The organism is Sphingomonas oligophenolica (genome assembly GCF_039522915.1).
GTDB lineage: Bacteria > Pseudomonadota > Alphaproteobacteria > Sphingomonadales > Sphingomonadaceae > Sphingomonas > Sphingomonas oligophenolica.
This window is the reverse complement of record NZ_BAAAEH010000059.1, coordinates 57,672-115,342: the sequence shown is the minus strand read 5'-3', so window position 1 is coordinate 115,342 and position 57,671 is coordinate 57,672. Positions and strand designations below refer to the sequence as shown.

Annotated in this window: 45 protein-coding genes (2 of these 45 cut by a window edge); 16 read left to right on the top strand and 29 right to left on the bottom strand. The window is 62.3% G+C overall.

Annotated elements, in window-relative coordinates; all coding sequences use genetic code 11:
* From ABD050_RS26020 to ABD050_RS26005, 4 genes are all read right to left on the bottom strand, one after another.
* Positions 1-226 carry the 5' end (the start) of an alpha/beta fold hydrolase gene (locus ABD050_RS26020; RefSeq protein ID WP_343892478.1) on the bottom strand. 581 nt of this gene lie to the left of the window's left edge, so only the first 226 of its 807 coding nucleotides appear in the window; its start codon is at positions 224-226; its stop codon lies beyond the left edge, outside the window.
* Between the two features lie 293 nt (positions 227-519).
* Positions 520-1,248, bottom strand: a complete 729-nt coding sequence (locus ABD050_RS26015) for an SDR family NAD(P)-dependent oxidoreductase (protein WP_343892465.1) — start codon at positions 1,246-1,248, stop codon at positions 520-522.
* Positions 1,249-2,160: an alpha/beta fold hydrolase gene (locus ABD050_RS26010; RefSeq protein ID WP_343892464.1), complete on the bottom strand. Its 912-nt coding sequence runs from the start codon at positions 2,158-2,160 to the stop codon at positions 1,249-1,251.
* Positions 2,161-2,261: 101 nt separating this feature from the next.
* Complete coding sequence (locus tag ABD050_RS26005) at positions 2,262-3,002, bottom strand: glucose 1-dehydrogenase (RefSeq protein WP_343892463.1); 741 nt, start codon at positions 3,000-3,002, stop codon at positions 2,262-2,264.
* 254 nt (positions 3,003-3,256) lie between these two features.
* On the opposite strand from ABD050_RS26005, the gene ABD050_RS26000 reads away from it, so the two are divergent.
* Positions 3,257-3,862 (top strand): TetR/AcrR family transcriptional regulator, encoded by a 606-nt coding sequence (locus tag ABD050_RS26000; protein WP_343892462.1) that lies wholly within the window; start codon positions 3,257-3,259, stop codon positions 3,860-3,862.
* Between the two features lie 257 nt (positions 3,863-4,119).
* On the opposite strand, the gene ABD050_RS25995 is transcribed toward ABD050_RS26000, so the two are convergent.
* On the bottom strand, positions 4,120-5,703 hold the full coding sequence (locus ABD050_RS25995; protein ID WP_343892461.1) for a nitrilase-related carbon-nitrogen hydrolase: 1,584 nt from the start codon (positions 5,701-5,703) through the stop codon (positions 4,120-4,122).
* Between the two features lie 79 nt (positions 5,704-5,782).
* Between ABD050_RS25995 and ABD050_RS25990 the strand changes: the two genes are divergently transcribed.
* On the top strand, positions 5,783-6,127 hold the full coding sequence (locus tag ABD050_RS25990; RefSeq protein ID WP_343892460.1) for a MerR family transcriptional regulator: 345 nt from the start codon (positions 5,783-5,785) through the stop codon (positions 6,125-6,127).
* 262 nt (positions 6,128-6,389) lie between these two features.
* Here the strand turns inward: ABD050_RS25990 and ABD050_RS25985 are convergent, their stop codons facing one another.
* Positions 6,390-6,818, bottom strand: a complete 429-nt coding sequence (locus ABD050_RS25985; RefSeq protein WP_343892459.1) for an SDR family NAD(P)-dependent oxidoreductase — start codon at positions 6,816-6,818, stop codon at positions 6,390-6,392.
* Between ABD050_RS25985 and ABD050_RS25980 the strand changes: the two genes are divergently transcribed.
* A complete protein-coding gene (locus tag ABD050_RS25980) occupies positions 6,819-7,040 on the top strand; it encodes a DUF6118 family protein (RefSeq protein ID WP_343892458.1) in 222 nt (73 codons plus the stop codon).
* A gap of 239 nt (positions 7,041-7,279) precedes the next feature.
* Here the strand turns inward: ABD050_RS25980 and ABD050_RS25975 are convergent, their stop codons facing one another.
* The 3 genes from ABD050_RS25975 to ABD050_RS25965 all read right to left on the bottom strand — a co-directional run bounded on the left by ABD050_RS25975 (position 7,280) and on the right by ABD050_RS25965 (position 12,376).
* The gene (locus ABD050_RS25975) at positions 7,280-8,593 is read right to left on the bottom strand and encodes a CitMHS family transporter (protein WP_343892457.1); all 1,314 of its coding nucleotides are present in this window, start codon (positions 8,591-8,593) and stop codon (positions 7,280-7,282) included.
* Positions 8,594-8,765: 172 nt separating this feature from the next.
* Positions 8,766-11,126, bottom strand: coding sequence for an outer membrane protein assembly factor BamB family protein (locus ABD050_RS25970; protein ID WP_343892456.1), 2,361 nt, complete (start codon positions 11,124-11,126; stop codon positions 8,766-8,768).
* Positions 11,127-11,287: 161 nt separating this feature from the next.
* Positions 11,288-12,376: a hypothetical protein gene (locus tag ABD050_RS25965; protein WP_343892455.1), complete on the bottom strand. Its 1,089-nt coding sequence runs from the start codon at positions 12,374-12,376 to the stop codon at positions 11,288-11,290.
* Positions 12,377-12,730: 354 nt separating this feature from the next.
* On the opposite strand from ABD050_RS25965, the gene ABD050_RS25960 reads away from it, so the two are divergent.
* Both ABD050_RS25960 and ABD050_RS25955 read left to right on the top strand, forming a co-directional pair.
* The gene (locus tag ABD050_RS25960) at positions 12,731-13,480 is read left to right on the top strand and encodes a class I SAM-dependent methyltransferase (RefSeq protein ID WP_343892454.1); all 750 of its coding nucleotides are present in this window, start codon (positions 12,731-12,733) and stop codon (positions 13,478-13,480) included.
* Positions 13,481-13,586: 106 nt separating this feature from the next.
* Positions 13,587-14,771 carry a citrate/2-methylcitrate synthase gene (locus tag ABD050_RS25955; protein WP_343892453.1) on the top strand — a complete coding sequence of 395 codons (1,185 nt, stop codon included), beginning with the start codon at positions 13,587-13,589 and terminating at the stop codon, positions 14,769-14,771.
* A 49-nt stretch (positions 14,772-14,820) separates the two neighbouring features.
* On the opposite strand, the gene ABD050_RS25950 is transcribed toward ABD050_RS25955, so the two are convergent.
* The 4 genes from ABD050_RS25950 to ABD050_RS25935 form a co-directional block, all read right to left on the bottom strand.
* Entirely contained in the window at positions 14,821-17,034 is a 2,214-nt protein-coding gene (locus tag ABD050_RS25950; protein WP_343892452.1) for a TonB-dependent receptor, read from the bottom strand.
* A gap of 413 nt (positions 17,035-17,447) precedes the next feature.
* The gene (locus ABD050_RS25945; RefSeq protein ID WP_343892451.1) at positions 17,448-18,842 is read right to left on the bottom strand and encodes an FAD-binding oxidoreductase; all 1,395 of its coding nucleotides are present in this window, start codon (positions 18,840-18,842) and stop codon (positions 17,448-17,450) included.
* A gap of 51 nt (positions 18,843-18,893) precedes the next feature.
* On the bottom strand, positions 18,894-19,958 hold the full coding sequence (locus tag ABD050_RS25940) for an isocitrate/isopropylmalate dehydrogenase family protein (protein ID WP_343892450.1): 1,065 nt from the start codon (positions 19,956-19,958) through the stop codon (positions 18,894-18,896).
* Complete coding sequence (locus tag ABD050_RS25935) at positions 19,955-20,815, bottom strand: fumarylacetoacetate hydrolase family protein (protein ID WP_343892449.1); 861 nt, start codon at positions 20,813-20,815, stop codon at positions 19,955-19,957. Before ABD050_RS25935 ends, ABD050_RS25940 begins: the two co-directional genes overlap by 4 nt.
* Before the next feature lie 406 nt (positions 20,816-21,221).
* Between ABD050_RS25935 and ABD050_RS25930 the strand changes: the two genes are divergently transcribed.
* Entirely contained in the window at positions 21,222-22,100 is an 879-nt protein-coding gene (locus ABD050_RS25930; protein WP_343892448.1) for a Crp/Fnr family transcriptional regulator, read from the top strand.
* Between the two features lie 63 nt (positions 22,101-22,163).
* Positions 22,164-25,652, top strand: coding sequence for an indolepyruvate ferredoxin oxidoreductase family protein (locus ABD050_RS25925; protein ID WP_343892447.1), 3,489 nt, complete (start codon positions 22,164-22,166; stop codon positions 25,650-25,652).
* A 60-nt stretch (positions 25,653-25,712) separates the two neighbouring features.
* Here ABD050_RS25925 and ABD050_RS25920 read toward each other — a convergent pair whose 3' ends face one another.
* The 6 genes from ABD050_RS25920 to ABD050_RS25895 all read right to left on the bottom strand — a co-directional run bounded on the left by ABD050_RS25920 (position 25,713) and on the right by ABD050_RS25895 (position 31,452).
* Positions 25,713-27,002 carry an MFS transporter gene (locus tag ABD050_RS25920; protein WP_343892446.1) on the bottom strand — a complete coding sequence of 430 codons (1,290 nt, stop codon included), beginning with the start codon at positions 27,000-27,002 and terminating at the stop codon, positions 25,713-25,715.
* Between the two features lie 80 nt (positions 27,003-27,082).
* A complete protein-coding gene (locus ABD050_RS25915) occupies positions 27,083-27,475 on the bottom strand; it encodes a c-type cytochrome (RefSeq protein WP_343892445.1) in 393 nt (130 codons plus the stop codon).
* 87 nt (positions 27,476-27,562) lie between these two features.
* Entirely contained in the window at positions 27,563-28,189 is a 627-nt protein-coding gene (gene plsY, locus ABD050_RS25910; RefSeq protein WP_343892444.1) for a glycerol-3-phosphate 1-O-acyltransferase PlsY, read from the bottom strand.
* Positions 28,190-28,368: 179 nt separating this feature from the next.
* On the bottom strand, positions 28,369-28,677 hold the full coding sequence (locus ABD050_RS25905) for a DUF4387 domain-containing protein (RefSeq protein ID WP_343892443.1): 309 nt from the start codon (positions 28,675-28,677) through the stop codon (positions 28,369-28,371).
* On the bottom strand, positions 28,670-30,085 hold the full coding sequence (locus tag ABD050_RS25900; protein WP_343892442.1) for an acyclic terpene utilization AtuA family protein: 1,416 nt from the start codon (positions 30,083-30,085) through the stop codon (positions 28,670-28,672). Before ABD050_RS25900 ends, ABD050_RS25905 begins: the two co-directional genes overlap by 8 nt.
* Positions 30,082-31,452, bottom strand: a complete 1,371-nt coding sequence (locus tag ABD050_RS25895) for an MFS transporter (protein ID WP_343892441.1) — start codon at positions 31,450-31,452, stop codon at positions 30,082-30,084. Before ABD050_RS25895 ends, ABD050_RS25900 begins: the two co-directional genes overlap by 4 nt.
* A gap of 331 nt (positions 31,453-31,783) precedes the next feature.
* Here ABD050_RS25895 and ABD050_RS25890 point away from each other — a divergent pair, with 331 nt between their 5' ends.
* Complete coding sequence (locus ABD050_RS25890) at positions 31,784-32,977, top strand: citrate/2-methylcitrate synthase (protein ID WP_343892440.1); 1,194 nt, start codon at positions 31,784-31,786, stop codon at positions 32,975-32,977.
* A gap of 3 nt (positions 32,978-32,980) precedes the next feature.
* Positions 32,981-33,667, top strand: coding sequence for a 2,3-bisphosphoglycerate-dependent phosphoglycerate mutase (locus ABD050_RS25885; RefSeq protein ID WP_343892439.1), 687 nt, complete (start codon positions 32,981-32,983; stop codon positions 33,665-33,667).
* A 260-nt stretch (positions 33,668-33,927) separates the two neighbouring features.
* Here ABD050_RS25885 and ABD050_RS25880 read toward each other — a convergent pair whose 3' ends face one another.
* Positions 33,928-34,788, bottom strand: coding sequence for an AraC family transcriptional regulator (locus tag ABD050_RS25880; RefSeq protein ID WP_343892477.1), 861 nt, complete (start codon positions 34,786-34,788; stop codon positions 33,928-33,930).
* Between the two features lie 267 nt (positions 34,789-35,055).
* Here ABD050_RS25880 and ABD050_RS25875 point away from each other — a divergent pair, with 267 nt between their 5' ends.
* Positions 35,056-35,928 carry an NAD-dependent epimerase/dehydratase family protein gene (locus ABD050_RS25875; RefSeq protein ID WP_343892438.1) on the top strand — a complete coding sequence of 291 codons (873 nt, stop codon included), beginning with the start codon at positions 35,056-35,058 and terminating at the stop codon, positions 35,926-35,928.
* Between the two features lie 204 nt (positions 35,929-36,132).
* Positions 36,133-36,858 (top strand): amino acid ABC transporter ATP-binding protein, encoded by a 726-nt coding sequence (locus tag ABD050_RS25870; protein ID WP_343892437.1) that lies wholly within the window; start codon positions 36,133-36,135, stop codon positions 36,856-36,858.
* Positions 36,859-36,909: 51 nt separating this feature from the next.
* On the opposite strand, the gene ABD050_RS25865 is transcribed toward ABD050_RS25870, so the two are convergent.
* The 8 genes from ABD050_RS25865 to ABD050_RS25830 all read right to left on the bottom strand — a co-directional run bounded on the left by ABD050_RS25865 (position 36,910) and on the right by ABD050_RS25830 (position 48,573).
* Positions 36,910-37,956 (bottom strand): amino acid ABC transporter permease, encoded by a 1,047-nt coding sequence (locus tag ABD050_RS25865; protein ID WP_343892436.1) that lies wholly within the window; start codon positions 37,954-37,956, stop codon positions 36,910-36,912.
* A gap of 46 nt (positions 37,957-38,002) precedes the next feature.
* Positions 38,003-38,941 carry an ABC transporter permease subunit gene (locus ABD050_RS25860; RefSeq protein ID WP_343892435.1) on the bottom strand — a complete coding sequence of 313 codons (939 nt, stop codon included), beginning with the start codon at positions 38,939-38,941 and terminating at the stop codon, positions 38,003-38,005.
* Between the two features lie 12 nt (positions 38,942-38,953).
* Entirely contained in the window at positions 38,954-40,000 is a 1,047-nt protein-coding gene (locus tag ABD050_RS25855) for a transporter substrate-binding domain-containing protein (protein WP_343892434.1), read from the bottom strand.
* Positions 40,001-40,210: 210 nt separating this feature from the next.
* Positions 40,211-41,956, bottom strand: a complete 1,746-nt coding sequence (locus tag ABD050_RS25850) for an AMP-binding protein (RefSeq protein WP_343892433.1) — start codon at positions 41,954-41,956, stop codon at positions 40,211-40,213.
* Positions 41,957-42,046: 90 nt separating this feature from the next.
* Positions 42,047-44,200: a 3-hydroxyacyl-CoA dehydrogenase NAD-binding domain-containing protein gene (locus ABD050_RS25845; protein ID WP_343892432.1), complete on the bottom strand. Its 2,154-nt coding sequence runs from the start codon at positions 44,198-44,200 to the stop codon at positions 42,047-42,049.
* Between the two features lie 38 nt (positions 44,201-44,238).
* The gene (locus tag ABD050_RS25840) at positions 44,239-45,444 is read right to left on the bottom strand and encodes an acetyl-CoA C-acetyltransferase (RefSeq protein ID WP_343892476.1); all 1,206 of its coding nucleotides are present in this window, start codon (positions 45,442-45,444) and stop codon (positions 44,239-44,241) included.
* A 248-nt stretch (positions 45,445-45,692) separates the two neighbouring features.
* On the bottom strand, positions 45,693-47,525 hold the full coding sequence (locus tag ABD050_RS25835; protein WP_343892431.1) for a tannase/feruloyl esterase family alpha/beta hydrolase: 1,833 nt from the start codon (positions 47,523-47,525) through the stop codon (positions 45,693-45,695).
* Between the two features lie 124 nt (positions 47,526-47,649).
* Complete coding sequence (locus ABD050_RS25830; RefSeq protein ID WP_343892430.1) at positions 47,650-48,573, bottom strand: LysR family transcriptional regulator; 924 nt, start codon at positions 48,571-48,573, stop codon at positions 47,650-47,652.
* A gap of 103 nt (positions 48,574-48,676) precedes the next feature.
* Between ABD050_RS25830 and ABD050_RS25825 the strand changes: the two genes are divergently transcribed.
* The 5 genes from ABD050_RS25825 to ABD050_RS25805 all read left to right on the top strand — a co-directional run bounded on the left by ABD050_RS25825 (position 48,677) and on the right by ABD050_RS25805 (position 57,093).
* Positions 48,677-49,810 (top strand): acyl-CoA dehydrogenase family protein, encoded by a 1,134-nt coding sequence (locus ABD050_RS25825; RefSeq protein ID WP_343892429.1) that lies wholly within the window; start codon positions 48,677-48,679, stop codon positions 49,808-49,810.
* A complete protein-coding gene (locus tag ABD050_RS25820) occupies positions 49,800-50,972 on the top strand; it encodes a CaiB/BaiF CoA transferase family protein (protein WP_343892428.1) in 1,173 nt (390 codons plus the stop codon). The genes ABD050_RS25825 and ABD050_RS25820 overlap by 11 nt, the downstream gene beginning before the upstream one ends.
* A gap of 571 nt (positions 50,973-51,543) precedes the next feature.
* Complete coding sequence (locus ABD050_RS25815) at positions 51,544-54,444, top strand: TonB-dependent receptor domain-containing protein (protein ID WP_343892427.1); 2,901 nt, start codon at positions 51,544-51,546, stop codon at positions 54,442-54,444.
* 146 nt (positions 54,445-54,590) lie between these two features.
* Positions 54,591-55,379, top strand: a complete 789-nt coding sequence (locus ABD050_RS25810) for an IclR family transcriptional regulator (protein WP_343892426.1) — start codon at positions 54,591-54,593, stop codon at positions 55,377-55,379.
* A 373-nt stretch (positions 55,380-55,752) separates the two neighbouring features.
* Positions 55,753-57,093: a spinster family MFS transporter gene (locus tag ABD050_RS25805; protein WP_343892425.1), complete on the top strand. Its 1,341-nt coding sequence runs from the start codon at positions 55,753-55,755 to the stop codon at positions 57,091-57,093.
* A 106-nt stretch (positions 57,094-57,199) separates the two neighbouring features.
* Here the strand turns inward: ABD050_RS25805 and ABD050_RS25800 are convergent, their stop codons facing one another.
* Positions 57,200-57,671, bottom strand: partial view of an acyl-CoA dehydrogenase family protein gene (locus ABD050_RS25800; RefSeq protein ID WP_343892424.1) — the 3' end only. Its footprint extends 581 nt past the window's final position; 472 of the gene's 1,053 nt are visible here — the last part of the coding sequence; its start codon lies off the right edge, out of view; the stop codon is at positions 57,200-57,202.

Genomic DNA, 57,671 nt, shown 5'->3' with positions numbered 1-57,671 from the left:
CGGATGCGTCAGCGAGTCCGATCACATCGGCGACAAGAAGATCGAGACAATAAGCGTCGATCCCCTCCGGAACATCGCTGCTCCCATAGCCACGCATGTCGGGGGCGATAACGTGGAATCCCCGCTCCCCGAGTGGTCGCAGGATCTTGCGCCAGGCGCGCGACGATTCCGGAAATCCGTGCAGCAGGATCAGCAGCGGGCCATCGGGCGGCCCCGCTTCCCGCACGTTCAAGTTGAGCCCCCCGGTCGAAATCATCCCGCCCTAATGCAGCGTCGCACGCGGCCGGTCACCCTGTTTGTGCGTCATGGAGGTCGTGCCGCGAGACCACGCCGGGCCCTGCTGTCGCCTCCACCGAAACGAGGGAGGCCGGGTCTTGCCCAATGCGGGCGCGACCATCCGCACCAAGGCGTCGCGATCGCCAGCTGCAGCCATTTCAACATCGCGCGCGAGCCGGGAATTCATGGCCAAGGAAAGGCTTCGAATTCGGTCTGTCGCGTACCCTTTGTCTTGATCTCGGATCACCATGTCTCGCCGAACGGACGTGCTTCGACCTCAAAGCTCCATGCGCGGCGATCCTGGTGGACGAGGAACCACGCCGTTTCGGCAACGCCAGCCGGTGCGACGAAGAAGTCGGCGGCCTTGTCCGGCATCGCCGCACGCGTGCGCGGCAAATCGACAGCCCCGTCGACGATGATCACCGCGACATGGATCCCCTTCGGCCACATCGCGCGCGCCATCGACTGGGCCAGGCTGCGCTGTGCCGCCTTGGCGGGCGCAAACGCGGCCGTGGCCTTGCCACCGCGAAGGGATGCGGTCGCGCCGGTGAAGATGATCGCCCCCGAACCTCTTGCCTTCATGGCGGGCAGAACGGCTTGAGAGCACAGCAAGGCACCATAGGCGTTCACACGCCAGGCGCTCTCGAAGTCTTCCGGCGAGATCTCCTCGACTGATTTGAACACCCCCGAGCCGGCGTTGAACAGGAGGACATCCGTCTCGCCCAACGCTTCTTTGATCGCAGAGAAGGTGCGGGCTACCGCTATGGGGTCCGTGACATCACAGACATAACCCTCGACGCCTGCGACCTCCGCGCTCGCCGCCTCGAGCTTGGCCTGCTCACGCCCGAGGATCGCAACCTGATACCCGCCCGCCGCGAACCGGCGCGCCAGAGCCAGGCCATTTCCCGGGCCGACGCCCGCCACCACGGCAACCGGCCTGGGTTCATTTAGCATGGGCATCCTCCGGACCACCTAGCTTTGGAAGAAGCGGTTCAGCCGCTCGGCAAGCCACGCCGGGTTGTCCTGAGCCAGGGTATGGGCCGCGCCCGGCACGATATCCTCCTCAATCCTGTCCGCCACGCGGCGCACACTGTCAACGGTGGCCTTCAGCGGCAGGCCTTTCTCACCGTTAAGGACCAGCACCGGCATGGCGAGCTTCTGCCTGAAATGGTCCCGGTTCTCGCGCCCGTCGTCGCCGATCAACGTCGCGTAATGGGCAAAGCCACCCCGCATGCCGCCACGCGCGGAATAATGGGGCAAGAAGCGCCCTTCATTGGACTGCTGGGCGGCGGGGGAGGCGGACATCATCTTCCACATCGGTCCCAGATACGCGGCTTCCTTTCCCTCGGTGAGCATGGTGGCGATTTCCACCTGGGCGTGGAATCCGAAATGCCAATAGCCCCCCGTCGCCGGGTTCATATGCTCCTCGAGGCCAAATCCCGGCAACAGACCCTCGCCCAACACCGCGTGCCCGACATGGGTCGGGTATCGGGCCGCATAGGCAAAGGCGACCATCATGCCGATATCGACCCCCATCAGGTCGACAGTGTCGTGATTCAACGAGACCAGGAGTTCATGGACGTCCTTGGCGACATTGCGTTTCAGATAGTCGCTTTTGGCGTAATCCTTGTCAGGCTTGGCCGAGAGCCCCATCCCGCGCAGGTCCGGGGCGATCACGGTGCGCCCGGCCTGAGCGAGGAGCGGCATCACCGGACGCCATTCCTCCCAGGTGAACGGCCAGCCATGGAGGAGCAGGACTGCGGGCCCTGCCCCGCCCTGCACGTAATGCAGCCGTGTTCCGTTGACGGCGGCGAAGCCGTGTCGAAAGCCCGGCAGGTCCGTGACCGGGTCGCCATCGGCTGGGTCATGGTGGAGGATGCTCATCACTCACTCCAGATGCTGTGCGGCGGCGAACGATGTTCGAAGCGCTGGTTGAATATCGTCCCGCCCATCGCGGGCGGAACGGTCAGTGCGTGCGGACGGTGCTATTGAAGACCGCCACTGGCGATGAGGACCGCGCCCGTCATCCAGCCCGATTCCTCGGACGCGAGGAACGCAGCGATCCTGGCGATGTCCTCCGGCTGGCCGATGCGACCGAGCGGTGTCTGGGCTACAAGACCATTTCCCGAACCACCGCCCCGGATGCCCGCTGACCCCTCGGTCTCGGTCGGGCCGGGATTGACGCAGTTAATCCGAATTCCTTTTGCGCCAAGCTCCTTGGAGAGGACTCCCGTAATCGTTTCAACGGCGCTCTTGCTGGCTGCGTACACTGAAGACGTCGGGGGCTTCATCGTCGTGATGCTCGCGCCAATATTGATGATGCTCCCGCCTGCGCCCATGCGGATGGCAGCAGCCTGTGTGACGAGCAGGAGCCCGAGCACATTGATGTTCATCAGCGTATGAAAATGCTCCTCGGTGATGTCCTTGAGGCTCGCGAATTCGTATCTGCCTGCATTGTTGACGAGGATGTCGAGGCGACCAAAGGTCTGGATCGCCGCGTCGATGATCGCCCGCGCATCTTCCGCCTTCGAAACATCGCCTTTAACGGCCACGGCGCGACCACCGCCTTCCTGGATGGTCGAGACGACTGTGTCCGCATCCCTTTGGCTCGAGGCATAGTTGACGACGACGGACGCGCCCTCCGCGGCCAGCTGCCTGGCGATCGCGGCGCCGATGCCCTTCGATGCGCCGGTGACGATCGCGACCTTACCGTTGAGTCCGTGCATTGTCGTCGCTCCACCTGGTTTCCTGTCGATTCAATAGGAAAACGGCCTCCAGGCCCGTCGCGAAAGATCGGATGGAGCATCACGGCCATGTTTCTTACTGTTCGGTAAGGAATGCCACCCTTGTGCTTTCGGCGTCAAGCGATAATTTACCGGTCAGTAAGAAACCTGGTCCGGGAAACATGCCGAGAAAACAGTCACATAAGCCACCTGGACGACCCCGCGCCTTTTCCGAGGAGTGCGCGCTTGATGCTGCGATGAGCGTTTTCGCGGCGAAGGGCTATGAGTCGACCTCTCTCGCCGACCTCGAACAGGCGATGGGGATCAACCGGGTCAGCATGTACGCGACCTTCGGGAACAAGGAAGCGCTCTTCGTCAAGGCAATGACCCGGTACACCGAGGTCGGCAGCCACCGATTCCTGCACTATCTCGCGGCGCCCAGCGCGCGCCAGGGTTTCGAGACCCTCCTGCGCGAAAGCGTGGCCATGTTCACTGACCCACAGGGGCACGGCGTCTGCTTCGTGACCCAGGCGCCCCTCACCGGCGCGAACATCTCGGCGCAGACCAAGCGGTTCGTCGCCGAACGACGCGCCGGCATCGAGCTGATGTTGTGCCGCCGGCTCCGACAGGCCCTTGACGAAGGCGAGCTGGCGCCGGGCACGCCGATCGAGGATCTGGCCCGCTTTTTCGCGACAACGATCCTCGGGCTGGCGCTGCAAGCGCAGCATGGCGCGACGCAATCCGAACTGCTGCACGTCGCCGAGATTGCGATGAGGACCTGGCCGCCAGCTCGTCGACGACTCCGCAAGAGCAACACAACCAGCGCGCACGCCGTCACGGCGCGGATCGCTGCCGCAAGATGATCGCCACTATTGTTGCGGAGTGAAGGCGGGACATCTGCAGGCCGCGCCACGCGGCCTGCCGCCACCGCCGTTCAGGCCGGCACCCGCGGTCGTCTCCTGAGCCTCGTCGGCCGGAGCGGTTAGCATTGGGCAGGTCGATTCCACGTTCGTACGAGGCGATCCAGACAGCGGCGGGTGGAGTGCGACCATTGTTGCGTGAACGTCGCAAGGCACGTCGGCTGCGCTCCCCTGCCCCGAATTCGGCTGCCTCCCCAAATCTAGGCGGCACGCCGTCGCCCGAAGATCGCAGCGTAGATCGCAGCGAGCAGGCCAGCGAGGGATATCCAGATCAAGAGATCGCCCGTCCTGTTGTACAATGTTGGGGCCCCCTTTGTGGGTAGATCCGCGTACATGATATGCGCCTCCGGTCCTGTCGTGTCCTGTGTCGCCAGGATGCGGCCGAAACGGTCAAGCGCCACCGACTGCCCCCATGCCGACGAGCGCAGCATCGAATAGCCGTTCTCGATCGTGCGCACGCTCACCATTTTCAGCGAGTGCGTTCGCCCGAGTTCGGGCCAGTCGAACCCTGGCACCAGCATCAGATCCGCGCGGACCCGGGCCAAAGCGGGAAAATCCGCGTCGAAGCAGATCATGTTGCTCAGTAGCCCGAACGGCGTAGCGAGGCTCGGCAAAGGGTTGGCGCGTGGCGGAACCGGCTCCATGATGGGCACGGGGTGGTTTTTGTCGTAAGACCATTGCTGACGACCGTCCGGTCCGACCATGATCGTCTGATTGCGCGCGAACGCCTCTCCGATGGCCGCGACGATATAGATCTTCTCTTCCCGGGCGACGTCGCCAATCTTCGCGACGAAGGCCGGCTTATCGGCATCGTTGAGCACCGGCGCGGCAGTCTCGGACCAAAGGACGATTTTTGCGCCACTGCGCGCGGCAGCGCGCGTGCTCGCGAGAAGATCGTCCTGCACGATGGCGTAAGCCTTGTGGGCGACGTCAACGGGCGTGCGGGTCTTCTCCTCCCTGGATGCAAACAGCGCGGTGGGAGCGAAGATCGTCCTTAGATCCGATGCAGCTACGCCCAGCCTTGGCGCCCGACCCTCGATCACGGCCCGCGCTGCCGTCTGCGCATACATGCTGGGGCTCACGGTCGCGGCCGGGACATAAGCCTGTGGCAACGGCGCGAAAGCGAGCCGTAACGCCCCACCGATCAGCACCAGACCCAGAACCACGACGGCAGCGATCGCCGCCCGCAACGCGGAAGGGTTGGCCGGCTCGTCCCAGACGAGGTTGCCCACAGCCGCGACTCCGTAAATCAAGAAGCCGATGCTATAGGGGCCGAGAACCGAGCACAGCTGAAGCAGCGCGAGGTTGTCGGTCTGCGTGATCGCGCGAACACCGTATAGCGCGCCGAGCGGTCCAAGCGTGGCAAACACATATTCTGCGCATGCCCAGGCAGCCGGCAGCGTGAGGGCCTTGCCGAGAATGCCGACCCGAGGCGCAATAAGGCGGTCGACGATATATGGCAGCGCGTAGATCGTACCGAAGGCGATGAGCTCGACCGCCTCCACCAGATGCTTTTGGGGCGGACCGACCTGCGCCCACCAGCAGCACGCATCCGCTATCGAAACCAGCCAGACGACCGGAAGACCGACCCAAAGGCGGCTGGTCCGGACAAAGCGGAGCAGGAAAATCGGCGCGATCCACGCGGCCAGCGACACGTCCCGGGGACCGCCGACCGCGAGCAGCGATGCAACAACGCCGATCGCCAGCCACAGCCAGGGCCCGCCAAAAGTCGCCAATCTCATGTCTCTGGGCGCCGGCACTGCAGCCGTCTGAACCATCGTCATGACCCCTCCTCCAAATGGCTACCGTCTCTTGATCGGCGGTGCTACACCTTCAACCTCTGTTTAAGGTCAAGGGGTTTTTGTGCGTATCGGTGAGCTTTCCAGAAGGACCGGAATCTCTGCGTCCCGCATCAGGTTTTACGAGCGGCATCAAGTGGTTCCGGTCGCGGACCGGGGACAGAACGGATATCGCGACTATCCGGAAACCGCCGTGAAGCGGCTCAAGCTCATCAACGATGCGCAACAGCTGGGATTCTCGCTCAAGGAAGTGCGGGCCTTCCTCGACGATGCGGCGCCCAGCTTCCCGTCCCGGGCCGCCACGATCGAGGCGTTGCGTCGAAAGATCGCGGATATCGACCAGCATCTGAAAGAGGTCAGAGCCCGCCGCGGCAGAATTACAAACCTGCTAAAGGAGATCGGCGGTTAAGCGCCAGGAAAGTCGGCCGCGAGGCTGATGTCGCGGGCCGCGCGAATTCCCTCCAGTCGCTGTTCGAGTTGCCCGACCACCGCGTCATAGCCCAAGGCGCCGAGCACCAGGTGGCGGGGAGGATTTGGAGTCTCCGTAAGGGCAATCATTGCCTCGGAGGCGCGAACGGGGTCACCGATCTGCGTCCCGCTCGCCTTGCGGGTGCCGGCCAGCCTTACCCCTGCAGTCCCGGCATATTCGGAGATCTGGGTAAGCGTCTGCTTCAGGAAACGGCCCGCCCAATCGGTACGAAACGGCCCCGGCTCGACGCACGTGACGCCAATGCCAAGGGGGTGACTTCCGCGTGCGACGAGTCGCTCCACCCGTCGACGGCGTGCTTGGAGGCGGCGTAGTAGCCGGAGCCGGGACGGAAGTTGAAGCCGGCAACGGAGGACAGCTTGATGATATGTCCGCTACGCTGCTTGCGCAGGATCGGCAGCACGGCGCGGGTCATCGCGAAGAGCCCGAATACATTGGCGTCGAACTGGGCGCGGATTTCGGCATCTTCGCCCTCTTCCACCGTGGCCTGATAGCCATAGCCCGCGGTGTTCACCAGCACGTCGATGCACCCGAAGCGCTCGATCGTCGCAGTGACCGCAGCATCGCAGGGGTCACCGGCGCGATCCTGCGCGTCTTGCCGCAAAGCTGGCATATGCCCGAAGCGATGGCCGCGCGTATCGTTGGCGAACCAACGCGATGGGAGGCCGGAGCACGCCTGATGCGAGCCGACAGCCCGCAGGCATGGGCGACGCTCAATCAGACCGCGGACGCGCCGCGTGACAATCGCGAGGCCATCGATCAATGCCGCACTGTCGCCGAAAAGACCGTGAAGCCGGTGCGCTGCCCGGTCGAGATCAGACCGCCGCGAGCATAGGCTGGCGGTCCTCAAGCACAGAGGGTAACGGCGCACGTCATTTGCTTCCGCGCAGGGCATCACTTCCGGCATTCTACCATGCCGCCTCAGAATAACGACCAGTTTTGGCCCAACAGACGATCTGCAGCGGACTTTCTATCAGATCGCGTAAAGCGGCCATGAAGCGCGCGGCGGTCGCACCGTCGATCGCGCGATCGATTTGGGGATCGCGGCGCCGGGTGAAGTCGATCGGGCGGGACTCAAGCCGGTACGGCGCCGGTCAGCAGCGCCACCGCAATGATGATGGCGGTGATCAACAGATAATATTTCAGCGCGAACCGCTGGAGATCGCCCAATTCCACATCGACCAGCGCGCATTTGAGATACACAGCGGCGACGAGCGGGCTGAGGCCGTGGATTTGCAGCCCGAGCAGCGAGGCCCGCCCGATCGCCTCCGGCGATATGCCATAGGTTTGCCCGGACTTGGCGATTACTGGCAACACGCCGAAGTAAAATGCGTCGTTGGACATGAAAAAAGTCAGCGGCGAGGCGAGGACGGCGGTCACGAACCCCAGGTGCGGCCCCAGTGCCTGAGGCAGACCGGACACGATCGACCCGGCCATGGCGTCGAGCATGCCCGTGCCGGTGAGCACACCGGTGAAAGCGCCGGCGGCAAGCACCAGGATCGCGGTATTCAGCACATTACCGGCGTGGTTCACCAGCCGAGCGCGCTGATCCGACAATTTCGGGTAGTTGATCATCAGGGCCAGCGCGGTGCCGGTCATGAACAGGGCCGGAAGCGGCGCAAGGTGCAGGATCACGGCAAGCATCAGCACGACCGTCATCGCGACATTGACCCAGATCAGGCGCGGGCGGAGCGCGGCCGGATCGCTTTCGAAGGCTGCCACCAGGCTGTTGTCGTCCGGCACCGTGACGGTTTCCGACGTTTCGACATCGCGCCCCGCCAGCCTACGGCGCTCGCGGACCCCGAAGTACCAGGCGAGGGCGAAAGTGGCCGCCAGTCCGGCGGCCATCGCCGGCAGAAGCGGTACGAACAACGCGTTCGGGCTGACCTTCAATACGGCCGCGACCCGCGCCGCCGGGCCGCCCCACGGGGTCATGTTCAGGATCGAACCGCAAAGCCCGCCAAGAGTCAGAAAGATCAGCGAATTGATCCCGAGCCGACGGAACACGGGCAAGAGCGCCACCACCGTGACGAGCAGCGTGGTCGTACCGTCTCCATCCAGGGAAATGATGGCGACGAGCGCCGTCAGCCCCAGCGTTGCGCGAAGCGGATCATTCCCGACCCACCGGACGATCCGCGTAACCAGCGGCTGAAAAAGCCCGGCATCAATCATGATGCCGAAATAGAAGATGGCGAACACCAGCAACACTGCCGTCGGCGCGACTTCCTTGATGCCGTCGAGCATCATGCCACCAGCGCCCAGGCCCTTGCCAAGAAGAATCGCGGCCAGCAGTGGGACGAGGATGAGTCCAACAAGCGCAGACACACGCTTCATCATGATGAGCGCCATGAAGACGACAATCATCGTAAAGCCGGAAATCGCCAGCACGTTGGCTGATGTCATCGAATGCCTCCCCCGTTTTCTCTCATGTTCAGAACGCCGGACAATGTCCGTTTCCTAAAATCTTCCGCCCGCACGTCCGACCAGCAACAAGCCCGCGACGCGCGGGGCAGGCTGCGTCCGGCACCCTGGACACAATCTCGCCCGTTTCAGTGGCCTGTCAGTTGATCGTCAGGGCAACAAATTCGCCGGGATGGCCGGGGCCGCCGATCGGAACAACGATGTACTGCTTGCCCTTCCAGGCATAGGTCATCGGCACGCCCGTGGTCTCGCCGTCCAAAGTCGTTTCCCAGACGACCCTGCCGGTCGCCTTGTCGAATGCGCGGAACTTCTTGCCGCCGGCGCCGGGGGGGCTCTGCGTCATGCCCTCTCCCATGAACACCAGGCTCTTGGTTACGAGCGGCCCGACGCGCCCCGGCTCGCCCAGCGGGGGCAAGTTCAATCCCTTCAACGCCGGGTGATTACGCGGGCCATCGCCGTTGGCGACCGTCCATTTGAGCTCGCCCTTGTTCAGATCGATCGCGACCAGTCGGCCGTATGGCGGTTTGAAGAGCGGCAGGCCCTGCGGCCCGTCCGGCCGGGCCGCATCCTTTCGTACCAGGAACGTATCCGAACCCGCCGGGGGCGGACCGAGCTTGGCGGAACGCGTCGCCGTGATCGAGGGCACGTACAAAATGTTCGTTTCCGGATCGAGCGCGGCACCGGGCCAATTCGTGCCGCCCGAGCTGGTCGGCATGTGAAGCGACCCCTTCTTGCCGACTCCCTTGCCTTTTCCGTCGACGACGACCGGAAAGTAGACTGGTCCATAGGCATATTGATCGAGGATCTTCACCGCCTCCTCGTGCAGTTCGGGCGTGAAATCCATCAGGTCGGAGGCGGAGACGCCCTGTTGATCGTAGGCGAAGGGCATTCCATGCGAATCGAGTGGCATGGGCTGGGTTGGCGAATACCATTCCCCTGGCGCATCCCCCGCCGGGGCCGGATGTTCGATGATCGGCCAGACAGGCTTTCCGGTCGTCCGATCCAGCACATAGAGATAAGCCTGCTTCGAGGTCTGCGCGAGCGCCTTGATCGGCCGCCCGTCCACAACGATGTCGGCAAGCACGGGCGCGGAGGGCAGGTCGTAATCCCAGATGTCATGATGAACCGTCTGGAAATGCCAGGCTCGCTTGCCCGTGCGGGCATCGAGCGCCACGATGCTGTCGGAGAAAAGATTGGCGCCCCTGCGCTTGCCGCCGTACCAATCGTTGCTGGGCGAAGATTCCGGCAGATAGACCAGCCCGAGCTCCTCATCGCCGCTCATGGGCGCCCAGACGTTGGTGCCGCCCGTGTATTTCCACGAGCCCTCTTCCCAGGTGTCGTTGCCAAATTCCCCGGCCTGCGGGATGGAGCGCCACACCCAGAGCTGCTTGCCCGTGCGCACGTCGATACCGCGAACGTCGCCGCGCGGATTGTCGATCACCGTGACGCGGCGGTCGTCGTTGATGTCTTCTATGGCGGTACCTATGATCACCACGCCGCGAACGATCACGGTCGGGCCGGTGAGCCACGCAAACGCCTCCCCGCCTTTTTCCAGGCCTTGCCGAAGATCGACCTGACCGTTGACCCCGAAATCGGGATAGCGCTTGCCGGTCCTGGCATTCAGAGCGGTCAGATACCGGTTGCCGATCTGCGCGATAATACGATCGTCGCCCTTGCCGTCGGTCCAATAGGCGATCGCTCGCGTGGCGCTTCCCTCGATCGGCGCGGCACCGTCTCCGCGCGGCGGCGCGTCAGCGCTCGACACGGTCGCCCTCGGCTTGGGCACGGCGGTGGCGACCGGTGAATCGACGTGCCAGACGACCTTGCCGGTCACCGCATCAAGCGCCACCACGCCCCCTACGCCCGAACTGTAATAGACCATGCCGCCGATCATCAGCGGCGTGGTCTGATTGTTGCCGGACGGCTCCGCCGAGGAACCGAGCGCCTGCCGAACCTGCTGCGGCGATAGGGATTGCCGCCACGCGACGTGCAAACCCTTGACCGTATCCTTGTTGATCTGGTCGAGCGCAGCGTAATTCTGGCTCGCATAATTGCCCTTGTAGGCGCGCCATTCTGAAGTGGGGGCAGTCGGCAGATTCGGGATATTCACGCCGGTCGAGGACATGACGGACGTGGCCGTCGCGGAAGGGGCCGGCGGTGCCTTCGTCGGCTCGGCGGAAATCGGCGGCGGAGCGGAAGCCGAAGGTCGCGCGCCGAGGTAATTGGCGATGGCCTGCTTTTCCGCTTCGGAAAGACCGGCCGCCATCGGCGCCATGACCCCATGCAACACGCCGAAAATCTGCTGCGGCGTCATCTTGTTGATCTGTTCGAGACCCGGTGCCCGCTCGATCGCCGGTTCGTGACACTGCGCGCAGCGCGCCTTAAACAGCGCCTGGCCGTCTGCCCGCACCGCCTGGGCCGGCTGAGCCCCCACCGCCGCCCTGACCGCGAAGGACGCCATCAGCAAGCCGCACAGGGCGATCGCGACCTTGCTGCTCACCCCATTTGATCTCGTGCGCGTGTCCGATACCGGGTGGGAAGCGGCTGCCCGTCGCTCAGGCGCTTTCGGAGTGACCATTTCATTACCTTGTGTTGCGCCAGGAGACTGTTGCGACGGGGGCGAGCTTGCGCTCGTCTCCGGTCACGACCGACGGATCGAAATCATTTCGTTCCCGGCAGCGGGCGGTATCCAACCCGATCGTTGAGGAACGAGCTGAGCCAAAGCGTGTTGCCCACCGGAACGGCCGTCGCCACGCCGTCAAAGGCGGGGTTTGGCTCGGCATAGGCGATCACCCGCCACTGCATGGAAACCGGGTTCAGCTCGACGGCGGCGTAGCCACGAATGCAATCGTGGATCCCCTGTCCGCTGTTGACGACTTGCTGACGGGTGCCGCCGCAGGCCGGCTCGTCGGCCATTTTCCCGGCGGCGATAAGGTGTCCGTCTTCCCAGTGGATGTTGTCCAGGCTGGTGAGAGGCGCGGCGGATTGGCGTACGGGTTTACCCGGATGGGCGCGCGAATAGATGAGCACGCTGCCGCTATCGACCGAAACGACGTAGAACTCCTTCTCGTCGAGCGATGCTTCAATGCCGTTGGGGCCGAACATCTGCGTGCCGGGGATCTGGCGGAACCCGGCGTCGCCCGGCGTCCAGCTGGCCACCGCGCCGACTGTGATCCCGCTGGACGAGGCTTTCGGGCCCTTGAACGCAATGTCGCCGCGGATCGTGGCGAGGATCGTTCCATCGTGAAGTGCGGTGACGGCGTTGCCGACCATGCCCTTGGGGAAGGGCACGCAGCCGGTCCATGTCACGCTTGGCTCGGCGCCGCGCGCGTCGAGCGCGAACACCTGGATGCCTTCGAGCGCCAGATGGCTCACGACATACAGCCGATACAGGCCGGGCGCCGTGCCGGGGCGGAGCGCGAGACCGTGCGGCGCAAATCCCGCCGCATCGGGCGGACCCGGGCAATGCGGATAGAGCGCGGTATCCGGCCGGATCTGCGCGGGACCGCCCGTAAAAAGAGGCTTGGTCACCTTCTCGGTCGTATCGACGAGGCTAAGCCGCGCACCGGGGGCAACCCCGCTGGCGATGAGCCATTTGGTGTCGGGCACGCGAACCAGATCCTCCGGCTTCTTCAGCCCGCAGACGAATTTCAGACCGTCGACGGGGCCGCACGCATCGGTCGGGGCACTTTCGGCGGGTGCCGCGGCCTCCGAACGTGCCTGGACCGGCGAACCGGTTGCCGCGAACAAGATGCCGATAGCGAGAGACGATGAAAACCAGCGTGTCACAAATTACACCTTTCAGAACCTCATCCAACCAGCGCACCGTCCGTGCGTCCAATCCTTGTGGAATCGTAGCGTAGGGGTGTCGTGCACGCGGTCTGCGATGATCGGACGCCGAATATGGACGTGTTTATCGTTCGCGAAAGCTTAGTGTCAATGTCGACATAAACTATCGACGTTTGTAGTTATGGATTAACTGTCGAGGGCGACGTATAGCCTTCAAGCGAACGCAATCCACCTGCTCGAGCGCCAAATTTGCCTCCCCTTTTTTGGTCGTTATCGGGATCGGCGGCAGCGGGATCGTTTTGGAAGGAGAGGATCATGGGCGTCAAACCAGGCATGATGGCAGCAGCCCTCGCGCTGCTCACCGGTTGCACGACCGCGACGGTTGGAACGGCCCGGCTTGCGGCGCTCGCAAATCCGTCCCGTCCGGCTAGCGACACCGCTCGCGACGGAAAGCAAAAAGCGTCCGAGCTGATGGCGTTCGCCGGCATCGCGCCGGGACAGACGGTCGCCGACATGCTTCCGGGCGGCGGTTACTGGACGCGCCTCTTTTCCCAGGTTGTCGGCCCGCGAGGCAAGGTATTTGCAGTTCTGGCACGACCGTCGGCAGATGCACCGGCATCGACCAATCCCATTCCCGCCAAGGCTATCGCCGCAGGCCCCGCTTTCCACAACGTGACGGCGATCGAGTCCAGTTTCACGATGATGAGCCTGCCCGCGAAAGTCGACCTGTTCTGGACATCGAGGAACTACCGCGATTTCTATCGGCAGGGCAGAGAAACCGCACGCGCGATTTCGAAGGCGATCTACGACAATATGAAACCGGGCGGCCTCCTCGTCATCGTCGATCATGCGGCATCGCCGCAAATGGCGCTCGCGGACCAGACGAAATTGGGCCGCATCGACCCTGCGGTCGTCAAGGCGGACGTGGTAGCCGCAGGCTTCTTGTTCGCGGGCGAAAGCGATGTGCTTGCCAACCCTGCGGACGACCATTTGCGGATCATCATCGACCCGGCCATCATGGACCATACCGACCAATTCGTGTTTAAATTCCGCAAGCCGAGATAATCCGGCCGATACCGCCCCGCTGGGGCAAGGCACCGGTCCGGGGGGCTTGTCCGCGCCTGATATTGGCCTTACGTCGACGCGAAATGTCGTCGTGTAAGGTGAATGCGTGGACCTCTATATCGATGCCGAGCAGGCGGCGGCGGAACTCGGAATATCCCTCGCGACGCTGTACACCTACATCAGTCGGCGCGGAATCCGTTCGCAGAAAGTTCCTGGCACCAAGAAGCGGCAATATTGGAAAGCCGACATCGACCGGATCAAGTCCCGCAAGGGCAAGGCCCAGGAGGCGCCGCAATCCGGCGAGCAGCAAAATTCGCAACTGACCCTCCTTACGCCCGACGGCCCTTATTATCGCGGCCAAAGCGCGATCGCCCTTTCGGAGACACACAGTCTGGAGGACGTCGCAGCGTTGCTGTGGAATATCGACCGGGATTCCGTGTTCGGAGATTCCGTCGCCATGGCGCCTGTCGAACTGCAGAAGCTCTACGACGTCTTCGAGGGCGCAAGCATCGCCGATAAGGCCATCGGCATCCTGCCCTTCATCGAGCGCGCCAACCCGCGCGCATTCGACCTGAGCCACGAAGGCATGTGCCGCACAGGGGCCGATTTGCTGCGGTGGTACGCCGCGATCTTCGCCGGGCGGGATATTCCACACAGTGAGCCGCTGCACATCCAGACCGCTGCCCTGGCAGGCGGCAGTCACGAGGTTGCCGATCTTATCAGGCGCGTGCTGGTGATTTCGGCCGATCACGGCTTTGGCGCTGGCACGTACGCGGTTCGCGCGGTGGCGAGCACGGGCGTCACCCCGTACCGATCGGTGCTCGCGGGATTCGCGATCGCGCCGGGACGCCGCAATGTTCTCGGGCACCGCGCGGCGATTGCGCGTTTACTGACGGAATTGGACGAGAGCCCGAACCCCGAACAGGTGATCGCCCGGCGCATGCAGGAAGGCGAGGATCTGCCGGGCTTCCGGATACCTTGGCCCTATGTGGATGGCGATCCGCGGGCGCAGCGGCTGATGGAAGATCTCCAGCGCATTCGCGGCGACCATCCCCTTTTCGTAAAGGCCGCGGCAGCATTCGCCTATGCGAAAAACGAGCTTGGAAGGCATGCCGGGCACGGGATGGTCAACGATCTGATCGCACGGGTGATCGGGCTTCCCAGCCGCGAATATCTTTATCCGCTAGGGCGATGCGCCGGGTGGGTCGCACATTCGATCGAGGGCTATATGGCGGAGGATGTCGCGCAGCCGGTTGCCGATTACCGCGGCCCGCTTCCGCAGACACGCTGAGAGCAAGCCCGCCCCGCTTGCGGTGAGGCAAGCGAGGCGGTGTGGCGGCTCAGTATTTCCAGCGCACCGTCGCGCCGTAGGTACGCGGGGGCGCATATGCCGCAATGACGACACCCGAAATGTTGCCATCGTAGGTTTTGGTGAATTCCTTCGTCAGGTTCTTGCCCCACAGCGAGACCGTCCAATGATTGCCAGGCGCCTTGAACACCACACGCGCATCAATGAAGTTGGTTGGTGGGCGAGTATTATAGATATTGTTGCTCTCGTTGTCGTAAATGCGGGACGTGAACGAGTAATCAGCCGCGACCTGGAGTGAACTGCCGCCTGCGAAATCATAGGTGTAAGAAGGTGAAACGGTCGCCTTGTGGTCCGGCGTATAATCGAGGCGGTTGCCCTTGTAGTTCGCGCTTACCGCGCCGATGAACACCGGAAAATCGTCATAGCGCGCATGCGTGTAGGCATAGGTTGCATCCAGGCGCAGCCCGGCGCCAACGTCGATATTAAGCTCGGTTTCATATCCGTAAATTGTCGCGAATGCATTGAAGATGAGCGCCGTCCCGTTCGGATCCTGGACGCGGTTCTGAAGGTTGTCGTATTTCGAATAAAAGAACGAGTTGTTCCATGTTACCCGGCCACGGAAGAACTTGCCGCGCTGCCCAACTTCGTAACTGGTCACGGTTTCCGGATTTACGGCGAGTGCTGCGTCGGCCGCATCGGCCGGCGTGTCCTGGAAGCCACCGCTTTTGAAACCGCGAGCAACCGATCCGTACAACATGAGGTTCCGCGACAGGTGAATATCGGCACCGGCACGCCAGCTCAATGCACCCCAGCTTTTGCTCGCCGTCACGTCGTATGGGGTCGACACGAAGAAAACCTGTGATACGTTGAATGTTCCGATGCTGTGCGCTGTCTTGTCGTCATTGGTATAGCGCAGACCGCCGAACACATTGACAGTATCTGTAATCGGTACGGTAGCGTCGACATAGCCAGCCCAGCTGTTAGTCGTGGCATCCTGCGTAATCGACTCTGTGCGAATAGCAGGATTGCGCAGGCTGCGGTTCGAGTCGATCCGGAATGTGTGGGCATTGTAATTGTAGATGCCTGCGACCCAAGTGATCTTGCTGCCGGGCAACGACTTCATCTGAAATTCATGGCTGAACAGATCCGATTTCTCATCGTCCCCGCCATCCACGTCGCGGGTCTGGCCGACCGCGGTATTCTTGTCGAGCGAGCCGTCGAAATCGTAATTGCTCACATACCTGATGTGCTTGAACGATCCGAGATAGCTCAACGTCGCGAAGGACAAGTCCAGCTCGCTCTTGAAGCGGACATCCCAGACGTCGCGGTTCTGCTTGCCATCGATGGTGGCGTACGTCTTGTACTGGAACGGATCGACGAAGAACCGATCGACGAAGCCGCCCGATGGCTGCATGTATTGCGGGATACGGTTGCCCGGGCCCTTGTTACGATCGGTCACCGTCTCGGCGGTCAAGTGGAAGCGTACGTTGGCTGCCGGCTCGACCAGCAACTGCCCGCGAGCGGACCATGTATTCTGGTTGTCGAGTTCGCCAATCTTGTCGCCGGCCGCGTCGATCCGGTCGGTATAGCCATCGTGCCGATGGAGGGCACCACCGAGGCGGAGCGCCGCGATGCCCTCTTGCAAGGGCACGTTGACATAGCCTGCCAAGTCCGTCTGGTTGTAATTGCCATAGGTCCCCTCCGCCGAGACGTCGAGAGCCCTGAGATTCGGCCGGTTGGTGACGATGTTGATCGCGCCGCCCGTCACGTTACGGCCGAAAAGCGTGCCTTGCGGACCTTTGAGCACCTCGATTCGTGCGATGTCGAACGGATCGAAGGCAATGCCCGACGGGCGCCCGTTGTAGATTTCGTCGACAAACACGGCCGAACTGGGGTCGCCGCTGGCACCGCGTGAGGACGAGCCGACGCCGCGGATCGCGATGCGGGGTTCGGAAGCCGGGAAACCGTTGAAACCAATGCCGGGCGTGCGCTGGACGACATCACCGACCGATACGAGGTGGGCGTCCTGAATGAGCCCCTCGCCGAGCACGCTGACCGTGATCGGCACGTCCTGCTTGCCCTGGTCGCGGCGCTGCGCGGTGACGATGATGTCGCTCGCTTGATCCTCGACGGGCGCGGCCGCCGGCGCGGCTGCGCTGGCCTGCGCGGATGCGGCCGAGGACACTCCCAGCGCGGCGATCGCCGCCGAAGTGAGAAAGACCCCTTTAGCAACTTTATTGAACATATAGCCTCCCCTGTCTTGATTATGTTTCAAGAGCCAGTCGTCATGATAAGCCGACTTTGACATGATTAAAAGTCGAATCTTTGACAAAATCGACATACATCGACTGTTATAGTCGATGTGTACTGTTCTTCGCCGGGTCGGGTGAGAGCGGAACAATGCGCCTGAGCCATCATAGCGCGGGCGACGAGTGCCTGTGCCGCACCGCGTCCATTTGAAATCTTTCGTCGCTTTCAGACGGCCCCGGAACCGAGCACTTCCTGAAGACACCCGGCCGCAATCCGCTCCGGCCGAGCAAAGGCCATGGCCGTGATCAGGCGCGGACTTGATCGCCGTGCGTTCAGGCCGCAGTAGCCCTGCGACGAATTATTCCGCGACCTACACCGCTCCGGACGACCATCTCGAAACGCACGCCACTATCCCGCTTCCTCGCCCAGCACCTTTCCCGGGTTCAACAGCCCGAAGGGGTCGAGCGCCGCCTTCAACTGCTTCATCAGCGCAATCTCCTGGGCCGTGCGCGAGATCGAAAGCCACTCGCGCTTTTCCAGTCCGATACCGTGCTCGGCGGAAACCGACCCGTTGATCGCGGCCAGCGGTTTGTAGACAATCTCTTCGACGCGGCGACGCGCTTCCGGACTCCAGGGCCGGGGCGAGACGATGATGTGCAAATTGCCGTCACCGATATGCCCGTAGACGATGAAGCGGACCTGGTCGCCCCATTCAGCGTGCAACGATGCTCGTAGTGCCTCGATGAAGTCGTTCATCGTGGCGAGCGGCAGGCTCACATCAAAAACACTGGCTGGAAAGAGAATTTGCCGAACGGTCTGGGAATCCTCGCGGATTTCCCACATGGCATTGCGCTGCGTCTTGGACGAAGCGATGACCGCGTCCTCCGCGAGGCCTTGCTCGAGGCATTCGCCCAGCACGGCTTCAACCAGCGCCGCATCGTGATCGGGATCGGTGCCGGTTGCTTCGAGGAGAACGTAGAAATCGTATCCACCCGCCAGCGGCGCCTGATGACGCCCGCTTTCGATCGCGACGAGTTCGTACCCCTCGCGCCACATGACTTCGAAAGAGCTCAGCAATCCGCCCAGCCTTCTGCTCGCCAGGCCGAACACATCGGCCAAGTTGTCGAAGCCGTTGATCGCCAGGATCGCGGTGGTTTCGCTGGCCGGGATCGGCCGCAGGCGCAACACCGCCCGCGTGACGATTCCCAACGTGCCCTCGGAGCCGATGAACAGATGCTTGAGGTCGTAGCCGGCGTTGTTCTTGAGCAGGGCGTTCATCGACGAAATGATCGTCCCGTCAGCAAGCACGACCTCCAGGCCCAGCACGTTTTCCCGCATCATGCCGTAACGGATGACCGTATTGCCGCCCGCATTGGTCGAAATGTTGCCGCCAATCGAGCACGAGCCGCGCGCGCCGAGATCGACGCCGAACGCCAGGCCATGTTTGGCGGCAGCCTCGTGAACCGATTGAAGCGGCACACCTGCTTCAACCACCATAGTCATCCCGATGACGTCGATCGATTCAATGGCGCGCATGCGTTCAAACGAGATCTGCACCTCGTTTTCCTGTGCGTCCACGCCGTGGACGAGGCCGGTGAGGCCACCCGCCGGGACGACCGGCTGGCGCGCCTGATGACACAATTTCATGATGGCGGAGAGTTCGGACGTGGTGCGCGGGCGGACCACCGCCATGGCGCCGCACTGCGCGCGCCCTTGCCAATCAGCGGGGCGCGCCCGGACATCGTCGCCGACGATCAGGCCCGCCTCGCCGACCACCTCCCGGATCGCTTCAAACAGGTCCATTGTCACCGCTCCGTCGCAACACCGGCGAGCGGATCACCGCCGCCGGTAACATCACTGATTCTGGTACGCAGCGAGAACTGCATCGGCCATTTGCTTGGTCGTGGCGGTCCCGCCCTGATCGCGGCAGAGCGTTTTCCCCTCGCGGAAGACCTGCTCGACCGCCGCCTCCAGCCGTGCTGCCTCGGACGAGAGCCCCATGTGTTCCAGCATCATGGACGCGGAGAGAATGGTCGCTGTCGGGTTGGCAATGCCCTGGCCGGCGATATCCGGTCCCGAGCCGTGGCAGGATTCGAAATAGGCCCAGCCATCGTCGCCATAATTGCCGGATGCCGAGACGCCGAGACCGCCCGCGACCTCGCCGATAATATCCGACATTATGTCGCCATATTGGTTCATGCAGACGACGACGTCCATGGTTTTGGGGTAGCGGACCGCCCGGCGCGCCGCATCATCGACGTGATAATAATCGTAGGAGAGTTCCGGATGTCCGGCGACGATCTCCCTGATCGTGCTTTCGAACAGGCCATCGGATATCGGCAACACATTGGACTTGGCGACGCACGTCACCTTGCCGGGATATCCCCTCGCCTTGCGGGCAAGCGCCAGTTCGCAAGCGAACCGACCAATCCGTTCCGCCGCTGCTCGCGTGACGACCTTGACCGCGAACTTGCCATCGCCGCACTCACCCAGCGTCCGGCCGAACATGTCGGTCAGATCCGGCAATACGCGCTTGATATCGGCAAGATCGCCTTCACGCCCCGGATACATACCCTCGGAGTTTTCGCGCAGGATGATGCAATCGATGCCGTCGGGATCGGCAAGCGGCGATTGCATGCCCGACATGAACTTCGCCGGCCTGACCCCGGCCCAAGCGTCCATTCCCCAGCGCAGCCATCCGATTACCTGCGCGGTGTCCGGCCCGGCCGCGCCGAACAGCACGCCGTCGGCCTCGCGGCACGCTTGCCGCGTCGCCTCTGGGAGGGCAGAACCCGGCCTGTCATATTGAGCCGGCGTGAGGATCTCCACCGGCATGCCCGCGGCAACCATGAGGTCGCACGTCGCTTCCACCACTTCGATGCCAATACCCTCGCCCGGCAATGCAACAATCGTCTTCACGCTTCGGACCTTTCCTGTTCGACGGGGTTCGACAGAAGGCCGATACCGACGATTTCCACTTCACAGATGTCGCCCGGCTTGAGCCAGATCGGCGGATTTTGCCTTGCTCCCACGCCGCTGGGCGTACCGGTGACGATGACATCGCCCGGCGAGAGGGTCATGGCTTCCGAAATGACGTGGACCAGCGTCGCGACATCGAAGATCATGTCCTCGGTATTGTCGCTCTGAAGCACCCGGCCATTGACCCGCGCCTCCAGGTGCAGGCCCTTGGCGCCGGGCGGGAGTTCATCAGCCGTCACGAGTTCGGGACCGAAGGCGCCGGTGCCGTCGAAATTCTTGCCCATGAACCACTGCTGGGTGCGAACCTGATAATCCCGCACCGAAGCGTCGTTGAACACAGAATAGCCTGCCACATGCTGGAGCGCTTGCTCGACCGGGATGTTGCGGCCGGATTTCCCGATGACGGCTGCCAATTCGACTTCGTAATCGAGCAGATCCGAAACATTCGGCCGGATCAGCGGAGCGTCCGCCCCGACCAAGCTTGAGTGGTAACGCGAAAACACGACCGGATATTCCGGAACGGGTGTATTCGATTCGGCGGCATGCTTCCGGTAGTTCAGACCGATGCAAAGGATCTTGTCCGGGTCCGGAATGGGCGGCAGCAATCGAAACGAACCGGGCGCGAGCAGCGGAGCTTCGCTCAACCTTGCGCCAAACTCGACGACGGCATCCGGGCCCTTGCCGATCACGTCGCGCAACGCGAAACCGAGTTCCGAAACCGGCAGGCCGCGGTATCCGGCCGTCGTAAAAAGTCCTACGCCATTTCCGGCAGGACCCGTGTAGCTAATGAAGCGCATATTTCTATCCCACATCTACGTGCAGGCGAGGCGATCGCCCGGACAAACTCAATCTTGCGTGCTACCCCTCGGTCGATCCGAAGCGGTGGGCACGTGACAGCCGGTCACGCGCCCGCGGCCGATCCTTGCGGGCGAGATGACGCGCAAACGGTCGCGCGACGACGCCGGAGCGTATCGCAACGCCGGGCGGTGATTGCGGACACAGTTTCAATGTGACTCCTCCCCGGCGGTCGCTTCCGTGTGAACGTGCGATGCACGCGCAATCTGCTTCCCGCTTTCTTGAACCGAGCGTCGGCGCTCGATCGTAGCCTCTTAACTCATCTCAACAATAACTCGTCAAGATCGACTTCCTTTGTCGATATGATCGGCGCACAACCTTCCGGCTGCACCCGTCCTCGCCGACCGGATGCCAGTGCGATTTATATCTGCGGGAGCCGGAAGGGGCCGCGAAGCAAGCACCTCGCCGCCGACAACGAGCCCCGCGATCGTCCGCTGGTGGAGACCGCCCGCGCTTTGCATTCCGGCCCGGATACCCTCATATCGGATCCACACATCCTGCGGGGTACAATCAACGTCGTCGGCATACGGGAGTGAATCGGTTCCAATGCCAGATACGCGCTCGGCCGACTTCGATCTCCTGAAATGGCTGGATCCCGAGACACAGGCCGCCTTCTTACGGGCGGTCCGCCACAGGGATTATCGCGCGGGTCAAATCATCTATATCGAGGGCGACCACGGAGACGAGATGTTCCGGATCGCGCACGGCTCGGTCAAGCTGTCGCTGTCGCGCGAGGATGGGCGGCATTTCGTCCTGCTTCACCTGGAGGAGAGCGGTTGCTTTGGCGACAGCAGCCTTGTCGACGGTGGCGAGCGGCCGCAGACGGCACAGGCAAGCAGCGACACGCGACTGCAAGTGCTGGACAAGGCGGCGTTCGACCAATTGCGCGAACATCACCCCAGCTTCAGCTACGCCGTGATGCGGTTGCTCGCATTTCAAATGCGCTCGGCGGCGTTTCACTATGTCAACCGCAACCTCGACAATTTGCAGACGCGGGTCGTCTCCCGCCTGCTGCAGATGCTGCCCCCCGCCGACGCGGCTGGCAGCGCGATCACCCTGCGCCTGTCGCAGGCCGATCTTGCGTTGATGGTCGGCGGCTCGCGCCAGCACGTCAACCGGGTAATCAAGCGGCTCGAGGGTCTCGGCCTTGTTTCCGTCAGTTACGGTGCGATCTCCACCAGCGATCGCGACGCCCTGGCTGCCTTATTGCGGGGAGATTGTCACTAAGGTGACAGACTCCGCACTCCGATTGGCAGACATTGGGCCAAGAGGATGTTGAGAGGCACGATGATGACCACGGCCACGTCGGCACCGCGCGAAGCGGAGAGAAATGCGATCAGGCTGTCGGACAAATGGGAATTGTCGAACGGCCGGATTATGATCAGCGGCACTCAGGCGATCGCGCGCGTCTTGCTGGCGCAACGTGCGCTGGACGGCATGGCGGGCCTGAACACGGCCGGATACATCAGCGGCTATCGCGGGTCGCCGCTGGGCGGCGTGGACACGGTCTTATGGTCCGTGGCGAAGCAGCTTGATGCGGCGGACGTTACTTTCCAGCCGGGCGTCAACGAGGATCTGGCCGCGACGGCTGTCCGCGGCACCCAGCAGATCGATTTCGTTCCCGGCCCGCGCGTCGATGGCGTATTCGCCGCCTGGTACGGCAAGGGCCCGGGGGTCGACCGTTCGATCGACGCGCTGAAGCACGGCAATTACGCGGGATCGCATCCGAAAGGGGGCGTGACGATCTTCTACGGGGACGACCATGGCGGCAAATCCTCCACGGTGGCGCATCACAGCGAGCAGGCGATGGCGTCCGCGCGAATCCCGTCGCTATACCCCGCCGACGTCGGCGAGGTGCTGCGCTTCGGCCTGCTGGCCAACGCCCTGTCGCGGTACAGCGGATCCTGGGTCGGCGTGAAACTGGTCAACGAAGTCGCCGAGCAGACCGAAACGATCGATATCGACCTGTCCGGCTTCGACGTGTCGCTTCCGCCACACCAAGCGGGGCCACCCGAAGGACTTCACGTGCGGCGCGCATATCTGCCGCCGGTGCGTGAGGAGCAGATCGTCGATGAATTCCGGCTCCCGCTCGTCATGAGTTTCGTGCGGGCGAACGGGATCGACCGCACCGAGATCAGGGCGCCGGAGGGCAGACTCGCGCTCGTCACCGCGGGCAAGAGCTATGGCGACACCCGCCGTGCGCTGCGCCTGCTCGATCTGTCGGACGAGCGGGCGGCGGCGCTCGGCGTTTCGCTCTACAAGGTTGGCTGCATCTGGCCGCTGGAAAGCGCGGGCTTGCGCAGCTTTGCCGAGGGCCATGAGGTCCTGTTCTTCATCGAGGAAAAGGCCGCGTTTCTGGAGCCGCAGGCCGCGCGCGCCTTCGTCAATGACGTCCGCCGCCCCTTCTTCATCGGCAAGCAGGATGAGGACGGCGCACCCTTGCTATCCTCGACGCTGCAACTCGACCCGTTCACGATCGCGCTCGCACTCGCCGAGCGCCTGCATCGCCTGGGCATCCACGATGACGCGGTCGAGGTGGGGGCGGCGCGGCTGCTGCAATGGGCATCTCCGGGCGCGGCCATGGCCAACCCGCTCTTGCGCCGCGCACCGTTTTTCTGCTCCGGCTGCCCGCACAACCGCTCCACCAAGGTGCCCCCAGGCAGCTTGAGCATGACGGGAATCGGATGCCACGCCATGGTCGGACTGGCGCGGCCAGCCGAGGCGCTGCCACCGACCCATATGGGCGCGGAGGGCATGAACTGGACGGGGTTGGCGCCTTTCACCACCACCCGCCACATCTTCCAGAACATGGGCGACGGCACCTATTATCACTCTGGCCTGATGGCGATCCGCGCTGCCGTCGCATCGGGCACGAACATCACCTACAAGATCCTGTACAACGATGCCGTGGCGATGACCGGCGGCCAGCCGGTCGACGGTCCGCTGTCGGTCGCGGAGATCGCGCAACAGGTGCGCCACGAAGGCGTCGGCAAGATCATCGTGCTCAGCGAGAATCCCGATACGCATCGTGGCAACTCCGCTTTCCCTGCGGACGTAAGGATCGGCCACCGTGACGAGCTCGACGCGGTGCAGCGCGAACTGCGCGAACTGCCGGGATGCACGGTGCTGATCTACGAACAGACGTGCGCCGCCGAGAAGCGTCGTCGCCGCAAGCGCGGTCTCTATCCCGATCCGCCGACCCGACTGCACATCACCCCTTCCATATGCGAAGGGTGCGGCGACTGCTCGGTCCAGTCGACGTGCATGAGCCTGCAGCCGCTGCCGACCGATTTCGGCGTCAAACGGCGCATTGATCAATCGAGCTGCAATAAGGACATGAGCTGCCTCAAGGGGTTTTGCCCCAGCTTCATCACGGTTCACAATCCCGACATGCGCAAGCGCCCCGGCGTCTCCGGCGCGGCGGCGCTGCCCGATATCGTGCGCCCCGCGACCGTGTCGCTGGCCGAGGGCAGTTGCAACCTGTTGATCGCGGGAATCGGTGGCACGGGCGTCATCACGGTCGGCGCGATCATCGGAATGGCGGCGCATCTTGATGGTAACGCCGCGTCTCTGTTCGACATGACGGGGCTTGCGCAGAAGAACGGCGCCGTCTTCAGCCACGTCCGGATCGGGGCGAATCCAAGCGATCTCCATGCCCAGCGGCTCTCGCGCGGCGAGACCGATGTGCTGCTGGCGTTCGACCTCGTCGCGGCGATGGAAGCGGATGCGGTGGCGACACTTGCGGACGACCGTAGCCATGCCGTCGTGAACAGCGCGATTTCCCCGACGGTCGCCTTCCAGTTCAATGCCGCCGCCGTTCCGCTCGCCGGGCCTCTCGTCGCGCGGCTCGAGCATGCGACGCTGGACGCGGTCTTCGCCGACGCTACCTATATGGCGACGGCGATCATGGGCGACAGCGTCGGCGCGAACCTTTTCATGGTCGGCATCGCGGCGCAAAACGGGCTGCTGCCGGTATCGGTCGAGTCGATCGAACGGGCGATCCGGCTGAACGGAACCGCGGTCGACTTCAACATCCGTGCCTTCACGCTGGGGCGTCTGTTCGTGACCGACTCGGCACGGGTCGAGGCGATGCTTCCATCGGTCGCAGCGCCCGCCGCAAGCGATGATAGCGTCGCGGCCCTGATCAACCGTCGCATGCGTCACCTGACGGCGTATCAGAACGAAGCGCTTGCGAACCGCTATCAGGCCCTTGTGGAACGGGTGCGGACCGCCGAACTGGCGATCTCGGGCGGCGATGCGCTCACCCGGACCGTCGCTGCCAACTATGCCAAGGTGCTGTCATACAAGGACGAATACGAGGTCGCACGGCTGCTGACCGACGCCAGGGTGATGAAGGAACTGCGCGATACCTTCGGCGAAGGTGCAAGCTTCAGCTACAATCTCGCACCTCCGATCCTCAACGGCGCGTTGGATAACGGCAGGCCCCGCAAGCGCGCCTTCAAGATGAGCAGCTTCAAGCCGGTTCTGCACGTAATGGCCTGGGCCAAGTTCCTGCGGGGAAGCGCCTTCGATCCATTCGGATATTTCGCCGAGCGGCGCGCCGAACGCGCTCTGATCGGCGCGTATGAGCAACTCGTCGACACCGTACTCGCCGAGATGAGCGCGGAGCGGCTCGACAAGGCGATTGCGGTGCTCAACCATGTCGACAGCGTTCGTGGATTTGGGCCGGTGAAGGATGCGGCGCTCAAGGCATATGCGCAGACGTTGCCGCAGAAGATCGAGGCGCTCCGCGCGCCGGATCTCGCCGCGGCGGCGTGACGACGCCTGGACAGCGCCGGCGCGACTGATGGGTCGTGCCGGCGCTGTCCCTGCGTCGCGTCAACCTTGCGAGGCGTCCCCATCTTCATCCAAGTTCAACGCCGGGATCGCCTGAGGCATTGAACGGCGTTGGTGGCGCAACCCGATCAGCATCGCCACCAGACCGGCCAGCGCGGACACACCCAACGCCCAGCGCGGACCGAAATCCTGCGCAATCCACCCGACGAACGGTGCCCCGACCGGCGTGCCGCCCAATAGAATGGCGAGACGAATAGCCATCACCCGCCCCCGCATCGCCGGATCCGAGGAAAGCTGCATGAGCGTGTTCGAGCGATTGGCGATGGTCACGGCGGCAAATCCCATCACCCCCAGCGTCCCGGCGAATATCCAATAGCTTGGCGCCAAGGCCGCAAAGGCGCTCGCCGCAGCGAACAATGCGGTGCCCCTCGTCAGGATGGCGAGGCGCGGCCGCCCCTGCCCCGTCGCGAGGAACGCGCCCGCGAGAGTGCCGATCGCGACCGCCGAACTCAGGATCCCGTAATGCATGGCGTCGGCGTGGAACACACTGACGGCCATCGTGGAGACGTAGATCGGAAAGTTGAGACCGAATGTGCCGAACAGGAAAAGCATCAGCGCGATCGCGCGCAGATCCGATCGCGAGCCGACATAGCGAAACCCATCGAACAGCGCGCCCCGCTTCCGCCCCTGCCGCACACGGTTGCGCAGTTGATCCCGCTTCAATCCGGCAAGCGAAACGAGCACCGCGCCGAATGATATCCCATTGGCCGCGAACGCCCAGCCGGTGCCGAACACACCGATGCAGACTCCCGCCAGCGCAGGCCCAATCATGCGCCCCGCGTTGTTGGACGTGGAATTGAGCGCGACCGCGTTGGCCAGATCGTCTTCGCCGACCAGGTCCCCGACGAATGTCTGCCTGGCGGGCGCATCGAAGGCGGCGGTGCAGCCGAGCAGCAGCGCGAGGCAATAAAGCTCCCACAAGCGGACCGTACCGCTTATGACCAACACGCCCAGCACGAGCGACAGCAGCCCCATGATGCCCTGCGTCAACATCAGCAGCGTGCGCCTGTCGAGATGGTCGGCCGCGGTCCCCGTCCAGGGCAGCAACGCGAATTGCGGGCCATATTGCAGCGCCATCACGATGCCCACGGCTCGGGCGTCGTGATGGGTGAGTTCGGTCAGTACCAGCCAGTCCTGCGCAGCGAACTGCATCCAGGTGCCGATGTTCGAGACCATCGACCCAACGTACCACCGCCGGAAATTGGGGTGGCGCAGCGATCGGAAATTGCCACCATGCCGCTGCTGCGGCGGCGGAGATGCGGTGATCGCCATATGCCGTTCAGCCCTTCCCGAAGCGGCGATGTGCACCTGACGACGCGCGGAATACCCCCACCTCCAAGCCTCGTTTCAAATCATTTTCGGTTTGCAAGGAAGGAAATAATCGATTTTCGCTGACCCGCGTCGGGAGTCATAATCGGCATCCGGGTGCGGGGCACCACGGATTGCGGCGCAGCAAGGAAGGCATCGAGCTTCGCCCGTGTCCAAGTTAAACCGGATTTGGCGAGCGCCGGCGAATATGCAAATCCCGCCGCCTTGCCCGCTTTCCGGCCGACCACTCCGGACAGATTGGGACCGATGCCGTTCTTGGCCATATTGTGGCACATCCCGCAATGTTGCTGGAAGACAGCCTGGCCCGATTCGGCCGCCTGGGCATGAGCAACCGATGCCGAGCCCAAAAAGATACCCGCCGCCAGCGCAGACACCGCGATTGCATTTTTGAACGAAGTCTTGCCGATACTCTGCATTGAGGTTCTCCTGTTCAATAATTTCCACAAACAGGTCCGCGATGACGCACAGGTGAACCGGCTTGTTGCTGGGATGGGAAGATCAGATCATCCGGTACTTCTCAGCGCACCGCCAATGCGCGGCTCGGTTCCCGCGATGAGCCGCGCAATGTTGCTACGATGCCTCCACAGGACCAGCAGCGCGACGAAGACCAGCACCAGCGTGTCGGATCGACCGAAACTCGCGAAGCTGACCGGAGCGCTCAGCGCCGCAAGCATGCCGGCGAGCGAAGAGACACGCAGCGCCGCGAGCAGCGCCAGCCACGACGCGGCGTAGATCAACCCGCTCGGAACGTGGAGGGCGAGGACCACGCCCATCGTCGTCGCCACGCCCTTGCCGCCGCTAAAGCGCAGCCAGACGGGGTAACAATGCCCCAGGACAGCCGCGGCGGCGGCCACGTCGCCTTGCCCTGGCAGGAGACGAGAGGCGAACCACACCGCGCACCAGCCCTTGGCGAGATCGAGCAGCAGCGTCGCCGCCGCCAGACCTTTGCGCCCGCTGCGCAGCACGTTGGTGGCGCCGATATTGCCCGAGCCGATCGCACGCAGGTCGCCCCCGCCAACAAGGCGCATGAGGATCGCACCGAACGGGATCGATCCGCAGAGATAGCCGATCGACAGCGCCAGCGCCGGGGCGGTCCATGGAGCCGAAATGTGAAGTCCCGCGTCGATCACGATAATCGGTCCCGGCGTTCAGTTGGCAACAGGGGCGGCGAACCCGACAAAGGCGGAACCGCCGATCCAACCTTGATGCAGCGTCGCCGCTTCCGGAGACAGCGCATCACCAAGCGGATCCTGTCTCGTTCCAGCTTCAGCCCCGCCACGATCAGGCCTTCGGCCCGGAGCATCCCCGCCTAGGCCATTTCGACTTCGAGCAGATACGCGAATTGCTGTCCCGAATGCAGGTCGCGCTCGGTTACGCCTCCTTGCGGGGTTGCGCGGGGATAGGAAATCTTCACCATGTTGAGCTTCTCGACCGGATAGATCGACACCGTATCGGAAGCGACCTCATAGATCTTGGCGACCGATTCCCGGCGGAGCGCCGGATTGTCGTGCCATCGGGCGTAACTGTCCCGGTCTGGAAAGAAAACGTCGATCGTGACCCAGAACGGTCCGGCAACTTTGGATCGCACATGACTGGCGACATCGCCCAGCTTAGGCATGGACGACATCCTTCGCGATCGTAGCCGACAGGTCGATCCACTCCGTGCGGACGAGTTCGAGCGGGTCGCCGACTTCCACGACATGGTTCAGCTTGAACTCATAGGCTTGCCCACGCTCGCTGCTCGATGGCGTGAAGGGGAAACCATAACTCGGGGTTTCCATCCCGTCGAACAACGGCATGTGGAAGAAGGCGGCATTGGCCGCCCGCGCGATCTGGTTCGCCAGTTCCTGGTCGTGCGCCGTGATGACGCACAAGACGCCGACCTCCGGCGGTGGTGGCGTTCCCTCCGGCACCGCGCGGCCGGAGACCGCATTCCATCCGTAGATACGGAGCGAAATGTCGAAGTCCCCGGCTGAGTCTCCAAGCGCATTCTTCACCCGGCTCACCAGCACGGAATGCATCTTGTCATGAAACAAATCCAGATTTTCGAGCACCAGCGGATCGGCGATGCCGATGAGCATGATCGTCTGGTAACGCCCTCCGGCGGCGCCCTCCAGCTTCATGGTATAGGGTTTGGGTTCCCAAACCGACCCGGTGACCCGAACCTGGCGACCGTCGACATCGCGATAGTCGCAGTTCGTCACATCGAGCACCCCGCCTGGCTCGGTCAGGCGGAACGGGTTGCTGTTCTCATAGAGCATGTGCGCCGACACGCTTTGCGGCGTACATTTATTGGCCTGGACCAGCGGCTGGACGTCGAACCCATCGGCGTGGATCGTCAGGAAGCACCCGTTCGCGGGCGCCATCTTGACCGAGCACAAGGCGCCGCACTCGGCGGTCTTACCGGCGTGCCAGCTCGGGCCCACGGGCGCTCCCTTCCAGAGCGGATACGCCGCCAGGACCGCGGAATCCGTACTCCGCCCGCCGACGATGATATCCGCCCCCTGCTCGAGCGCGGCAATGAACGGTTCCGGACCCATCAGCGCCACGATGTGTTCGCATTCATCGATCGTTTCGTCCGCCAGTGGCCCGAGTGGTGGCAGCGGCCTTATCCTGCCCGCGGCATTTTTGGCCTTGATCGTCTCCTTGGACTGCTCGGATTTCAGCACCGCGATTTTCGGCGCGTAACCCTGTTCCCGCGCAACCTCACGAACGACATCCACCGTCCAGTCGACGTTGATATCGCCCCCGGCCTGACCTGCGGTTCCGATCAGGATGGGCGCGCCGGTCCGCTTCTGCGCCTCCATGAGCAGCAGGAGATCCTTCTTGACCATCGAGCGATTGTTCTTCGACTTGCCGGTCGCGAGGTAGGCCGCGCCGCTATCGGTCGACCCCGCGTCCATTGCCATCACATCCATGCCGAGCGCGATCGCCGCTTCGATTTCCTCGGGACGAACGCCCGACGATCCGAGCTGTCCGGTGGGAACGAACACCTTGACCGCGGAAAATGCCGGCGTCTCCGTCACGATGCCGCCTCCGCCACGGCATAAGCAAGCGGAGCAGGATCTCGGCCCGCCCCGGCTGGTTGAATGGTCGCCGCGCGAAACGGCTTGAGACCCATAGCGAGGATCCCCGCGCCGAGCAGAAACGCCAGCGGCGAAATCCAGCGGATCGAGAGGGCAAGCTGCGCCTGATCGTGAAACACCTGGTCGTCAAGCAAGCCGACCGAGAGCGGGCCCAGCGTCGCGGCGTAGATGTTGCTCGCGGCGATAAAGCAAGCCGCTCCGAAGGCGCGTACGCGGTTCGGCAGGAGTTCTGCCAGCGTCGCGTGCGTCAGGCCGAAGTTGAAGGTGACCGCGAACTGCAGCACGGCGAACGCGATGAGCGCGCCGTTCTTGAACAGGATGGTCACCATGAACGCCGCCGCGGCGCAAAGCAGGCCCGACACGATGCCCACGATCAACTTGCCGTCGCGCCGGTTCCAACGAGAATCGAGGACCTCCGACAGGAAGGCACCGGTGATGACTCCGAGCGGGCTCATGACGAGGTTGACGAGACCCAGGGTTTGCCCGGTTTTCGCCAAATCCATTCCATGAGCACGAACGAACAGGGTCGGTGCCCACGCAATGACTGCGTGGTGCGCCAGCACCAGCGTCGCGAAGCCCATGATGACACTGAACAGCGCGACGCGCTTTTCCCGGAAGATGACGAGGACGTCGGCGAAGCTTGTCTTTGCCGACGCACTGACGCCATCGTTCGACAGCCGCTCGGGTTCCTTCACCGCAAGCAACAGGGGGATCAGGAGGAAGCCGGAAAGGCCGATCAGGATGAAGACGATCCGCCACGTCTCGAGCGGACCGACGAAGGTCCGCGCGACACTGTCGGCACCAAGCATACGGATCAACGTCCCGCCCGCCAGCAACGAGAGGCCACTACCCAGATAAACCCCCATGGAATTGAGGCTGATTGCCCGAGTCCGCCGCCGCGTCGAGAAATAATCCGAAAGGATGGAGACCGCAGAGGGCATCAGCAAAGCTTCGCCGATCCCTACGCACATCCGGCCGATGAACAGCTCGGGCAATGTCCGCGCAAACCCGCACCCCATGGTGGCGAGACTCCATGCGACGACACCGATGATGATGATGTTGCGGCGGTGCCCATTGTCGGCAAGCCGTGCCAGCGGAAGCCCGACAATGCCGAAGGTGACGCCGAACGCCGCGCCCTGCAGCAATCCGATGCTGGTATCCGTGAGCCCCATCGATTTTTCCAGGGGGTGCACGAGGAGCGACAGGACCGACCGATCCATGATGCTGCACGCGTTGCAGAGGCACAATATGATCGCAACAAACCAGGCGTACCCGGTATCTTGCTTGATCCTAGTTTCAGCCAACACATCCCTCCGCCGTTATTTTCGTGGTGCATTCGTCATCGATATTCGCAACATCGTTCCGCCGCGGATCGCCGGACATGAGGTGTGGCGTTAACGTGATCCGGCTCGTACCGATCAAGACAGCAACCGGTCTCGGTCATATGTCGATCAAACTTATATCGTCAATATCGACGCAGATTGTCGATATTGGTAAGGCGCAGTTCGTGTTGCAACGACCCACAGATGGCGGATTAACGTGGAAGAAGCGCGTGCGTTCGACCTGACACGTGTCACTTGCTCCAGGCCGTGTTTGGCTTTAGGTCGACGTTAGATGTCGTAACTGCAAGGTGTGTTAGTGGAACTCTATATTGATGCAGAGCAAGCTGCGGCGGAGCTCGGCGTGTCCCTGACAACCTTGTACACCTACATCAGCCGCAGGGGCATCAGATCGCAGCGGGTTCCGGGAACCAAGAAGCGGCAATATTGGAAGGCCGACATCGACAACATACGAAAGCGAAAGGGTGAAAAGCCATCCCCGCCCGCGCGCGACACTCTGCAGGAGTCAAAACTCACGCTCGTAACCCCGGAGGGCCCTTATTATCGCGGCCAGAGCGCGATAGAATTGTCGGAGACGCACACGCTGGAAGACACGGCAGCCTTGCTGTGGGATATCAGACGGGATGCCGTTTTCGGGCCGAATGCGGCCGTCGCCCCGCCCGAACTTCGCGATCTGTACAAGGTGTTCAAAGACGTCAGCATTGCCGACAAGGCGATCGGCATCCTGCCGTTCGTTGAGCGCGCCAATCCGCGTGCCTATGACCTGACCCATGAGGGATTGTGCCGCACCGGTGCCGATCTGCTGCGCTGGTACGCCGCGATCCTTGCCGGACGCGATGTGACGAGCAGCGAGCCGCTCCACATCCAGACGGCGGCCCTCTGCGGTGGCGAGGACGAGGTGGCGGACCTGATCCGCCGCGTCCTGGTGATTTCAGCCGATCATGGCTTTGGCGCCGGAACCTACGCCGTCCGCGCGGTGGCCAGCACCGGCGTGACGCCGTACCGATCGGTGCTGGCAGGGTTCGCCATCGCCCCTGGCCGGCGGAATGTTCTTGGGCACCGGGCTGCAATCGGTCGGTTGCTTGACGAACTCGCAGCGAGTTCCGATCCGCAATCCGTGATTGCCAGGCGGATGCAGGAGGGCGAGGACCTGCCTGGCTTCAGGTTCCCCTGGCCTTATGTAAATGGCGATCCAAGGGCGAATCGTTCACTCGACGATCTGGGACGAATACGCGGCGACCACCCCTTGTTCGTGAAGGTGATGGCGGCATTCAGCTATGCCGAGGCCGAACTCGGTCGGCACCCGGGGCACGGCATGGTCAACGATCTGATCGCGCGCGTTATCGGCCTTCCCAGCCGCGAATATCTTTATCCTTTGGGCCGATGCGCCGGATGGGTTGCACATTCGATCGAGCAATATGAAGCCGGCGACGTCGACCCTCCGCTCGCCAATTACCGGGGACAGCTCCCTAAAGTCTCCGAGTTGCCATAGGCGATGCCAGTCCTTGTCCTCCTCCGCCACGGCCAGGCCGCCTGGAATCTGGACGACCGCTTTGCCGGCTGGTGGGATGTTGATCTCACGCCGCAAGGCGTGGCGGAGGCCGTTGCCGCCGGGGCGCTGCTCGAGAAAAAGGGCTTCGAATTTGATTTCTGCTTCGCCAGCGTGCAGACCCGCGCGATCAGAACCTTGAACCTCGCGCTTGAGGTGATGCAGCAGGACTGGCTGCCAATCGAGAAGAACTGGCATCTGAACGAGCGGCATTATGGTGCCCTGACCGGGCTGACCAAAGCCGAAGCGACGCTCAAGCATGGCAACGACCGGATGCAAACCTGGCTCCGGAGCTTCGATATCGCTCCGCCCCCGCTCGCCGATCCCGAGTTGGATCTGGCTAGGGATCGTCGCTACGCTGGTGTTCCACTGCCGGATGCCGAGTGCCTGAGCGACACGACCGATCGCGTCATCCGGTATTGGAATGCGCGCATCGCGCCCGAATTGAGGGCAGACAAAAACGTGCTCGTCTCGGCGCACGGCAATTCAGTCGGCGCCCTTGTCCGACATCTCTCGAACCTGACCCCCAGCGAGATTGCAGCCCTCGGTGTTCCGGCGGGAGAACCGATCGTCTTTGAATTGGACGAAGACCTGACACCAATCCACCGGTATTCTTTAAGCCAGGAATGCTGATTTAAATCTGCGATCACCCGCTTCCGGCGACTGGTTCAGGATCACGGATCGCCGTCAACAACACACCAACAGGTCGGGCACATGGCCGCCCCAACCAGCAAGGCGACGCTCAATATGCCACTTGCAAAGGCAGCGCCTTGCCGAAACCGCTCGAGCAGCCAGTGACAAACCAGACCGGCGAAGGAGATTGGGACATTTTTCCTCCTTTAATCAACGACGTTGCGATATCCGTCCGGGCGCGCAGCGCATGAACGAGGGCATTATCCGGCGTTTTTCAGGCGCGCGACGTCCGTCGCTGGCGGAGCGCCGAAAGCCCGCTTATAGTCCCGGCTGAACTGTGATTGACTGTCATATCCGACGGCCAGACCCGCGACCGCGGCCGTGGGCTTCTCCGACAGGAGCATTCGCCGCGCCTCCTGAAGGCGCAACTGCGTCCGATACTCAATCGGTGTCATCATGGTGACCGCCTTGAAATGGCGATGGAACGAGGTGACGCTCATGCCCGCAAGCTCGGCGAGCGTCTCAATGCTGACGGCTTCGCGGAAGTTCGCCCTGATCCAGCTGGTGGCCTTGGCGATCTGCCAAAGATGCGATCCGCTCACGGCGAATTGGGCCAGCAAAGCGCCGGAAGCGCTTCGTAGCATCCGGTGGTGGATCTCGCGCAGCAACAGCGGGCTTAACACGTCCAAGTCCTCCGGATGGTCGAGCAGGTCCAGCAGCCGGGCGAAGGCGCCCAGCAGCTCCCCGGTCATCGGCGCGGCACTCAATCCGGCGAGCGACGTGGACGAGATCGTCTGACTCGGCTGGCGCTGAAGAAGCTCGGCGAGCAGGCCCCGGTCAAGGTCCAGCGTCAAGGCGATATGGAACGGATCGTCGGGCGCAGCGAACACACGCGACGAGACCGGCAAGTCCACAGTAACGATCAAGAAGGTGGCAGGGTCCGCATCGAAATGCGCTCCTGCCAGGTCGACCTTTTTGCTGCCACGCAGGATGATGCAAACACGTGGATTATAAAACAGGTGCATGCTCTCGACGCTGGTGGGCATCCGAAAGAGACGCAGACCGCTTATTGGAGTCGCGAAGCGCGGTTCCGTGGCGTGTCGATCCACGACATCGCACATCCTGTTGATTATTTCGTGCATCTGTTTTTCCTAATGCGCGCTGTGCCATCCTGCCTCCCGTCAAGGAAGGCGCAGCCCGCTCCGTGGCAGCATCGTGCAAGAGATTGGCACAATCGATGTAGTGGAACAGGGCGCTAGTCGCCAAAACCGGTCTGCAACGTCCGTCGCACGGGGTTGCAGGCTCGCATCTGTCGCCATCATCGACTGACCGCGCCCTCCTGGGTGAGTGCCGGCGGCGACCACGTCGTAGAAGGAATGATTTCGCTTATGAACTCTGTGGTTGTTACGGGCGGCAGCGGAAAGGTCGGCCGTGCCGTGATCCGGGACCTGCTCGATCGCGGCTACCGCGTCATGAATGTGGACGTGGCACCGCCTCCAGAGCCGCTGTGCCACTTCATGAAGGCGGATCTCACCGATTTCGGTCAGGCGGTGGAGGCCATCACCATGGCGGCGGGGACCGTCGACCGTCGCCGCACACCGCTCGGCACCACGACCGGCGTGATCCATATGGCTGGTATCCCGACGTCGAGCATCGCGCCCGACACCGTCACATTCCAGAACAACATCATGTCGACCTACAACATCTTCAGCGCGGCAACGCGCGCGGGGATCTCGCGGGTGGTGTGGGCCTCGAGCGAGACGATATACGGCGTCCCCATGACCCGCGCCACGCCTGCTTATGTGCCTATTGACGAGGACCACCCGCAGGTACCGGAAACCGGCTATGCCCTCGCCAAGATGCTGTGCGAGACGATGGCCGAGGAAATGCATCGCTGGAATCCGCATACCAGCTTTATGGGACTGCGGATCTCGCATGTCTTCGACCCTGCGGAATACGGCACAATCCCCGATTACTGGGGGAATCAATCGCTCAAGAAGTGGGATTTGTGGGGATGGGTGGATTCGCGCGACGCCGCCCAGGCTTGCCGTCTGGCGCTCGAATCGGATCTCACGGGGGCGCAAGTCTTTACGATCGCCGCAGCCGATACGGCGATGCGCGAACCGAACCGCACCCTGCTTGCCGACGCCTTCCCCGATACCCCGATCAAGGACGGACTCGGCGACTTCGAGACACTGATCGGCATCGAGAAGGCTCGCCGGATGTTGGGATACGCCCCGCAACATACGTGGCGGACCTGACAATCGACCAATATTGTCGCAACCCGCGCTGTTTTTCGGATATGCCGACAAGCGGGTTGATGAATACTTTGCTCGAGCCTGTAATTCCCTTGCGACGACTTTCTTCCAGAACATCGACGAGGAGGACGCCGACCCATGAGCGAGATGTTGGGCGCTGTCCATGAAAGCGCCGCAGTAGCGAACGGCCAGGCTCCGGCAGCCATCATGCTCGACCGGGTCAACAAATGGTATGACAAGACTCACGTCTTGCGCGACGTCAGCCTGACGGTCGCGCCGGGCGAACGTATCGTCGTCTGCGGACCGTCGGGTTCCGGAAAATCCACGATGATTCGCTGTATCAACCGGCTGGAGCATCATCAGACCGGGCGCATCGTCGTCGAAGGAACCGAATTGACCGGCAGCACGCGCGCGCTGGATACGATCCGGCGCGAAGTCGGCATGGTATTCCAGGCGTACAACCTGTTCCCGCATCTGACGATCCTGGAGAATTGTACGCTGGCGCCAACCCTGGTGCGCAAGATGCCGCGGCGCGAGGCCGAACAACTAGCCATGGAATATCTCACACGCGTCAAGATTCCCGACCAGGCCGGCAAATATCCGGGCCAGCTCTCGGGTGGGCAACAACAGCGTGTGGCCATCGCGCGCGCCTTGTGCATGCAGCCAAAGATCATGCTGTTCGACGAACCGACCTCGGCGCTCGACCCGGAAATGATCAAGGAAGTTCTCGATACGATGGTTAGCCTTGCCGATACCGGCATGACCATGGTTTGCGTGACGCACGAGATGGGCTTCGCCCGGCGAGTCGCTGATCGCGTGGTATTCATGGACCGCGGCGAGATCATCGAAAGCGGGGCGCCGGAACAGATGTTTGGCGATCCGAAGACCGATCGGCTCCGGGCATTCATCGCCCAGATCCTCCACAAGCACTGACGAGCTTACGCCGTTTCGCCATTTCCACCGGCGCCCCGTCCGAAGGACCCATCACCGCGCGCGCGCCACGCTCGCTTGCAGGTGGACCGCGAGCCTCGACATCCCGAAGCAGAACAGGAAATAAAGGCCTGCGGTCGCCACGTAGACTTCGATGAAATAATCCTGCCAGACAGGATCGGCAATGGCTGTGCGCGCCGAGGTGAGGAGATCGTACAGGCCTATCACCAGCACCAGCGACGTGTCCTTGAAAGCCGTGATAAAGGTGATGACCAGCGGCGCGACCATCATGCGGAGCGCCTGCGGCATGATTACCCGGCTGACGGTCTGCCACCAGGACAGCCCCAGCGCCGTCGCCGCTTCCCATTGTCCCGTTGGTTGCGCCTGCAAGCCAGACCGCACCACCTCGGCGAAATAGGCGGCATTGTAGAGGATCAGCGCAACCAGCGCGCGGTCCAGCCGATCCGGGACCAACACGGCCGGGACTAGCAGCGGCAGGACGAAGGCCGCGACGAGCAGCACGCTGATAAGCGGGATACCACGCAGGAGCTGGACATATAGCGTCGCCAGAAAGCGGATCGGCCGCGGGCTCGATGGTAATCGTGCGAGAGCCAGCGCAATGCCCAAGGGAAGCGCACCGAGGATGATGCCGGTCGCCAGGACCAGTGTCAGGACGAGCCCGCCCCAATCGTCGGTCGGGACCCGGCTCAAGCCGATGTAGCGGCCGTCGAGCAACAGCAACACGCACGCGAAGACGCCGAGCCAGAGTAACGGAAGATGGCGCCCCCGCAGTCGCGTGGTGAACGAATAGAGGTAGAGCCCGAGCAAAAGGATCGTCGCGACCAGCGGCCGCCACGCGCCGCCGGCAGGGTAGGAACCGAACAGGATGAATCGGCCGTGGGACGCCACCACGGGCCAGCAGGCTCCCGCGCGCTGAAGGCAGGCAGCAGGGACGGTCCCATTGCCCGGCACGGGCGAAAACGGCCAGACCGCATCGAAAATCGCCCAACGCGAGATTGCGAAAATAGCCGCAAGAGCCGCCAGCCCTCCCGCCAACGTCACCAGCGAGGAGACCCAGCCGTCGAACAGCCCGCTCTGCATGAGGCGATGCCGCCGGGAGCGTGCCGCTGGGGCTAGGGTCGGCGTTTCAGCGCGCACGGTTGCTACCCGAGCGTTCATACAGGAACAGAACGATTCCGATTGCGGAATTGATCGTCAGGTACACCACCATGATCAGCAGGATGGCCTCCAGCGCCTGACCGGTCTGAGTCATCGTGGCGTTGGCGATCGAGACGATATCCTGATAGCCAATAGCGACGGCCATGCTGCTCGTTTTGACGAGATTGGCATATTGATTGCCCAGGGGCGGGATGATCAGCCGCAGCGCCTGCGGCAGGATGATCCTTGTCGCCCGGTGGAACGGGCGCAGCCCGAGTGCATGGGCCGCTTCGACCTGCCCCCTCGGCACGCCAAGCACACCCGATCGGACGATTTCTGCGATGTAGCATGCGAAATAGGCACTCAGCCCCAGGATCAGCGCGCAGAATTCCGGCGACAGCTCCGCGCCGAGCATCGGCACGCTCAGCCCGCGGTTCGATAGCACAAACGTCGACTCCGGGGCCTGGGGCCGATCGCGCGCGGGCAAATGGAGCAGCAACGCGTACCAGATCATCAGTTGCAGCAGGATCGGTACGTTGCGAAGCGCCTCGATATAGATCCGCGCAACCAGGGAAACGAGCGGATGCCGGGCCAGGAGCGCGAGACCGAGCGCCGCGCCGAGCAGGGTCGCAAAGACAATCCCCGACAATGACACCTTGAGAGTGTTGATGGCCCCCACGAGGAGGGCGCGGGCATAGCCGTCGGTATAGGCGTAATAGGCTATCGGCGGATGGTCGATGGGGATCGCGGCCGGCTCGGAAAGGAACCGGAACCCGAACTGGATACCCCGTCGGACGTAGAGGTTTTCAATATAGACTGCCGCCAGCACGCTCGCGGCGATCAGGCACGCTGCATAGAGCAGGGCTACCAAGCGGTCGACCTGGCGTGACGCTTCGCGGGATGAGCGCGCGGCGACCGCGTGGGACATGTCGCCCGGCATTTACTGCCACATCTCGCTGATCATCATGCCGCCGTCCTTCCACAGACGGTTCTTTCCCCGGTCCACCCCAAGGCCATCCTTGCCGAGGCTGCGGTCGAACATTTCGCCATAGTTCCCGATCTGGCGAATGATCTGATAGGTCCAGTCGTTGCGCGCTGTGCCGAGCGCCTTGCCGAAATCGCCTTCCGTTCCCAAAAACCTGCGTATTTCCGGGCTGGCGCGGCTCCGATAGATCGCATCGACGTTCTTCTGGTCGATGCCGTATTCCTCGGCCTGGACCATGGCATAGAACGTCCATCTGGCGAGCTTTTCCATGCTGGCATCGCCGCTTCTCACCATGACGCCGTCCTGCTCCTTGGCGATATTGTCAGGCAATACGACGTAGCTCGCCGGGTCCGGTGCGGCGGCGACATCACCTTGCAAAGCGACGAAATCATCGACGATGCCGTCGCAGCGGCCGCTGAAGAACGCGGCACGCTCCAGTTGCAGATTGTCATAGGGACGCGTCGCGATCGTGATGTTGAATGGCCGGGCATAGTCCACGATCGCGCGTTCCATCGTGCTGCCTTGAATGACGCATATCGTCCTGCCGTCCAGGTCGCGCGCCGATGTGGCATTCAGTTTCCTGGAAACCAGAAAGCCGACCCCGTTGTTCACAAGCGTCGCGACGTTGGTCAGCCCCAAGCTGGTATCGCGCTTGATCGACATCGCGGTGGGGGGAAGCAAGACATCGACCTCTCCCGACTGCAGCGCCAGAAATCGGGACTGCATCGAGATCGGCACGAGCCGCACATGGTTCACGTCTCCGAAAACCGCGATGGACAAAGCCCTGCAGAAATCCACCGAGAGGCCCGCCGGCTGCCCATTCGTTTTGAAGAAGAAGAAGCCGGGGATCCCGTTGTGGGAGCCGCACTTCAGGATGCCCGACGCCCGGATGCGCTCGAGGTCGGTGCTGTGCTTTGATGTACGGGCAACACCGAGAATGGCGGCGAGCAGGGCGACAAGGAGCAAGAGGGGCGTGACGGCGCGCAGGCGGTCCAGGTACATTAAATCGTACGCCTCCAAAGGTGGGACATCGGCATTGCCACCACCCGACAGCGGCGGCCTGGCGCTCCTGATGATGCAGTGAGGCAAGAGTGGGTCAGCCCCTGCCCTCAAGCAACCTCTGTTAAACGTAATCAGATATGCATTATGATCATATCACCGTGGCCGTGCCCGATCCGAAATGCTATTCGGCCTACCGCGTCATACGGGCGTTCAAACCTTGACCCACTGCACCGCTTCCCCCGAAAGCATGGGTTCGACGGCAGACCGGTAGTATTCCTCCAGCGCAAGTCGCCTGAGCTTTAGCGTCGGCGTCAGAAGATTATTGTCGGCACTCCATTCGACGTCCGAAAGGAAGATGTGGGACACCCTTTCATGCGACTGTAAGCCAGCGTTTATTCGCTCGAGCGCATCGACGAGACTGGCGCCGAGTTCTTCGCGAGGACGCGTTCTGGCACTCGCCGTCAATGTTGCGACGATCGCCAAATTTGCGAGCGTACGGCCGATCAGGACGACCTGCTCCAATTCCTCCAAATCGCCGAAATATTTCTCAACCCTTTCGGGCTCGCAGAATTTCCCTTTGGCCGTCTTGAAGACGCTCCCGATCCGCCCGGTGATATACAGGCTTCCATCGGCGTCAATGCGGCCGAGATCCCCGGTATGGAACCATCCGCGGTCCAAGGCCTCCGCGGTCAGTTGGGGATTCTTGTAATATCCCAGCATCATGCCGCCGGACTTGACCAGCACCTCGCCGGTTTCCGAGACTTTCAGGTCGGCGAGCATATTGGAGATGCCGACACTTCCCGGGATTGGCTCGCGGTCCAGCGGCCACACCGCGCCGCACGCAAATGTCTCGGTCATCCCATAGGCTTCGCGAAGCTCGATGCCGAGCTTGAGGAACCATTTGTGGACCTCGACCGGGATTGCCGCCGAGGCGGTCATCACGAATTTGGCAGAGGCCACGCCCAGCCGCTGCTTCAGCGCGACTTTGATCTCTTCGGACGGATTTTCGAGAGCTTGTGCAGGTACGGTGGCTTCAAGACCAGCCTTGAATTTGCTCCACAAACGCGGGACGGCGAGCAAAAAGGTCGGCTGGACCGACTGAATTTCCGCGGAAAAATTGTCCTGCCCGGCAGAGATCGACACGACGGCGTTTGTATAAAGCGCCGTCATCTCGACCAGCCCGCGTTCCGCCATATGGGCCAAGGGCAAATAGGAAAACAGCCGCGTGCGACCATCCTGATCGCTCTGATCAAATACCGTCATACCCAGGATCCGGGCGACGAGCGGTGACACCCGGCCAGGCGTCGCATGCGTGTGCATGACACCTTTTGGTCTGCCTGATGTGCCCGATGAATAGACGATCGTCATCAGGTCTTCGGGATTCGGGACAGGGCTGGCTGTCATCGGTTGGGTATCGCGGACGATATCCGTAATCGTGCGATGGCACCCGCCCCGGACGCCGAACATGCCGATACGTTCAACGGAAGCGGGAATTGCCCTGTCCAACTCCGCCTCGCGCCCGCAAGGCCCCAGGAATATCGCTGTCGCTTGCGTTTGCTCGAGGATGAAGTTCGCCTCGTCCGCGTTCTGCCCCGAGAACAGCGGCACGCTCACATGCCCGGACATCATGATCGCCAGATCCGTGATGATCCAGTCCGCACTGTTTGCTGACCAGATTGCGATGTTACTGTGGCGAGGAAGCGCCTTACTTTCCAAATATCGCGCGAGGCGTCGAACTCGATGGGCTACGGCGCCCCAACTTTGCTCAGTCCAGTTGCCATCGCCCAGCGACTGTCGAAGAAAGACAAGATCGGGGGTTTCCCGCTCCCAATGATACATCATTTCGATCGGGGTTAAGGCCGGCGCATCGTCGATCGCGGATAACGTCAGGGATGAACTGCCTTGATCCCTCTCCATGCTTATGTCTCCAGATTTTATAAGGTGCTGATCGATCATCAGAGATCGTCTCACCATTTGCTTTGGCGCAGCGTTTGATCGCAAAGGCTCGCGGCGCCGCGCCGGGCCGCCGAGCCTTCCCGAGCCTTTTTAAGCGAACACCTCCTCGGACCGAATTCTTTCAGCCACGATGGCGGGTGCCTTGAATCGTTCGCCGTAACGCAAGGCCAGTTCATCGCACCGCGCGCTGAATTTTTCGAGGCCGTAGGTATTCACGAACTGGAGATACCCCCCAGTCCACGGCGGCGCTCCGATCCCGAAGATCGATCCGACGTTACCGTCCGCCACGGTGCGCAGGACACCTTCTTGGAGACATTTGAGAGCCTCGACAACGCAACTGAAAAGCAGGCGGTCCTTGATATCGATATCCGACACGGCCGCGTCGACTTCAGGCAGGTAATATAGCTCCCGAAGCTTGGGCCATATGCTCTTACCGTCCTGCGAGTAGTCATAATAGCCGCCATCGCCATGGTGGCGTCCGCCTCGATTGTGCTGAAGAACGAGCCTGTTCAGCAATTCCCAAGCCTCGACACGCAGTTCGTCCTCCTCGGCAATAAGACCAGCCGCGATCTGGGTCTGGCGGACCTGCACACCGAGTTTCAGGCTCACCTCGTCGTTGATGGTGAGAGGTCCGACCGGCATCCCGATCGCCTTGCCGAGATTGTCCACGCGAATGGGATCAAGACCTTCGGCGACCATCTGCGCGGCTTCGGTCAGCTGCGCGGCAAACGTCCTGGACGTGAAGAAACCCAGGCTATCCTTCACGACGATGGGTGTCTTCTTGATCTGGCGAACGAAGTCGAATGTTTTCGCCAACGTCTCGTCGCTGGTTTTTTCGCCGCAGATGATCTCGACCAGCGGCATCTTGTCGACCGGCGAGAAGAAATGGATGCCGACGAAATTTTCCGGCTTCTCCGCCGCCGCAGCAAGCCGGGTGATCGGCAAGGTGGAGGTGTTCGAACCCCATACGCCGCCGGGGGCTAGCTGGCATTCGGAACTCTTCACGATCTTGTTCTTGAGTTCCATATCTTCGAACACGGCCTCAATAATGAGGTCGCAATTCCTGAGGTCGCTATCTTCCGCGCTGGCCTTGATGAGGGAGAGGACACGTTCCTTTTTCGCCTCATCGGCCTGTCCCCGACTGATCGCCTTGTCCAGCAATCTGGCCGAATATGTCTTCCCCTTCTCGGCGGCTTCAAGGGAGACATCCTTCAGGACGACTTCGATTCCCTGGCTCGCGGCAACATAGGCGATGCCCTGTCCCATCATGCCGGCGCCAATTACGCCAAGCTTGGCGATCGACGTTGGCGCGATCGCGTCGGGGCGGCTTGCCCCACCATTCACCTTGTTCAGCTGAAAAAACAGAGTGGTGATCATGTTTTTTGCCTGCGGCGTCGTCACCAGCGAGACGAATCTCCTGGACTCGAGCTTGAGCGCCGCATCGAAACCGATTGTGACCGCTTCGACCGCGGTTTCGAGAATGCGCTCTGGCGCCGGCATAAGGCCGCGCGTCTTGGCCACCAGCATATGCGGCGCGATCAGCGCGGTCTGCGCGACTTTCGGGTTCCAGATATTGCCGCCCGGAATCTTGAAGCCCTTGCTGTCCCAGGGCTGGACTCCGCCGTCCTGATCGTTGGTCTCCAGGATCCATTTTCGCGCCTGTGGAAGCAGTTGGTCGAGCGTCTCAACCGACTCGTGCACCAAGCCGGAGGCGACGGCTTTGCCACCGCGTACCTTTTTGCCCTCGATCAGGTAAGGCAACGCCTTTTCCAAACCCAGGAGGTTGGTCAGCCGAACGATACCACCCGCTCCGGGCAGAAGGCCGAGTCCGACCTCCGGCAAGCCGATTTCGACGCTCTCGTCGTCCCAAATGATGCGGCGATTGCACGCGAGGCAGAGTTCGAACCCTCCACCAAGGGCGGCGCCATTGATCGCGGCGACGGCCGGAACGGGAAGCTTTTCGAGGCGACGTAGAAGCTGCTTTCCCGCTTCGACCTTTTCGAACAATTCTGCCTCGGAACCAGGCTCCACCGCCAGCAGGACATTCAGGTCGCCCCCGGCAAAGAAGGTCTTCTTGGCAGACGCGAAAATGACGCCGCGCAAGCCAGTCTCGGCTTCGAGCTTCGCAAGCGTTTCCGCCATCGCGCCATTGTATTCATCATTGATCGCATTGACCGGTCCGGTCATATCCATGGTGATGGTGACGATTCCGTCCACATCTTTACTATAGTCGAACACGCTCATCTTCATTCCTCTGATTTTTTCGAATTTGATGGGTTGCGTCAGACGCGTTCGATGATCGTCGCGATGCCGATGCCGCCGGCTGCGCATAAAGTGAGCATGGCCCGCTTCAGGTTGCGGCGTTCCAGTTCATCCAGCATCGTGCTGACCAGCACGGCGCCTGTTGCACCAAGCGGATGGCCAAGCGCGATCGCGCCGCCGTTCACATTGATCTGCTCGCGCTCGAGATTCATATCTTCCATGTATTTGAGGACAGCCGAGGCAAAGGCCTCGTTGAGTTCCCACAGATCGATGTCGCTCGCCTTCAGGCCCGCAATCTTCAGGCATTTGTGCGAGGCGGGTCCGGGGCCATGGAACATGAGCGTGGGATCGCTCGCGATCACGGTGCCCGCCACCACCCGGCCCCGCGGCGTCAGCCCGAGATCCTTGGCGGCTTGCTCGCTGCCGATGAGGACGGCACTCGCACCGTCGACGATCCCTGACGAATTGCCCGGCGTATGCACATGGGTGATTGCCTGGAGGTGCGGAAACTTCTGCAGAACATGATCGTCCATGCCAAGCGCCCCCATCTGAACGAAGGAAGGCTTGAGAGCGGCCAGTTTTTCTGCCGATGTGTCGCGCTTGATGAAGCTGTCCCGGTCGGCGATCACCATGCCGTTGCGGTCTTTCACGGGAACGACGGATCTATCGAAATATCCGTTGTCCTGCGCGCGGGCTGCCCATTCCTGGGACGTCAGCGCATAGGCGTCCAGATCGTCGCGCGTGTGACCCGACAGCGTTGCCACCAGGTCGGCTGCTATGCCCTGCGGAACCGATTTATGCGCCATCGCGAACTCGGGATCGCCCATGATGGCGCCCCCGGCCGACGCCATGGGAACGCGCGACATGCTCTCGACACCGCCCGCGACGATGAGATTGTTCCACCCCGATAATATGTTCTGCGCGGCTGAATTCACGGCATCGAGCGAGGATGCGCAGTAGCGGTCCATCTGAACCCCCGGCACGCGCTCGTCCCATCCCGCGTGGAGAGCGATCGTCTTGGCGACATCCCCGCCCTGTTCGCCGATCGGACCGGTACAGCCCATCATCACGTCATCGACATACGCCGTGTCAAAATCGTGCCTCGAATGGAGCTCCCTGAGGAGGGTGGCTCCCAATTCGATAGGTTTCACCTCGTGCAGTTCGCCGGTCTTTTTGCCGGGCGTGCGCGGTGTGCGCACGGCATCGAAAATGAAGGCTTGGGTCATGAAAACTCCTGGTGGATAGATATTCAGTGCGGGCGGCCAAGGCCTCGTCGAACCCGCGAACAAGGGGAGGACACGGATTTCCTTGATGGTTCGAAATGCAGCCCCGACGCGACGCGCGGACAAGCCGCTCCGGTTGCAACGGATCATTCCCGAGCATGAGCGGAGCCGAGCGATCTTGTCCGCCCTGCATCGGCGTAGACGTGCGGTGGGGAGACCGTCTCCAATACCAGGTTCCCCACCGCTCTCGATTAGCTCCCTGATCCGACCACGCATTTGAAGGAAGCTGCATCATTCGCGTTGCCTGCGCCTGTATATTTGGGCCACGCCGGGTAGCGGCACAGTGGCCGCGTCCGGCCGGGAACGCCGGTGACGTCGACCACGGCCGCGCGATCCGCCGGGTCCTCACCCTTCTCGACCCAGTTTTCCAGAAGGCTCAACTCGTCTCCACGCGCGTTGAAAACCGTCGAGACGCCGTGCCCGTAGCCGGGGATGAGATAGAAGCGCACCGTCTGATCGGTTTTCGTCGCGCCCATCGTTTTTCTAAGCCGGTTATAATAAGCTTCCGTGGCGCGGCTGCTTACCATCAGGTCTTCCGTGCCCTGGATGAGAATGAGTTTTCCGCCACGCGCGGCGAACGGGGACAGATCCTCGTCGGCGTTGGTCTCATTCATCTGGTCCTTGGCCGCCAGCGCCTGCAGGCGCGCGGTAAGCGGGCCGGGATCCTGGAGATTCATCGCGAGCGAATTGAAGGCGTTGTCGTTGGCGACCGCGAACCTGAAGAAGTCGTCCGCACCCACGAAATAGCGCCCATTACCCTCAGCCGAGGGAAATTTCGGGGCGGTGGAGCCGATTAGCTGAGCGGCTACATACGGCTCCAGCGACGAGGCGCTGGAATTCCCCAATCCGACGAACAGCAGGTCGAAACCCTGGAACGTGTCTTGGCCGCGCGGAAGATACGGGAACGTGATGGGCGAGCCGATCCGCTTGAGCGCCCGTATTTGCGTGTCCGACAAACAGGTATCACCGGTGTCGAGCCCAGCTGCGCAGCGGACAGGTACACCGCGCAGGTCCGCCGTGGAGGGATCGAAGCGCGCGCGGCAGGCGACAATGTTGCTGATAATCCCGTCCGTGACCCCGTCCAGGGCATCGCAGGCTTCGATCGCCGCGTCGTGCAGAACGCGACGCTTGACAAGGTTGGGATATGCGCCCGGTGCGGCAAGCGTCTGAGCGACCGAAAGCACGCTCAGCATCGAGAGCGTGTAACTCCGAACCGGGTAATAAGCGATCACGCCGTCCCAGTCGTTCGGCCAGCGGCCGGTCACGGTCATTGCTTCATTTCCGCCTTTGGACCCTCCGATGAAGTAGGACCTGGTCGGCTTTTGACCATAAGCCTTGGCGATGATGCTAAACGCGGTGTCGCGGGTCTTCTTCAAGGCATCCGCCATATAATTCTGGCGTGTTTCGTCGTTCCCGAAGAAGGCGGCATCCTGGTTCGGCACTGAGTTGCTTTCCGCCGGCGTCTGCATCTGATGGCCACTGTCGCTGCCGAAGATCGCATATCCGCGGGCTAGTGGCGGAACAGCACCGGGCGCGGCATGCGCAAGCTGGTGCACCACGTCGGGGATGATTCCATCAAAGCCACCCCCTCCGAGCATCAGCGCCTTCGCGTTCCAGCGTTCGGGGAGCGCGATGGCGAACTTGATGCTGGCCGCCTTTTGGTCGACCGGGGCAATCTCGCCCTGAACGAGGCAGTAACTCCCGTGCCGGGCTTCGCCTGCGACCATCTTGGCGCGCGCGACGACGGCTCCCCTGGTGGGAAGGCCGATTTCGCTCGATGGTATGACGAGGTCTTCAAGCGCCGCACAGACCGGCTTGCCCTGCGCCACCGCCGCACCCGGCACCATCGCGATCAAGAGAATCGGAAGGGCGAAGATGCTTCGCATCGGACGACTGAAAACCTGGAGCGAAAGCGCCCTTCCCGTGGAGTGCGGCAAGCTCGCGTCGCGAAACGCCCACTTGGCGGCTAAGGGCAGATTGGCGCGCGGCGTGGGCAATCCCTTTGCCGCCAGGTCGAAACGCATCCATGGCTTCACGCGCGCCGTTACGTCGCTTATCCTCACCCGCTTCTTATCCTACTCGTGCGTTAGTGACCTTCACGCATGATGGGAGGAGTCAGCCGGACAATCTAAGTCCTAATATCCACAACTATTCTCTGCGGGAATGGCCCGCCGTCACCGCCGCGGTTTTGAGGACCGCGATGAATGCCCTCGTGGCTGGCTTGGGCTCCCGCTTGTTGTGATAAGCGTATGCAAGCGGGCCGCTTGGAAAGAGGCCGGTGTCGGGCAGCGGCGTGAAATGTGCGCGGAATCCTGGTCTTTGCCCGAACGGGGCCGCGATGACTCCGATCGCGTCCGACGTGGCGACCAGCCGCTTCACTCCCGGAAAATAATCGATGACGTGCACACGGTCCTGCCAGGCGACACCATTGTTCAGATACAAGTCGCGGATGCGCTCGCCATATGGCCGTGATTCGGACGGCGAAATGAAATCATAGGCGGCCAGATCCGCCAATCGCACTTCCTCCATCTTGAGCAGCGGATGGCCGTTGCGGACGAACGGCAAAACTTCCAGATGCCCGAACTCTCCGCTGTCGAGATCGCCCCACGCTTTGAATGCACCGCTCATCCCGATCCCCACATCGACGACATCCGTCCTGAGTTGCTGGATCATCCTGTCGAAGCTGGTGCCCGACACGTCGAATTTGATGGTGGGATGATAGCGCCGCAAGCGAACGAGCGCTTCGATCAGGACCCACTCGATCGACGCAGGCGCCACCCCGATGCGAAGAATGCCGGAATAGGCGTTCTGCCGGCGCGCCTCCGGATCCATCAGGTTGCGCATGTCATCGAGCAGTAGCTTCGCGCGCTCAGCGAAGTAGGAGCCGCGTTCCGTCAGGACGACGCCGCGCGCGGATCGAACGAAAATCGCATAGCCGACCTCGCGCTCCAGGTCCGCGATCGACTTGGTCACGGTCGACTGCGTCACCCCCGCGGCGGCAGCGCCTGCGGTAAACGAGCCTGCCGTGGCGACGGCGACGACATAACGGAGACGAGGATCCAGCACAGCCATTCCTATCACGAATGGGTGGGCAAACAAGACATTGGATCACTCCCGGCGGCGCCGACACAAGGCGCGAAGACCGTCCAGGCTATTTGGCGAAGGGAGATCGCGCTTGTTGAACCGAACGGATTTGGATTCCGACCTGCAGCAATTGCGTGCAACGGTCAGGCGGTTCGTCGAAAAATCTCTGCTACCGCACGCCGAGCGCTGGGAACGCGAGGGCATCATCGAGCGGACATTCTGGACGGCGGCCGGCGAAGCAGGGCTGCTGTGCCCGACGGTGCCGAGCGAATACGGGGGCCTTGGCCTCGACTTCCGCTATAACGCCGTCATCGATGAGGAGTTCAGTTACACAGGGCTGGTTGCAGGCACCATCCTTCAGTCCGACATCGTTGCAGATTATATCGTGCACTACGGCACGGAAGAGCAGAAGCATCGGTATCTTCCGGGCATGGTCACCGGCGATGTGGTCACGGCCATCGCAATGACTGAGCCGGGCGCGGGCACCGACCTCCAGGGTATTCAATCGATCGCCCGGCGGGACGGCGACGATTATGTCTTGAACGGTTCCAAGACCTATATCACGAACGGGCAGACCGCCGACCTCGTCATCGTGGTCGCAAAGACCGACCCGGCGCGCGGTGGCAAGGGTATTTCCCTCCTTTTGGTCGAAGCGGATCGACCGGGTTTCCGCCGGGGACGCAATCTCGACAAGATCGGGCAGCATGCGGCCGACACATCCGAACTGTTCTTCGATGAAGTCCGGGTGCCGGTCGGCAACCTTCTCGGGGTGGAGAATGCCGGCATGCGCCAGCTGATGGCGCAGCTTCCTCAGGAGCGCCTGTCGATCGCCATCTGCGCGCAGGCGGCCGCCCAGCGGGCCTTTGACGAAGCACTCTCCTTCACCAGGGAACGGCAGGCCTTCGGCCAGGCAGTGTTCGATTTCCAGAACACGCGGTTCACCTTGGCCGATCTGGCATCGCGGCTTCAGGTCGGCTGGGCGCATATGGATTGGGCGGTCGCCCGACATGTTGCTGGCCAGTTGACGACGGCGGAGGCATCCGCGGCGAAGCTTTGGCACACCGAAACCCAATGGATGGTCGTCGATGCGGCCCTGCAACTCCATGGCGGCGCCGGATATATGAACGAATATCTGATCGCACGCCTGTGGCGGGATGCGCGCGTGCAGCGGATCTATGGCGGGACGTCGCAGATCATGCAGGAGATCATTTCCCGTGCACTCTGACACACCCGCGTCAGGCGGCGCGCGCGGCCCGCTGGCCGGAGTGCGAATCATCGAGATCGCGGCTTTGGGACCCGCCCCATTTGCCGGGATGATGCTCGCCGATCACGGTGCCGACGTCATCCGCATCGACCGGTTGACCCTCGGCCCACTCACCATCGATCCGCAACATGACATCCTTAACCGATCCCGACGCAGCCTCGCGCTCGACCTCAAATCATCCGCCGCAGTGGATCTGGTTCGACGTCTTTGCGCGTCGGCAGACGGGCTGATCGAAGGTTACCGGCCGGGGGTGATGGAACGGCTCGGGTTGGGACCCGAGATCCTCCTCGCCGCAAACCCACGCCTCGTTTATGGTCGGATGACCGGTTGGGGCCAGGATGGCCCCTATGCAACGACTGCCGGACACGACATCAACTATATCGCGCTATCGGGCGCGCTCCACGCCGTCGGCCGCGCGGGCGAGCAACCGACGCCGCCGCTCAACCTGGTCGGCGACTTTGGTGGCGGCGGCATGATGCTGGCCTTCGGGATGCTCGCGGCGCTGCTGGCGGCCAGCCGGACGGGTCAAGGGCAGGTTGTCGACTGCGCGATGGTCGATGGCAGCGCCGTCCTGATGGCGATGATATATTCGCTGCGGGCAAACGGGTTATGGGCGGACAAGCGTGGGGTAAATCTGCTCGACTCCGGCGCGCCCTTCTATGACACCTACGAGACGGCCGATGGTCACTTTGTTTCGGTCGGCGCGATCGAGCCGCAGTTCTTTGCCGAGCTCCTGCAACGCGCGGGGATTCCGGACGATGTTGCCCGTCTGCAGCAGAACGATCCCGCAAGCTGGCCGCGGCTGCGTGCAGCGCTGAAAGATCGCATCAAAGCGCGCACCCGAGCGGAGTGGTGCGAAATACTCGAGGGAACCGACAGTTGCTTTGCGCCGGTGCTGTCCCTGAGCGAAGCCCCACATCATCCCCATAACCGCCATCGGCAGAACTTCCTGACCGTTGACGGGATGATACAACCGGCACCGGCCCCGCGATACTCGGGCACTCCAACGGCCGTTCCCCAATCCATGACCAGCGGTTCTGACGTCTCGGAGGCGGTTTTGCTCGAACTCGGAGTAAGCACGGCCGAGATCGCCAACCTGCGCGCGTCGGGCGTCTTGCGTTAGCCTTTCCTGCCCCTCGCCTTAATCGCATGCGAAGGTTGGACTGAACAGCTCAAAAGGTAACTCTTCACTATCAGCGTGAAAATGCTTCGGCGTTGGTGTCGCCAAGGAGCCCCCCACCCAAACTCCGATCTCTTCGCGCATCGAAATATATGCCCCAGGCCTACAGTCTTGTCGTCGCGCGAGCCTCTTTCTGTTTTTGCAACACGCCATCTGCCGCGCCCGCGCTTCCAGATATAGCGCCCTCTCCTGTCGATCTTCGACGAAGCCGGCGCTCCAGGGCAGCGTCGGGAGATATCTTATGGCGGACAGCTCCCGGAAAGCTCGCCTTGTTGACCAATCCGCTCTTTTCCCAGCCTCGTAAATGAGAGTCTAGCGCCGACCATAATTCTGCATATTGAATGATAAAACGATATGCTGAATTTCTCTTGACCCCGCTTCGTCTTTGGCCTTAGCTAGGGTCGCGCTCGCTGGGCCAAGGGGACAAAAGCTCCAGACTCGCGAATGTAGCGTGCAAAAGCGCTCAAAAAGCCGATGGCCGGCTTCTCCGGTCAATCGGGCGACAGGGGGATGTATGATGGATATCTCATTGATTTCGGCCAGTTACCAAAAGTCTTCTGCGAGAGCCTCCACCCGCAGCTGGCACCGGTCGACCAGTGCACTTGCACTTGCGCTCGTGGCACTCGCGATCACGCTACAACCGGGCGTTGCATTGGCTCAGACGGCCGATGCTGATCAAAAAGTTCAGGGCGAAGATATCATCGTCACCGGATCGCGTATCGCACGCGATGGTTCCCAGGCCCCGACGCCGGTCACCGTCGTCGGGCGCGATCTGATCCAGGCGGCCGCGCCGGAGAATCTTGCCGATTTCGTCAACCAGCTCCCGCAGCTTGCCGGCAGCTCGACTCCCCGCAACACCAATCTCGGCGTCACGTCCGGTCAATCCGGTTTCAACTCGCTGAACCTCAGGGATCTGGGCGTGGCGCGGACCCTCGTGCTGATCGACGGGCGTCGCTCGGTCGGGTCGTCGGACCAGAGGGGCCTCGTCGATATCAATACGATCCCGCAAAAACTCGTGCAGCGGGTCGATATCGTCACCGGCGGCGCGTCGGCGGTCTATGGCTCGGACGCGGTCGCCGGCGTCGTGAATTTTATCACCGACACCAAGTTCACCGGCGTCAAGTCCGAGGTTCAGGGCGGCATCACCCGTTACGGCGATGATGCTACCTACCAAGCTTCGTTGACGGCGGGTATCGACTTCAGCGACCGCCGAGGACATCTGCTGTTCGACGCCGAATATGCACGTAATGAAGGCGTTTCGGCCGTCAATCGCGACTGGGGCAAGACCGGCTACCAGATCATCAACAATCCCGCTTACACAGCGACGAACGGCCAGCCACAACGGCTCGTCGCGACCTCCGTCGGCTTTACCAACATTGTGCCGGGCGGCATCATCACCAACACCAAACTGAAGGGCACCACCTTCGGCCCGGGCGGCGTACCCACCCAGTTCAACTACGGGTCCGTCGTTTCCGATCCCTGGATGATCGGGGGCGACTGGCAAGCGTCGAACAGCGTGGTTACGACCAACGCGCTCGATCCTGCCACCAAGCGGTACAATATCATGCTGCGGGGCGATTATGAATTCAGCAGCTCGCTCCACGTAGACGCCAGCTTTTCGTATTCCGACTCCCTGACCGTAAACCTTTGCTGCCACGAATATTTCCTCGGCAATCTCACGATGAAGGCTGACAATGCCTTTCTGCCGACGGCGGTAGCCCAGCAGGCGGCTGCACTTGGGATCTCCACCTTCTCATTCGGCAAGTTCCTCACCGACCTGCCGCGGTTCGGCGCGAGACTGGATCGGCAGGTGTATCGCGGCGTCCTGGGCTTGAACGGAAAGTTCGACGCCTTGGGGATCGGCTGGACTTGGTCCGCCTATGGTCAGCATGGCGAAGCAATCATCGACGAGCGCGCGACCAACGTCACCAACACCGCCAGGTTCCTGCAAGCAATCGACGCTGTCCGGAATCCTTCGACCGGTGCGATCGTCTGCCGTTCCACGCTGACGGATCCGACCAACGGCTGCGTGCCGTTCAACGTCTTCGGCACGGGCGTGAACTCGCCGCAGGCAGCCGCCTATCTGCTTGGCGAAGCCTCGCGGCGGCAGAAGCTGACGCAGGACGTGGTTGAGGCCCAGATCAGCGCCCATCCGTTCTCAACCTGGGCGGGACCGGTCGGCATCGCCACCGGCGTCGAACATCGTGTGGAGAAGCTGAGCGGGACGTCCGACGACATCTCGAAGACCGGCGGCTGGTTTGCGGGCAATTTCCTACCGACCAACGGTAGTTACAACGTGACCGAAGAGTTCGCCGAACTGGACGTGCCTCTCGCCAAGGATTTACCTTTGGCCTCGCTGCTGAATTTCAACGGCGCCGTGCGGTTTACGAACTACAGCACATCAGGTGCCGTGACGACCTGGAAGGCAGGTCTGGTCTATTCACCTATCAAGGACATTCGCATCCGCGTGACCCGGTCCAGGGATATTCGTGCGCCCAACCTTCAGGAACTGTACCAGGCTGCGGCTTGCCTGAACAATGCACCGGTCTTCAATCCGTTCACCGGCATCAACGACACGGCGAGAGAATGCTCGACGGGCACAACCAACCTGAAGCCCGAAATCGCGAATACGACCGCTTATGGCATCGTCCTTCAGCCGAGGATGATCCCCGGCCTCACGGCCTCGGTCGACTATTATGATATCAATATCACCGACGGACTGATCACCTATGCGCGTGACGTCATCGTCAACAACTGCTTCGCCGGGCTACAATCCTATTGCGACGCTGTGATTCGAAACGCGACTACCGGTGCCATCCTCCAGGTAAACCGCGTGCCTTTCAATGCGGCGAGCCAGGTCGAGAGAGGCATCGATATCGACGCCAGCTATACGCGCCCTCTTTCGGACATCGTTGCAAGCTGGCCGGGCGCGGTGACCCTCCGGTACGTCGGCGCGCATTATATCAAGAACGTTCTGAATCCCGGCGTCGGACTGACGAGCGATCTTGCCGGAAATAACACATCCGCAGGCGTCCCCAGCTGGCGGCATTACATAACGCTGGCCTATAACTCGCCCGCTTTCACCGGCACAATTACCGGTCGCGGGATCAGCGCGGGTGTCTACGATAACAGCTTCATCCAGTGTACCTCCGGCTGCCCGACCTCGACCGCCGCAAACACGACGATCAACAACAACCAGATTCCGGGTGCCTTCTACCTCGATCTGGCGGCAACCTACCGCTTCCGAACGAAAGGCTCCAAGATCGAAGTCTTCGGCGCAATCTCGAACCTGTTCAACCGCGATCCGGTGCCGGTTTCGAGGGGCCCCGGCTTCTTGCCACTCGTGGCCACCAACCCCTCACTTTATGACATGCTGGGGACGACTTTTCGCTTCGGCATTCGCGCCTCCCTGTAAAAGCGCGTGAAAGAAGGTCCGTGGTCCTTCGCGACCATGGACCTTTTTCTGTGTCGTACGGTTCGAATTTCTTCCCACGAGCGACGGGGCCCGGGCCAGGTCGAAACCCGATAGACCTTAATTGCCAATTCAATTAGGCGAAAGGCATGGTCGAAGCCCGCTCGAAGTCGCCCGCAATCAACCACGCCGCAGCGATTCTGCGCTTGTTGGCAAGCGCACCGCAGGCGGCCGGACTCACCACGATCGCGCGTGCCGTCAATGTCAGCCCGAGTTCCTGTTTCAACATTCTCCGGACGCTGGCCGATGAAAGTTTCGTCAGCTTCGACAGCGTCTCGAAGACCTATTCTCTTGGCAGTGCCATCATCCGTTTGGCACGGGCCGCCCTGGATCCGGAAAACGCAATGCGGGTGGCCCGCGATGTCTTGCGCGGACTGGTCGGGGATCATGATGTGACGGCTTGCCTTTGGCGCGTTACGCACGACGGCCGGATCACGATCGTCGGTGTCGAGATGAATGACAGCGACACGCGGCTCTACATGACAGCCGGTGTGCGCGTTCCGCTGTTGAGTGGTGCTGCAGGGCGCAGCGTGACGGCCTTGTCCAATATCCCGCGTCCACGGCTCGAGACCATGTTCGAAAAGCTGCGCTGGGAGCAGGCCCCGACATTCGATGAATATCTTCGCGAACTGAACAGCGCCAGAATGAAGGGTTGGGCGCTCGATCACGGCGAGTTCAAACGCGGCGTAACCAGCGTGGCGGCCGCCATATGCGATCATGAAGATGTTCCCCACCTCAGCGTCTCCGCCTCGATGCTCGGCGGCGATTATGATGCCGCGTTATTGGAGAAAATCGGTGCAGCCACAGCGACAGCTGCCCATCGCATAAGGCAGTTGATCTACGGCATTTCGCCGAACGAAGACCCGGGCAAGGGTTGAGTGGCCGTGTCCCCTCCTCCCGGCCCGGCATCCGTCTTGGTTTTTCAATAGAAATTCGACATATTGAATGCTGATGCGGCCTATTGCATAATTTGCCGATCTGATGGTATCTTGCCCGCAACTAGGAGAATAGAAATGGGCGAGGCAAAACACACGATATCGGCCTGGGTAACCCTCGTCCTTTCGGCGCCGTGAAACGCACGCACGCCCCGACGATCACGCAACATTAGACTGGCCGAACAGGGCTTCCGTTCGACGTCCCGCGGTGGCGACTGTTTCCAAAACCATCGGGTCCCGAACGGCTCCTGCTCCAAAGCACCGCTTTGGCAAAGCCGGCGTCGGTCCCGGCGTGCCCAGAACCATGGTGAGCCCGATGATCGAAGATCGCTCTACCCACAAGAATATTGCCGGATCCGGCGCAACCACCACCACCGCGGCGCTAAATGTCGCCTTCCTGCTGCTGTTCCTGTCGAACGCCGCCAATATGATCGATCGCCAGATCGTAAACATTCTGGCTGAACCGATTAAACACGAATTGCTTCTTGCGGACTGGCAATTGGGCGTGCTGACGGGGCTGACCTTCGCGGTCTTCTATACCGTGCTCGGCGTGCCGCTTGCGCGGTATGCCGATCGCCCAAAGAGCAACCGTTCCCATCTCATTGCCGGATGCCTTGCGCTTTGGAGCGCCATGACCGCGCTCTGTGGCCTCACCTCGGGCTTCTGGCAACTGTTGGCCGCCCGCGTCGGCGTCGCGGTGGGCGAGGCTGGCTGCTCGCCTGCGTCACATTCGCTCATCACTGATCTCGTCCCGCCGGAGCGCCGCGCGTCGGCGTTGGGGCTTTATTCGGTGGGTATACCGGTGGGCAAGCTGTTGGGCCTGGTGGTCGGCGGGATCATCGCGCAGGCGCTGGGGTGGCGCGCGGCATTCTTTATCGTCGGCCTGCCGGGCGTGCTATTGGCGGTCGTGACGTGGTTCGCACTCCCCGAACCCAGGCTCACCCGGCCGCTGCAGACGCATTCGAACAATTTCGGCAATGCTCTGAAGCGCCTGCTGCCGATCAGGACTTTCTGGCTCGCTTCGTTGGGCGCGGCGTTCATCGCCTTCCTCACTTATGGTCAGACAGCATTTTTGGGTTCCTTCCTGATCCGGGTGCACCACGTCAATGTCGGTCAGGCGGGCATGATGCTGGGCCTGGCGATCGGCGGCGGCGGTGCCATCGGCACCTGGGTCGGCGGCCGCGTGGCCGATATCGGAGCGCGACGCGACGAGCGTGCCTATATGGTCATTCCGGCGATAGGGGGTGGGCTGAGCGCGATCATCTTCATCGGATCGGTGCTGACCGACAATCTCGCGCTGTCGGTCGCGCTGCTGACCCTCGCATCGGCGGTCAGTTCATTGTGGTACGGCCCGATGTTCGCGGCAATCCAGGGAATCGTGCCACCCGTCCATCGCGCTACGGCGGCGGCAATCCATCTGCTCGTTATGAACCTGATCGGACTTGGCCTCGGCCCGCTCGCCTTCGGAATTCTCAGCGACGGATTCAATCATGGCTTCGCGATCGCCGGGCTGCGGTTCGACGGCATTGGTCCTGCCGCCGGTATTCGCTACGCGCTCGCAGTTGGGGCAGGCTCGGGCGTCGTGGCGGCGATCTTCCTGTTGGTCGCTTGCCTTTCGATCCGCAGAGACTTCGCGGCGGCGTCGCAGGCGGTCTGAGGCGCCCCGCCGCGTGGCATGTCTGCATCTTGCCGTGGCGACATGCCTGCATGGCCCGGCACGGAACCGCCACCGGCGCAGCGCTACCGGCCTGAGAAAATGCGGACTAGGCCCCCGCGGACGCCGGAAAGCCACCGCACGTGACCGACGGCCAGAGCGCGTCGCCGCCGCCACGACACGCCGCCTCGCCGAGCTCCTGCGCCCAGCGCGCCTCGGAGCCATGTTCGTCGCGCCAAGACCAGAGCCGCCGGGTCGCGAAATGCAGCGAATGCTCATAGGTGAAGCCGATCGCGCCGTGAACGGCATGGGCGATCGCGCTGCCCGTGCCCGCCGCCTCGCCGCACACGATCTTGGCGACCGCCACATCGAAACGGTTCAGGCCAGCGTCCGCAGACCCGAAGGCCTGTTCTACCGCCGCCCGGGCGATCGAAGCCTGCTCGGCGAGAACCGCGAGCTGATGCTGGATCGCCTGGAACTTGCCGATCGTCCGGCCGAATTGCGACCGCTCGTTGGCATAGCCGACGCTCTCGTCGACGAGAGTGCCGAGTGCGCCCGCCATCTGGGCCGATCGCATCAAC

Excerpts from the sequence above, each read along its gene's own strand:
- ABD050_RS26010 (WP_343892464.1), bottom strand. The coding sequence starts at position 2,160 with ATGAGCATCCTCCACCATGACCCAGCCGATGGCGACCCGGTCACGGAC.
- ABD050_RS26005 (WP_343892463.1), bottom strand. The coding sequence starts at position 3,002 with ATGCACGGACTCAACGGTAAGGTCGCGATCGTCACCGGCGCATCGAAG.
- ABD050_RS26000 (WP_343892462.1), top strand. The coding sequence starts at position 3,257 with ATGAGCGTTTTCGCGGCGAAGGGCTATGAGTCGACCTCTCTCGCCGAC.
- ABD050_RS25995 (WP_343892461.1), bottom strand. The coding sequence starts at position 5,703 with ATGACGATGGTTCAGACGGCTGCAGTGCCGGCGCCCAGAGACATGAGA.
- ABD050_RS25985 (WP_343892459.1), bottom strand. The coding sequence starts at position 6,818 with ATGCCAGCTTTGCGGCAAGACGCGCAGGATCGCGCCGGTGACCCCTGC.
- ABD050_RS25980 (WP_343892458.1), top strand. The coding sequence starts at position 6,819 with ATGCCCGAAGCGATGGCCGCGCGTATCGTTGGCGAACCAACGCGATGG.
- ABD050_RS25960 (WP_343892454.1), top strand. The coding sequence starts at position 12,731 with ATGGGCGTCAAACCAGGCATGATGGCAGCAGCCCTCGCGCTGCTCACC.
- ABD050_RS25950 (WP_343892452.1), bottom strand. The coding sequence starts at position 17,034 with ATGTTCAATAAAGTTGCTAAAGGGGTCTTTCTCACTTCGGCGGCGATC.
- ABD050_RS25945 (WP_343892451.1), bottom strand. The coding sequence starts at position 18,842 with ATGGACCTGTTTGAAGCGATCCGGGAGGTGGTCGGCGAGGCGGGCCTG.
- ABD050_RS25935 (WP_343892449.1), bottom strand. The coding sequence starts at position 20,815 with ATGCGCTTCATTAGCTACACGGGTCCTGCCGGAAATGGCGTAGGACTT.
- ABD050_RS25930 (WP_343892448.1), top strand. The coding sequence starts at position 21,222 with ATGCCAGTGCGATTTATATCTGCGGGAGCCGGAAGGGGCCGCGAAGCA.
- ABD050_RS25925 (WP_343892447.1), top strand. The coding sequence starts at position 22,164 with ATGACCACGGCCACGTCGGCACCGCGCGAAGCGGAGAGAAATGCGATC.
- ABD050_RS25920 (WP_343892446.1), bottom strand. The coding sequence starts at position 27,002 with ATGGCGATCACCGCATCTCCGCCGCCGCAGCAGCGGCATGGTGGCAAT.
- ABD050_RS25915 (WP_343892445.1), bottom strand. The coding sequence starts at position 27,475 with ATGCAGAGTATCGGCAAGACTTCGTTCAAAAATGCAATCGCGGTGTCT.
- ABD050_RS25905 (WP_343892443.1), bottom strand. The coding sequence starts at position 28,677 with ATGCCTAAGCTGGGCGATGTCGCCAGTCATGTGCGATCCAAAGTTGCC.
- ABD050_RS25885 (WP_343892439.1), top strand. The coding sequence starts at position 32,981 with ATGCCAGTCCTTGTCCTCCTCCGCCACGGCCAGGCCGCCTGGAATCTG.
- ABD050_RS25880 (WP_343892477.1), bottom strand. The coding sequence starts at position 34,788 with ATGTGCGATGTCGTGGATCGACACGCCACGGAACCGCGCTTCGCGACT.
- ABD050_RS25875 (WP_343892438.1), top strand. The coding sequence starts at position 35,056 with ATGAACTCTGTGGTTGTTACGGGCGGCAGCGGAAAGGTCGGCCGTGCC.
- ABD050_RS25870 (WP_343892437.1), top strand. The coding sequence starts at position 36,133 with ATGCTCGACCGGGTCAACAAATGGTATGACAAGACTCACGTCTTGCGC.
- ABD050_RS25865 (WP_343892436.1), bottom strand. The coding sequence starts at position 37,956 with ATGCAGAGCGGGCTGTTCGACGGCTGGGTCTCCTCGCTGGTGACGTTG.
- ABD050_RS25860 (WP_343892435.1), bottom strand. The coding sequence starts at position 38,941 with ATGTCCCACGCGGTCGCCGCGCGCTCATCCCGCGAAGCGTCACGCCAG.
- ABD050_RS25855 (WP_343892434.1), bottom strand. The coding sequence starts at position 40,000 with ATGTACCTGGACCGCCTGCGCGCCGTCACGCCCCTCTTGCTCCTTGTC.
- ABD050_RS25850 (WP_343892433.1), bottom strand. The coding sequence starts at position 41,956 with ATGATCGATCAGCACCTTATAAAATCTGGAGACATAAGCATGGAGAGG.
- ABD050_RS25845 (WP_343892432.1), bottom strand. The coding sequence starts at position 44,200 with ATGAGCGTGTTCGACTATAGTAAAGATGTGGACGGAATCGTCACCATC.
- ABD050_RS25840 (WP_343892476.1), bottom strand. The coding sequence starts at position 45,444 with ATGACCCAAGCCTTCATTTTCGATGCCGTGCGCACACCGCGCACGCCC.
- ABD050_RS25835 (WP_343892431.1), bottom strand. The coding sequence starts at position 47,525 with ATGCGTTTCGACCTGGCGGCAAAGGGATTGCCCACGCCGCGCGCCAAT.
- ABD050_RS25830 (WP_343892430.1), bottom strand. The coding sequence starts at position 48,573 with ATGGCTGTGCTGGATCCTCGTCTCCGTTATGTCGTCGCCGTCGCCACG.
- ABD050_RS25815 (WP_343892427.1), top strand. The coding sequence starts at position 51,544 with ATGATGGATATCTCATTGATTTCGGCCAGTTACCAAAAGTCTTCTGCG.
- ABD050_RS25810 (WP_343892426.1), top strand. The coding sequence starts at position 54,591 with ATGGTCGAAGCCCGCTCGAAGTCGCCCGCAATCAACCACGCCGCAGCG.
- ABD050_RS25805 (WP_343892425.1), top strand. The coding sequence starts at position 55,753 with ATGATCGAAGATCGCTCTACCCACAAGAATATTGCCGGATCCGGCGCA.